47 protein-coding genes, 2 tRNA genes and 1 pseudogene (1 of these 50 only partly in view) are annotated in these 57,671 nt (G+C 44.5%); 25 read left to right on the top strand and 25 right to left on the bottom strand.

Translation table 11 applies throughout. The features are described 5' to 3' along the window. Positions 1-1,165, bottom strand: partial view of an aminopeptidase N gene (gene pepN, locus ACHZCY_RS02075; protein WP_319547668.1) — the beginning only. The gene continues 1,478 nt to the left of window position 1, outside the view; only the first 1,165 of its 2,643 coding nucleotides appear in the window; the start codon lies at positions 1,163-1,165; its stop codon lies off the left edge, out of view. A 170-nt stretch (positions 1,166-1,335) separates the two neighbouring features. On the opposite strand from pepN, the gene ACHZCY_RS02070 reads away from it, so the two are divergent. From ACHZCY_RS02070 to ACHZCY_RS02035, 8 genes are all read left to right on the top strand, one after another. Further along, positions 1,336-2,460: an NAD(P)/FAD-dependent oxidoreductase gene (locus ACHZCY_RS02070; RefSeq protein WP_319547667.1), complete on the top strand. Its 1,125-nt coding sequence runs from the start codon at positions 1,336-1,338 to the stop codon at positions 2,458-2,460. A 234-nt stretch (positions 2,461-2,694) separates the two neighbouring features. Beyond that, complete coding sequence (locus ACHZCY_RS02065) at positions 2,695-2,961, top strand: hypothetical protein (protein ID WP_205223198.1); 267 nt, start codon at positions 2,695-2,697, stop codon at positions 2,959-2,961. A 16-nt stretch (positions 2,962-2,977) separates the two neighbouring features. Further along, complete coding sequence (gene ppsR / locus ACHZCY_RS02060; protein ID WP_205223197.1) at positions 2,978-3,817, top strand: pyruvate, phosphate dikinase/phosphoenolpyruvate synthase regulator; 840 nt, start codon at positions 2,978-2,980, stop codon at positions 3,815-3,817. A 29-nt stretch (positions 3,818-3,846) separates the two neighbouring features. Further along, positions 3,847-4,059, top strand: coding sequence for an RND transporter (locus tag ACHZCY_RS02055; RefSeq protein ID WP_319547666.1), 213 nt, complete (start codon positions 3,847-3,849; stop codon positions 4,057-4,059). Between the two features lie 254 nt (positions 4,060-4,313). After that, entirely contained in the window at positions 4,314-5,057 is a 744-nt protein-coding gene (locus tag ACHZCY_RS02050; RefSeq protein WP_319547665.1) for a TerC family protein, read from the top strand. Positions 5,058-5,264: 207 nt separating this feature from the next. Then, a complete protein-coding gene (locus ACHZCY_RS02045) occupies positions 5,265-6,128 on the top strand; it encodes an alpha/beta hydrolase (protein ID WP_319547664.1) in 864 nt (287 codons plus the stop codon). After that, positions 6,121-6,618: a deoxycytidylate deaminase gene (locus ACHZCY_RS02040; protein ID WP_205223194.1), complete on the top strand. Its 498-nt coding sequence runs from the start codon at positions 6,121-6,123 to the stop codon at positions 6,616-6,618. The genes ACHZCY_RS02045 and ACHZCY_RS02040 overlap by 8 nt, the downstream gene beginning before the upstream one ends. A 76-nt stretch (positions 6,619-6,694) precedes the next feature. Continuing rightward, on the top strand, positions 6,695-6,919 hold the full coding sequence (locus tag ACHZCY_RS02035) for an RNA-binding S4 domain-containing protein (protein WP_205223193.1): 225 nt from the start codon (positions 6,695-6,697) through the stop codon (positions 6,917-6,919). A gap of 44 nt (positions 6,920-6,963) precedes the next feature. Here the strand turns inward: ACHZCY_RS02035 and ACHZCY_RS02030 are convergent, their stop codons facing one another. Beyond that, positions 6,964-7,854 (bottom strand): phosphoribosylaminoimidazolesuccinocarboxamide synthase, encoded by an 891-nt coding sequence (locus tag ACHZCY_RS02030; RefSeq protein ID WP_205223192.1) that lies wholly within the window; start codon positions 7,852-7,854, stop codon positions 6,964-6,966. Between the two features lie 432 nt (positions 7,855-8,286). Between ACHZCY_RS02030 and ACHZCY_RS02025 the strand changes: the two genes are divergently transcribed. Continuing rightward, positions 8,287-8,748 carry an Hsp20/alpha crystallin family protein gene (locus tag ACHZCY_RS02025; protein ID WP_205223191.1) on the top strand — a complete coding sequence of 154 codons (462 nt, stop codon included), beginning with the start codon at positions 8,287-8,289 and terminating at the stop codon, positions 8,746-8,748. A gap of 10 nt (positions 8,749-8,758) precedes the next feature. After that, positions 8,759-9,160: an Hsp20/alpha crystallin family protein gene (locus ACHZCY_RS02020; protein WP_205223190.1), complete on the top strand. Its 402-nt coding sequence runs from the start codon at positions 8,759-8,761 to the stop codon at positions 9,158-9,160. Between the two features lie 30 nt (positions 9,161-9,190). Here ACHZCY_RS02020 and ACHZCY_RS02015 read toward each other — a convergent pair whose 3' ends face one another. From ACHZCY_RS02015 to ACHZCY_RS01975, 9 genes are all read right to left on the bottom strand, one after another. Continuing rightward, on the bottom strand, positions 9,191-10,051 hold the full coding sequence (locus ACHZCY_RS02015; RefSeq protein ID WP_319547663.1) for a DUF3108 domain-containing protein: 861 nt from the start codon (positions 10,049-10,051) through the stop codon (positions 9,191-9,193). Continuing rightward, positions 10,024-10,881 (bottom strand): UbiA-like polyprenyltransferase, encoded by an 858-nt coding sequence (locus tag ACHZCY_RS02010; RefSeq protein ID WP_205223188.1) that lies wholly within the window; start codon positions 10,879-10,881, stop codon positions 10,024-10,026. The genes ACHZCY_RS02015 and ACHZCY_RS02010 overlap by 28 nt, the downstream gene beginning before the upstream one ends. Then, positions 10,881-11,447, bottom strand: coding sequence for a UbiX family flavin prenyltransferase (locus ACHZCY_RS02005; protein ID WP_319547662.1), 567 nt, complete (start codon positions 11,445-11,447; stop codon positions 10,881-10,883). The genes ACHZCY_RS02010 and ACHZCY_RS02005 overlap by 1 nt, the downstream gene beginning before the upstream one ends. 1 nt (position 11,448) lies before the next feature. Next, the gene (ubiE, locus tag ACHZCY_RS02000) at positions 11,449-12,168 is read right to left on the bottom strand and encodes a bifunctional demethylmenaquinone methyltransferase/2-methoxy-6-polyprenyl-1,4-benzoquinol methylase UbiE (RefSeq protein WP_205223186.1); all 720 of its coding nucleotides are present in this window, start codon (positions 12,166-12,168) and stop codon (positions 11,449-11,451) included. A 25-nt stretch (positions 12,169-12,193) separates the two neighbouring features. Continuing rightward, positions 12,194-13,018: a menaquinone biosynthetic enzyme MqnA/MqnD family protein gene (locus ACHZCY_RS01995; RefSeq protein ID WP_205223185.1), complete on the bottom strand. Its 825-nt coding sequence runs from the start codon at positions 13,016-13,018 to the stop codon at positions 12,194-12,196. Continuing rightward, a complete protein-coding gene (locus ACHZCY_RS01990; protein WP_319547661.1) occupies positions 13,018-14,259 on the bottom strand; it encodes an amidohydrolase family protein in 1,242 nt (413 codons plus the stop codon). The genes ACHZCY_RS01995 and ACHZCY_RS01990 overlap by 1 nt, the downstream gene beginning before the upstream one ends. Positions 14,260-14,265: 6 nt before the next feature. Next, the gene (mqnC, locus tag ACHZCY_RS01985; protein ID WP_319547660.1) at positions 14,266-15,327 is read right to left on the bottom strand and encodes a cyclic dehypoxanthinyl futalosine synthase; all 1,062 of its coding nucleotides are present in this window, start codon (positions 15,325-15,327) and stop codon (positions 14,266-14,268) included. A gap of 12 nt (positions 15,328-15,339) precedes the next feature. Beyond that, positions 15,340-16,434, bottom strand: a complete 1,095-nt coding sequence (mqnE, locus tag ACHZCY_RS01980) for an aminofutalosine synthase MqnE (RefSeq protein WP_319547659.1) — start codon at positions 16,432-16,434, stop codon at positions 15,340-15,342. Positions 16,435-16,530: 96 nt separating this feature from the next. Next, positions 16,531-17,850, bottom strand: coding sequence for a sigma-70 family RNA polymerase sigma factor (locus ACHZCY_RS01975; protein ID WP_205223181.1), 1,320 nt, complete (start codon positions 17,848-17,850; stop codon positions 16,531-16,533). A gap of 282 nt (positions 17,851-18,132) precedes the next feature. On the opposite strand from ACHZCY_RS01975, the gene malQ reads away from it, so the two are divergent. The 7 genes from malQ (at position 18,133) to ACHZCY_RS01940 (ending at position 29,008) form a co-directional block, all read left to right on the top strand. Then, entirely contained in the window at positions 18,133-19,698 is a 1,566-nt protein-coding gene (gene malQ, locus ACHZCY_RS01970; RefSeq protein WP_319547658.1) for a 4-alpha-glucanotransferase, read from the top strand. After that, on the top strand, positions 19,695-20,264 hold the full coding sequence (locus tag ACHZCY_RS01965) for a flavodoxin family protein (protein WP_319547657.1): 570 nt from the start codon (positions 19,695-19,697) through the stop codon (positions 20,262-20,264). Before malQ ends, ACHZCY_RS01965 begins: the two co-directional genes overlap by 4 nt. Before the next feature lie 73 nt (positions 20,265-20,337). Further along, a tRNA-Glu gene (locus tag ACHZCY_RS01960) sits at positions 20,338-20,413 on the top strand. A gap of 326 nt (positions 20,414-20,739) precedes the next feature. Then, on the top strand, positions 20,740-22,221 hold the full coding sequence (locus tag ACHZCY_RS01955; RefSeq protein WP_319547656.1) for an IS4 family transposase: 1,482 nt from the start codon (positions 20,740-20,742) through the stop codon (positions 22,219-22,221). A gap of 729 nt (positions 22,222-22,950) precedes the next feature. Beyond that, a complete protein-coding gene (locus ACHZCY_RS01950; protein WP_319547655.1) occupies positions 22,951-24,324 on the top strand; it encodes a transposase in 1,374 nt (457 codons plus the stop codon). A gap of 293 nt (positions 24,325-24,617) precedes the next feature. Continuing rightward, positions 24,618-25,985 (top strand): KAP family P-loop NTPase fold protein, encoded by a 1,368-nt coding sequence (locus ACHZCY_RS01945; protein WP_319547654.1) that lies wholly within the window; start codon positions 24,618-24,620, stop codon positions 25,983-25,985. Continuing rightward, the gene (locus ACHZCY_RS01940) at positions 25,982-29,008 is read left to right on the top strand and encodes an NACHT domain-containing protein (RefSeq protein ID WP_319547653.1); all 3,027 of its coding nucleotides are present in this window, start codon (positions 25,982-25,984) and stop codon (positions 29,006-29,008) included. Before ACHZCY_RS01945 ends, ACHZCY_RS01940 begins: the two co-directional genes overlap by 4 nt. Positions 29,009-29,315: 307 nt before the next feature. Here the strand turns inward: ACHZCY_RS01940 and ACHZCY_RS01935 are convergent, their stop codons facing one another. Beyond that, positions 29,316-29,780 (bottom strand): transposase, encoded by a 465-nt coding sequence (locus ACHZCY_RS01935; protein WP_319547652.1) that lies wholly within the window; start codon positions 29,778-29,780, stop codon positions 29,316-29,318. A gap of 160 nt (positions 29,781-29,940) precedes the next feature. Further along, on the bottom strand, positions 29,941-32,049 hold the full coding sequence (locus tag ACHZCY_RS01930) for a PAS domain-containing hybrid sensor histidine kinase/response regulator (RefSeq protein WP_319547651.1): 2,109 nt from the start codon (positions 32,047-32,049) through the stop codon (positions 29,941-29,943). 1,107 nt (positions 32,050-33,156) lie between these two features. Between ACHZCY_RS01930 and ACHZCY_RS01925 the strand changes: the two genes are divergently transcribed. Together ACHZCY_RS01925 and ACHZCY_RS01920 are read left to right on the top strand one after the other, a co-directional pair. Beyond that, positions 33,157-35,322 (top strand): methyl-accepting chemotaxis protein, encoded by a 2,166-nt coding sequence (locus ACHZCY_RS01925; protein WP_319547650.1) that lies wholly within the window; start codon positions 33,157-33,159, stop codon positions 35,320-35,322. A gap of 212 nt (positions 35,323-35,534) precedes the next feature. Then, positions 35,535-35,789, top strand: a complete 255-nt coding sequence (locus tag ACHZCY_RS01920) for a hypothetical protein (RefSeq protein ID WP_394713351.1) — start codon at positions 35,535-35,537, stop codon at positions 35,787-35,789. Between the two features lie 423 nt (positions 35,790-36,212). Here the strand turns inward: ACHZCY_RS01920 and ACHZCY_RS01915 are convergent, their stop codons facing one another. Continuing rightward, positions 36,213-36,632, bottom strand: a complete 420-nt coding sequence (locus ACHZCY_RS01915; protein WP_319547648.1) for a hypothetical protein — start codon at positions 36,630-36,632, stop codon at positions 36,213-36,215. A gap of 196 nt (positions 36,633-36,828) precedes the next feature. After that, positions 36,829-37,065 (bottom strand): hypothetical protein, encoded by a 237-nt coding sequence (locus ACHZCY_RS01910; protein ID WP_319547647.1) that lies wholly within the window; start codon positions 37,063-37,065, stop codon positions 36,829-36,831. A gap of 100 nt (positions 37,066-37,165) precedes the next feature. On the opposite strand from ACHZCY_RS01910, the gene ACHZCY_RS01905 reads away from it, so the two are divergent. Continuing rightward, complete coding sequence (locus ACHZCY_RS01905) at positions 37,166-37,639, top strand: IS110 family transposase (protein ID WP_319547646.1); 474 nt, start codon at positions 37,166-37,168, stop codon at positions 37,637-37,639. Here ACHZCY_RS01905 and tnpA read toward each other — a convergent pair. Then, positions 37,608-38,012 (bottom strand): annotated as a pseudogene (gene tnpA / locus ACHZCY_RS23585) (IS200/IS605 family transposase). The gene ACHZCY_RS01905 and the pseudogene tnpA sit on opposite strands and share 32 nt — an antisense overlap. 377 nt (positions 38,013-38,389) lie before the next feature. On the opposite strand from tnpA, the gene ACHZCY_RS01895 reads away from it, so the two are divergent. After that, entirely contained in the window at positions 38,390-39,226 is an 837-nt protein-coding gene (locus tag ACHZCY_RS01895; protein ID WP_319547645.1) for an OmpW family outer membrane protein, read from the top strand. Between the two features lie 995 nt (positions 39,227-40,221). Further along, positions 40,222-42,075, top strand: coding sequence for an LTA synthase family protein (locus ACHZCY_RS01890; protein ID WP_319547644.1), 1,854 nt, complete (start codon positions 40,222-40,224; stop codon positions 42,073-42,075). A gap of 27 nt (positions 42,076-42,102) precedes the next feature. Here ACHZCY_RS01890 and ACHZCY_RS01885 read toward each other — a convergent pair whose 3' ends face one another. From ACHZCY_RS01885 to larE, 9 genes are all read right to left on the bottom strand, one after another. Continuing rightward, on the bottom strand, positions 42,103-44,736 hold the full coding sequence (locus ACHZCY_RS01885; RefSeq protein WP_319547643.1) for a glycosyltransferase: 2,634 nt from the start codon (positions 44,734-44,736) through the stop codon (positions 42,103-42,105). Positions 44,737-45,583: 847 nt separating this feature from the next. After that, the gene (locus ACHZCY_RS01880) at positions 45,584-46,639 is read right to left on the bottom strand and encodes an alpha/beta hydrolase (RefSeq protein ID WP_319547642.1); all 1,056 of its coding nucleotides are present in this window, start codon (positions 46,637-46,639) and stop codon (positions 45,584-45,586) included. Between the two features lie 115 nt (positions 46,640-46,754). Beyond that, on the bottom strand, positions 46,755-46,898 hold the full coding sequence (locus ACHZCY_RS01875; RefSeq protein ID WP_205223119.1) for a nucleotidyl cyclase domain-containing protein: 144 nt from the start codon (positions 46,896-46,898) through the stop codon (positions 46,755-46,757). 539 nt (positions 46,899-47,437) lie between these two features. Further along, positions 47,438-48,856: a nucleoside recognition domain-containing protein gene (locus ACHZCY_RS01870; RefSeq protein WP_232371089.1), complete on the bottom strand. Its 1,419-nt coding sequence runs from the start codon at positions 48,854-48,856 to the stop codon at positions 47,438-47,440. Positions 48,857-48,940: 84 nt separating this feature from the next. Then, positions 48,941-49,735, bottom strand: coding sequence for a FeoB small GTPase domain-containing protein (locus ACHZCY_RS01865; protein ID WP_319547641.1), 795 nt, complete (start codon positions 49,733-49,735; stop codon positions 48,941-48,943). Position 49,736: 1 nt separating this feature from the next. Beyond that, on the bottom strand, positions 49,737-50,642 hold the full coding sequence (locus tag ACHZCY_RS01860; protein WP_319547640.1) for a metal-dependent transcriptional regulator: 906 nt from the start codon (positions 50,640-50,642) through the stop codon (positions 49,737-49,739). 1,211 nt (positions 50,643-51,853) lie between these two features. Next, a tRNA-Pro gene (locus tag ACHZCY_RS01855) sits at positions 51,854-51,930 on the bottom strand. An 81-nt stretch (positions 51,931-52,011) separates the two neighbouring features. After that, positions 52,012-52,284 (bottom strand): HU family DNA-binding protein, encoded by a 273-nt coding sequence (locus ACHZCY_RS01850; RefSeq protein WP_205223123.1) that lies wholly within the window; start codon positions 52,282-52,284, stop codon positions 52,012-52,014. 181 nt (positions 52,285-52,465) lie between these two features. Then, on the bottom strand, positions 52,466-53,269 hold the full coding sequence (larE, locus tag ACHZCY_RS01845) for an ATP-dependent sacrificial sulfur transferase LarE (RefSeq protein ID WP_319547639.1): 804 nt from the start codon (positions 53,267-53,269) through the stop codon (positions 52,466-52,468). A 319-nt stretch (positions 53,270-53,588) separates the two neighbouring features. On the opposite strand from larE, the gene pheA reads away from it, so the two are divergent. The 3 genes from pheA (at position 53,589) to ACHZCY_RS01830 (ending at position 57,573) form a co-directional block, all read left to right on the top strand. Beyond that, positions 53,589-54,692, top strand: a complete 1,104-nt coding sequence (pheA, locus tag ACHZCY_RS01840; RefSeq protein WP_319547638.1) for a prephenate dehydratase — start codon at positions 53,589-53,591, stop codon at positions 54,690-54,692. Positions 54,693-54,832: 140 nt separating this feature from the next. Further along, the gene (locus ACHZCY_RS01835; RefSeq protein ID WP_319547637.1) at positions 54,833-56,641 is read left to right on the top strand and encodes an ABC-F family ATP-binding cassette domain-containing protein; all 1,809 of its coding nucleotides are present in this window, start codon (positions 54,833-54,835) and stop codon (positions 56,639-56,641) included. Between the two features lie 182 nt (positions 56,642-56,823). Next, a complete protein-coding gene (locus ACHZCY_RS01830; RefSeq protein WP_462687162.1) occupies positions 56,824-57,573 on the top strand; it encodes an ABC transporter substrate-binding protein in 750 nt (249 codons plus the stop codon). Positions 57,574-57,671 lie beyond the last annotated feature (98 nt).

Below are 57,671 nucleotides of genomic sequence, written 5' to 3'. Positions count from 1 at the left end.
CTGCGCCTTTGTTATACACAGTGAGGGTATAAAAATTATTAATCTCCACAAAAGAAGCCGGTCTCACCGGATGAGCCATGGGGCCGCCATCTTCCCTGAACTGGAGAGAACGGATGATATTAACATCCTGAATCCGCTTGACTGCCCGTGAACCCATGTCTGAAGAAAACTCCTGATCCCTGAAAACCGTCAGCCCTTCCTTAAGGCTTAATTGAAACCAGTCTCTGCAGGTAATTCTATTGCCGGTCCAGTTATGAAAATATTCGTGGCCGATAACCCCTTCAATACCATCAAAGTCATTATCGGTCGCTGTTTCGGGGGTAGCCAAAACATACTTGGAGTTAAAGACGTTCAAGCCTTTATTTTCCATGGCTCCCATATTGAAATCATCCACCGCAACAATCATGAAGGTATCAAGATCGTATTCTCGACCAAAGACCTGCTCATCCCACTGCATGGACTTTTTCAGCGACGCCATTGCATGAGCGCATTTTTCCTTATTTCTCTCTTCAACAAAAATACGTAATTCTATTGTACGTCCGCTCACAGTTGTAAATTCATCATCAATGCTGACCAGGTTGCCGGCTACCAGAGCAAAAAGATACGATGGTTTTTTAAAAGGGTCGTTCCAGGTAGCAAAATGTCGGCCGTCCTCAAGAGTGCCTGATTCAATCAGGTTCCCGTTAGACAGCAACACAGGGCAGGTCGTTTTATCTGCAACAATTGTTGTGGTAAACACGCTCATCACGTCGGGACGATCGGGAAAACAGGTAATCCGTCGAAATCCTTCTGCCTCGCACTGGGTACAGTAATTCCCGGAAGAAAGATACAACCCTTCAAGAGCGGTGTTGGCAGAAGGATTGATAAGGGTGGTAATTTCAATAGTGAAGACCTTGTCCGGCACCTCACAAATCTCCAATATCCCGTCGCTAAAGGTATATTCCCCTTCCTTTAATGTACTCCCTTCCAGCACTACTTTTTCAAGTGTCAAGTGCTCGCCGTTGAGTCGCAACGGCTGGTTTGCATCAGAATTAGGTCGGCAGATCAACGTGGAGTGTACCCTGGTCTGCTGAGGATCAAGTTCGAACCGGAGATGCACCTCGTCAAGCAGATGCGGTGGAACGGTGTAATCTTTGAGAAAAATTTCTTTTTGAGCGATTGTCATAAAAACATCCTGTATATTAAAAAAAGTATCGTAACTATTCGGCCAAAATTATAAATTATTATCGATAGATGATGATCACTTTTTCATAAAAAGGCAATGATTAGTAGGGAACTATCTGGTATCAATACCATATCATCAATTGAGCATAATAAAACTGCTGCCGTTGGGTTATGGAACGTATGTTCCTCACGCTTAAATTATCACCTTCATCTCTTATCGCTACATCCAACACCCTCTTCGACAATAATTTTATGGCACTGACCCAGGAAGAACAAACAGATATCCTTATCATAGGCGGCGGACCCGGCGGACTCGCTTGTGCTCGCATGCTCGCAGAAAACGGAAAACAGGTGCTTTTAATCGAACGAAAGCCTGCTATTGGTCCCAAAGTATGCGCCGGCGGCATAACCTGGAGTGGTCTTCTGCAACATGTACCGGACACATTGATTGAAAAGTCTTTTCCCGTACAGCACATCTACACCAGACAACAGCATGTACTGGTTGCGGAAAAGCAGCCGGTGGTAGCTACTGTTAACAGAGAAAAAACAGGCCAATGGATGGCAGCTAAAGCACAGGAGGCAGGTGTAAAAATATTTACAGACACCCACGCCCTAAAAATTAAAAATAGACAAGTCGTTGTTCGCCAAGGCACCGAGATAAAAAACATTGAATATAAGCAACTGGTTGGAGCAGATGGTGCCAACTCTCTCGTTCGCCGTTACCTGAATCTGAAAAACACCCTATCAGGTGTGGGGCTAAACTGTATCCTGCCTATTCAGCGAGATAATATGGAGTGGCACTTGCTACCCCATCTTTTTCATTATGGTTACGCGTGGATATTTCCTCACAAAGAAAACATATCGATTGGCGCTTATGCCCCTAAAACAGCAATTTCAACAAAACAGCTGAAGCAGAATCTTATCATCTGGGCCCGGTCACGAGGAATAACCGTCCCTGCAGATCAAATACGGGCCGGAATCATCAATTTCGATTACCAGGGCTATGCTTTCGGCAACAGCTGGCTTGTCGGCGAGGCGGCCGGATTAGCTTCAGGGCTCACCGGAGAAGGTATATACCCTGCCATCGTTTCCGGCCAGGTTGTCGCGCAAAAAATTCTTGACCCCAACTATCCGGCCCATGAACTTGCCAGGATGGTCAAAAAACAACAAAGACATCATAAAATAATTCACTATGCACAGCGCGCCCCGGCATTATGCAGCCTGCTCATGAACCTGCTGGTTTTGTTGTTACGGGTAAAAATACTTGATTTTCGCATGCTTGAAATGGCAGACTGATGTGTGCAATCTATTAACGAGTGTCTATCAATAAATGAGGATTTTGGTTTGATAGCAGGTAAGCGGCAGACTCCGAGCCATGCGGAAAAATTTACCACAGGCATATGATTGATATCTGAATCTACGCTTACCTCCGAGGATAAATTTTCTCGCATAACGCCGCTATCAGGCCTAAATACCATTTATGGATGCGCACTCAGCGACCTTCTCGGTCAAGGAGTTTCCCACTAAGTAATGAACACCAAAAAGAAAAACATTTTTTACAATATCCTCTTTCTCGTGGTTTGCGGGGTCATTTTTACCTTCCTCTATATTGCGCCTCCTGAAACCACCTCACCTCTGCCTCATGATGATGATCACCAACAATTCATGCACATGAAAAAGAAGGCAGCAGAAAAACAGTGCGACCAATGTCACTCAAGTGATGGTGTCGCACCGCTACCGGACGATCACCCACCAAAATATCGCTGCTTATTTTGTCATAAACGAACCCAGCAATAGGGTATATGTAAACTATATGGAAACAAGAAACGTCTTCTACATATCCGGTTCCACAGCAATTCTTGCCGAAGACATGGGCAGGGCCCTGCTGGCACAATTTAGAGATATTCGCTTCCGCGAAGAGCGTATCCCTTTCATCCAGACTGTCGAGCAGGCCAAACAAATTCTGCAAAGAATCCTGGACCAGTCCAAAGGGGAGAAACCACTTGTTTTCTGCACCATCATGGACCAGGCAACAAGAGACGTGTTTAATGATAACCGGCTCATTTACTTTGATATCTTTTTACAGACCCTGGAGCGACTAGAAGACATCCTCCAAACCAAAGCAAGAAGAGAACCTGGATATTCAAGGCATTTTACCATTTCCAGGATGAATAAGAGGGTAGATGCCATCCATTTCTCCCTGGACCATGACGACGGCACCAAAACCAAAGAATATGACAAGGCAGAAATTATCCTTGTCGGTGTTTCCCGAACAGGGAAAACTCCAGTGAGCATTTATATTGCCACCCACATGGAATTAAAAGCGGCAAACTTTCCTCTGACCGCAGATCACCTGAACGATCATGAATTGCCAAAGGATCTGGTCCGAAATCGAAAACGGGTTATCGGGTTAACATCTTCGCCCAGGTATCTTCATGATATAAGAGAGAAAAGATATCCTGGATCATCCTACGCCAGTCTGCAAAACTGCACTAAAGAACTGCAACAAGCGCGTCAATTATTTACGCGACATGGCATTAAGGTTGTCAATGTCGAAGGTCGTTCAATAGAAGAGCTCGCAGTACAGGCAGTGCAGCATGTAGGCATGAAAAAAAATCACCAACGAGGATCCCGGCTCAAACCACTGGGATAAAATGACAAATGAGGCAATGGATACAAAAGGTGCCTTTTCCCGTATTGCTGCTGTTGTGCATAATGATTGGCCTGGCACCCTTTTCGCCTGAGCCGCATTTGGTTGAAAAAATACGGATGCTTATTCAGGGTACCCTGAAAAGACCAATTGATATTTTTGACCTGTTTTTCCATAGTGCCCCACTGGTGCTGCTTGTCGTGAAAACCTATTCCATGATAGCAACCAAAAAACGCAAAAGCTAAGGTGTGATGGACTCGTAAAAAGTCCATCACTCACTAAAGTTGGCTAAGTACAAAAGTCCGATATACAAGGCGCAGTTTTTCGCTCGAGGCTTTGGCTATACATATGGTATGTCAAAGCCTCGAGCAAAACCTGCAACACCGTAGATCGGACTTTTTACGACACCATCAATGTATAACAAATCAACGAGCTATCAACCCGGTGAGTAGTTACAAGTCAGGCACCTCTCAACCCTCTTTAACGTACGGAATAATAAATGTTTATATGGTTAACCAGCCCCGAAGCATGGGTCGCATTGGCGACCCTGACATTATTGGAAATAGTCCTGGGTATTGATAACATCATATTTATTACCATTCTGGTAAACAAACTGCCCGAACACCAGCGAAAATTTGCCCGGCAGACAGGGCTCCTGCTTGCCATGTTGACCAGACTGATACTTCTTTTCTCAATCGCTTGGGTTATGGGCCTTACCACTCCATGGTTCACTATTTTTGAACAAACCATCTCCGGTCGGGATATAATCTTGGTGGGTGGTGGCCTGTTTCTTCTCTTTAAAGCAACCCATGAGATTCACACCAGTCTTGAGGGAGGCGAAGAACACAGCCATGTATCAGCCAAGGCCACTCTAGGCAGCATGCTGGTGCAGATTGCCCTGCTTGATATCGTCTTTTCTCTCGATTCGGTGATCACTGCGGTCGGCCTGGCAGATCATATTTCAATCATGGCTATTGCTATCGTGGTTGCGGTGGGGGTTATGCTGTTTTCCGCCAAAAGCATAGGCGACTTTGTCGACGCCCACCCTACCATAAAGATTCTGGCTCTTTCCTTTCTCCTTTTGGTAGGCGTTACCCTGATTGTAGAAGGTTTTGATGTCCACGTGCCCAAGGGGTATATCTATTTTGCCATGGCCTTTTCAGTGGGGGTGGAAATGCTCAACATGCGAATGCGAAAAAAACAAATTAAACCGATTAAACTGCGCAAACAGGCATTAGACTAAATTCTGCCTGGAAATCGTCTGAAATCATAGCGGTCGAAATTGACCATTTTCGTTTGATCAATTATGCTAGGTGCCACTTGTACCAAGACAGAGGCAAAAATTTCTTGCCCGTTGCTTGCCGGCAGAAAAACGATGCTCTGCTTGCTGCTTATTGCAAGTTTTTTACTTGCCGGATGGAAAAATCAGAATACAACAATGGAGAAAACTGTGCCAGACACAACCGATATAGCAACCCTGATGGATACCCCACAAATTTTACAATTACTCTTCCATCCACGCACTACCCCACAAAACACGCCGCCAAAAGATGCGGTGGATATGGATGCAACCGTTGGTGATGGTCTGCAAATCGGATGCCGCATTTTTACAGTCTCCAAGGATGCCCCCATCATTATATTCTTTCATGGTAACGGTGAAGTCGTCCCAGATTATGACGAGATAGGTCCTATGTACCAACAGGTGGGCATCAACTTTGCTATTGCCGATTATAGAGGATACGGATGGAGCGAAGGCACCCCCTTGCTCAGCACTTTCCTGGAAGACAGCAACCAGTGCTTTGACCAACTCCGCTCCTGGTTTATTGATAACGGGTATACCGGTGATATATTTGTCATGGGCCGCTCGCTGGGTAGTGCTTGCGCCATAGATATTGCAGTTAACCGAGCCGACGACCTTACCGGCCTGATCATAGATTCTGGTTTTGCCCTCACGCTGCCGTTGGCAAAAGTACTGGGCATCGACCTTGAAGCATTTGGCCTCCATGAAGGACAGACTTTTGACAATGCGGGCAAGATAGAACAGTTTACAAAACCAACCTTCATGCTCCACGGTCAGATTGACCAACTGCTCCCGATGTGGCAAGCAGAAAAACTACATTCCATGTGCGGCGCCAAAACCAAAGAACTGCAGGTTGTCCCTGGTGCAGACCATAACTCCCTGATCGCCGTCGGTGGTGTAATCTACTTCCAGACAATCAAAAAATTTATCGATAAAGTCACTGATGCCGTGCCTGATTGGCGGGAAAGAAGAAAAGCGTTTAAAGCACAGCAGGCAGCACAACAAAATGACTGAAAAAAGAAAAGACTACCTGTCGTGGGATGAATATTTCATGGCAGTAGCCCTATTATCAGGTTTGCGCTCCAAAGATCCCAGCACTCAGGTTGGGGCCTGCGTAGCCAACCCGCAAAATAAAATTGTCGGTGTGGGGTATAACGGATTTCCCTGGGGTTGCTCGGATGATGATCTTCCCTGGGCCAGAGAGGGTGATTTGCTCGATACCAAATACCCGTATGTCTGTCATGCTGAACTTAATGCAGTCCTCAACTCCATCACCTTCGACCTGCGAGATTGCCGTATATATGTTGCCCTGTTTCCCTGCAATGAATGCACAAAAGTCATCATTCAAGCGGGTATTCGTGAAATCATATATATGTCGGATAAGTACAAAGATACCGAATCGGTCAGGGCATCTAAAATAATGCTTGAGAAATCCAACACTCATTACCGGCCTTTTGTTCCTGAGCGAAATTCCATCCTTCTGAACTTTCAGGACCAAAAGTAATGTATTCGGCATTGAAAAAAGACCGATTCATCCTGGCAATGCCCTCTTTTTCTTTTCCTTTCTCCAAAAGGATAGCATGACTAACATCGAATATTACCAAACCTCCATATCCACCCCGTTTATTGAACTCTACAAACTGCTTAAACGGGAAAATCTTACCGCAAGCGGCGGTGAGGCAAAATTTGTAATCAGTGAAGGAATGGTCCAGGTAAACGGTACGACAGAGACAAGGAAAAGAAACAAAATCGTTGTCGGCGACAAAGTTACATTCAATGGCGTAACGTTAGAAGTAACAGAGTAACATCCTCTGCCGGAGAAAGGCAGAGGATGTAAGAATACTCCTGTTTAAGCAGTGAGTTTCCGTTGGGCTTCCAAATAGCGTGCCTCGGTTTTCTGCAGGATTTCAGCCGGCAGTTTAGGAGCAGGCGGTTGTTTATCCCAATCCAGGCTGGAGAGGTAATCCCGTAAAAACTGTTTATCAAAACTTGGCTGTGCCTTGCCTTCCTGGTATTCGTCGAGCGGCCAGAAACGTGAGGAATCCGGAGTCAACACCTCATCAATCAAGATAAGCTCGTCCCCAACCATCCCCAGTTCAAATTTTGTATCAGCAATGATAATACCCTTGGTCTTGGCATAATCGGCAGCCTTCTCATAGAGCTGGGTACTGATAGCAGCCATTTTATCAGCGATATCCTTACCGACAATTTCCTCCATTTTTTCCAAAGATATGTTCTCATCATGTAATCCCTGCTCCGCCTTTGTAGAGGGTGTAAACAGCGGCTGGGGGAATTTACCCGATTCAACCATTCCCTCTGGTAAAGCAAAGCCACAGACCGTAGTATCTTTCTGATAGGCCTTCCAAAAAGAGCCGGAGAGATATCCCCGAACGATGCATTCAATGGGAAGCACCTTGCTTCGCTTCACCAGCATGGAACGTCCTTCTAACTGATCACGATATTGGTGACAAACAGCGGGGAACTGATCCACATCTGCAGAAATCAAATGATTGGGGACGATGTCGCCGAGCAGGTTGAACCAGAACAGAGATATCTGGGTCAACACCTTGCCTTTGCCTGCAATGGGATCATCCATAATCACATCATAGGCGGAAATTCTGTCGGTAGCGACCATCAACAGCTTATCAGGATGGCCAGGGATTTCGTACATATCCCTGACTTTGCCTCGGGAAAGCAATTTCAATTCAGGACAGTCGGTGGTTATGACAGCGTTACTCATGGAAATACTCCTACAATAGTATTTAATTTGAAAGAGATGAAATAAATAATACTGATTTGAAAAAAAGAAATAGTATTAATGGAACCACAAGCAAAATGATGCACTTGGTGCCATGTAAGATATCGAGCTAATGGCGTTTTTTATAAAAAACCTTTTTGTAACTATTCAGCGAAAAGATAAAAACTGTACCTCTACCCCGAACTGTAACTGTTCAGCAGTGCTCCAAATGTTCACAAGCTGACCGATTAGCAGATAAGCTCCGACTTCGATACATCAGTATGCTGGGCGGGCAGATCGTGGAGAGAGGTAAGCGCAGACTCCGTGGGGTGCTGCTGAATAGTTACTCCTTTTTTAGAGTCTGCTTGACAAGGAAACATAGCAACTTATTTTAATCATTAAAAGAAAAACCAATGCCACTAAAAGGAGGCACAAATGCCGATTATACGCTTTGCCGAAAGGGCACCATTCAGAAATCCCTGGGCTGAATTTGAACGTATCCGACAAGGTTTGGATGAATTGTCAAAAAATTACGGAGACCGTGGCCGGCAGCAGGAGAGATCAAATGTTTTTCCGGCTTTAAATATCTATGAGCAGGATGACAGACTCATAGTCACTGCTGAAATACCAGGCGTTTCCAATCAAGACCTCGACATTTCAGTGGAAGGCGAAACACTAACGCTTAAAGGCAAAAGGGAAAACGCTGTCGCCAAAGACACACCAGTCTCCTACCACCGCAGGGAGATTGAATCAGGAACCTTTAGCAGAGCGGTAGCACTACCGGTCAAAATAGACCTGGACAACCTCTCTGCCCGTTTGATTGACGGCATATTGACAATCACCCTGCCTAAAGCGGCCAAGGCAACCCCTAGAAAAATACAGATTCTATCAGAATAAGGAGGTCAAGATGAGCAATCAGGATCTCAAGGCACAACCCAAGACCCCTCATGCTGCCAGCACTGAAGAAGCAACAAAAGCTGAGAACTATTTCTCGCCGTTAGTAGATATATTCGAGACGCCGGAGGCGGTAATCGTCATTGCCGATGTTCCAGGAGTATCCCAGGAAAATGTCGAGATCTCCTTGGACGACAATATATTAACCATCCACGGAAAGATGACTGATCAGCAGCCGGTAGGCAGAGTGATACTTGAAGAATATGAGAGTGGACACTACATGCGAAAATTTACCGTTGCCGAAACCATTGACAGGGAAAAGATTGAAGCTTCCCTTGCAGGCGGGGTACTGAAAGTAATGTTACCCAAACAGGTTCCTGTGCAACCCAAAAAAATAGAAGTAAAAATGGGATAATTCTTTTTCTATAAGCAATACTGAGGACCGCTACTTAGTAGCGGCTTCTTTTGCTGAGCCAACGGGGCAAGAAGTACTGCTGTACTCTACCAGTTCAGCACTGAGAAACCCTATCAGTATTTTAGATTCTATCTCTACCGGTATGCGGCACTCGTCGTCTGTCAACCAGAAGACAGTGTCGCCATCTTTATCGTATAACCCTTTAAAACTCATTACCGGCTTGACCTTGAGGGTCGGCACTTCGCCAAAAATTGATTTACGAGGCTCCCTGCTCAGCAGCTGAACTGCAACCTCATGCCTTTTTTTATCAACAAAGGCAGGGATGATTCTGTCGGTACCTTTCATCAGCCTGAGGGCTCGGGTGATGAAGAAAGCGGAAAACTCATTGTACACGGTGCCGAGGATGGGAAACACTTCTGTTGGTTGTTGATTCTTACGATAGGTGACCTGCAGTGCTTGCTGATCATAGTGAGTCAAGCGTTTGGTTTCGCTTCCCCTGCCCTCTTTCTGGAGGACCTCATAGCGTACCGGCAGTTTCAAATCACCCTTTACATAGGTCGTAAAGGTATCGTCCACCGGGTAAAACAGCTTAAACAAGCCATAATCAGTCACCCGGACACGAATAATATACTCATCCGTCTCTGCTTGTTTTTTCACTGACAGGTAAAGATCACCTATCTTGGGGCCACCACTCCAGGAGATACTGAAGTGCATCTGCTCTTCCCCATCAAACATGTTTGCCAGTACATCAGGTCGCAGGTGTTCCATTTGCGTTTCAACAATATTGTTCTCCGCAGCCGCATCTTTTCCAGCCCAACCGGCAAAACAGGCGATGAAAAGGAAGAAATGGATATAAAAACCTGTTAACCAGATGTAGCGAGAGAAAGCCATGTAGCCACAAAGAGAGTCAGTGAAATAAATCCGTTCATTGAAAAAAACGACATCTTAATACGGGATAAATCAGTAGGAGTCACTATCAAGTGCTGATAAAACAAAGCTCCCCCAGTAATAATGATGCCTATGTAATAGAACAAGTTGAGGTCTGTGAGCACTCCTGTCAAGGTAAAGAGGACAAAGGCCAGCGCATGAAACAGAACGGCTATACGAAAACTTCTTTCGCGGCCTAAGATAGAAGGCATGGAGTGAAGTCCTGCAGATTTATCGAATTCAGCATCAAGACAGGCATAGATACAGTCAAAACCGGCCACCCAAAACAGCACCCCGAGCGAAAGCACCCAAGGATATCCGCTAAGCGTTCCAGAGACAGCTACCCACCCCCCTAGAGGGGCAAAGGCCTGAGCCACACCAAGAACAACATGACAAAGCCATGTGAAACGCTTGGTCAGCGAATAAAAGAGAGTCAGTCCCAGTGCAACCGGTGATATCAACAGCGCGGTTGTATTGAGCATGGCACAAGAAAAAAAGAAAACGCCTCCAGAAACAATCACCAGTAACCAAGATTCAAAAAGTGACACCTCGCCGGCAGGTATCGCCCGAGAGGCTGTTCGTGGATTTGCAGCATCAAACTTACGGTCAGCGATCCGGTTAAACCCCATGGCGCAGGTTCGCGCTCCCACCATTGCTATGATAATCCAGAAAAAAGTCCATACTCCTGGAACCCCTCGCCCTGCCAAAAAGGCTCCAATCAGAGCAAAAGGCATGGCAAAAACAGTGTACTTGAACTTGATCATTTCAAGCAAGGTGTGCAACTTTTTCAGCATCACTCTTCTCCTTTCCACCTCTCACCTGCATTATCGGTGAGACCAAGCAAGTCACATATCCGACCTGTGTAATTTCTTGCCATTGCATCAAAGTCACGGGGCTTATTGTAGAAAGCAGGCATAGGCGGACAAAGCGTTGCACCTGCATCGTGGACGGTGAGCATATTTTTCAGGTGGGTTCGGTTGAGCGGCGTTTCTCGAACAGCCAGAATAAGCGGACGTCTTTCCTTAAGCGTCACATCAGCAGCACGGTGAATAAGATTACCGGAATAACCGCTGGCAATGGCCGCAAGGGTCCCCATGGTACAAGGCAAAACGACCATTGCATCATAACGGGCGGATCCGGAAGCCGGTTTAGCTGCAAAGTTATCTTCAGCAAACCATTGACTCACATAGGGCAAGTCAATCTTGTCAATACCCAGTTCATAGCGCAGCACCTGTGCCCCGGAAGTAGAAATAACACTGTGGACCTCTATTTTCTGCCTGTGCAGTTGTTCGAGCAGACTCGGCACATACAACATCCCTGTCGCACCGGTCACCCCTAAAAGTACACGTTTGACAGTCATATCAGCTCTTTATTCCGATATATATTGATACGATGCCAAAAGTAAGTGGCTTGCGCTGTACCTCGGTAAATCCTGCTTCACGCATCATGGATAAAAGCTCCTCTGGCTCGTAAAAAGCAGCAATGGATGAAGCTAGATATTCGTACGCTTCTTTGTCGCCGGAAACAAGCCCGGCTACGGCAGGCAAAACTTTATTGAGATAAAAGGTATACACCGGTTTTACAATGGGATTGGTGGGCCTGGAAAACTCAAGGATAAGGAGTTTTCCAGAAGGCTTAAGAACCCGGTGCATTTCTTTCAGTCCTTTCAGGGTCTGGGCAAGATTGCGCACCCCAAAAGCTACGGTGCAGCCCCAAAAAGAATTAGTTGCCGCAGGTATTTCTTCGCCATCGCCACAAACCGGGGTGATGCGATCTTTGCGCTGATCTCGCGGCAGTGCTTTTTTCCCGGCACTCAGCATATCCTCACAGAAATCTATGGAAACGACCTGTCTGGCAGAGGCCTGTCGAGCCAGTTCCAATGACAAGGGAAGGGTGCCGGCGCAGAGATCAAGCACAGCGCCATCGGGAAATTCACGAAGCAGCCTGGTCGTCTTCCATCGCCAATACCTGTCTATCTGAAAAGACAGCAGGGAATTAAGCAAGTCGTACTTTTTACTGATGGAGGAAAATTTTTCCCTTACAAATTTTTTCTTCGCCTCTGGGGCTTCTATATTCTGCATAAAATTATCGAACCAAACTATTGTATCAGCGAAATATTTTAAGAGGCAGTGCAGCAGGAGAAGCCTCATTTCTTTTCATCAAATAGGTGAAGAACAACTCCAAGCCTTGCCTTTTGGTGACAGAAAGGTCGTGTTGTATTCCATTGAGATAACTTGAGCACATTTCGCAATCCATGGGAATACGTCTGGCTACCCTATCACAAATTTCAGCCATTTTCTCTACTCCCCTTATCCGGCAATCTACAAAAGTCTCTCTGATTGCCCGAGCCTCCTCAGGTTCCCGGTCCAGGTACTCCTGTCGAATGGCACAGACCGAAAAGACAAAGGGGAGCCCTGTTTTCCGAAACCACTCATCAGACAAGTCCAGTTGCACAGGGTACCTGTTTTCAAAACGCAAACGCAGAGCATCGTCACCAATGGCAAGCACGGCAGAGATATCATCTTCACTGTTGGTTACGGTGATGGCATTGCCGGTTGTATAGATTGGATGTACTTCGTAAAATTCTTCAAGAACAATCTTGGCGAGACGAACGGAAGTTCCTGATTGACCGGTCATAACGATTTTTTTTCCAGCCAGCTGGCCAGGAGGCACCAAGGAAAAAAGATAGACACTGCCAACAGGACCGGTGGCACTGATGGAGAGGTCAGCCAGTATTTGATAATTTTCAGGACGTGCCGCATATTCATACGACGAGACAAACCCCATATCTATCTGACCGGCTTCCAGCAGGGCATTCAGCTCACTGGGCTGGCCTTCAACAATTTGCCACGACTCAGGATATGGGGTCTCCTTCCATATTTCATAGATAGGAGCAGTATTAATGTAGTTAACCATGCCGATAAGGGCCATTATAAACTCCACGTATGTTGTATTCGTGCAGGTTTCACCCTGCTTCCAGCGCTTACCAGATAGCGAAGGACACCTGCCGCATCGACCATGTTCTCTGGTAGGGCTACTGCCAGTACATCCGCCTTCATGCCTGCAGTCAAGGTACCCTGGTCACTGATTGCAAGCGCCTCTGCGCCACCCTTTGTTGCCATGGCAAAAATTTCGGCATCGTTGAGCTCCGGGTAATCCAGATGCAGCAACTGCATCTCCCTCCAGATAGAAACTTCAGGGTTGCTTGCCAGGCTGTCGGTGCCCAAAGCAGGCAATATCCCTTCCTCCAGGTAACGTTTTACCGGCGCCTTGCCGACCTTGAGAAACCGATTACTTCCAGGACAGAGGCACACCTTTGCCCCGCTCTTAGCAAGCATTGTCACTTCCTCATCACTTGCATGCACGGCATGCACGCAAAGAGTACGCTCATCAAGCAAACCTATCTGGGAAAGATACGTAATGGTTCCCCCGCTGCAGGCATTGACTTCGTTTAAAAAATCTTTTTCCCAGAAACCACGCTTCACCAGAAAATCAACCATTTCTCCACTGCCCTGGTTTATCATCTGGATCTCTGCCATTGTTTCGGCAACGTGGATAGGGAGAACGGCTCTGTTTTGATTAGCCCTGCGTTTTAATTGCTGCAATAACTGCTTATGCGTGGAGTAGATCGCATGGGCTGCGCACGGGATATCTGGGGATTCAGCACCTAAACGTGCCAGGTTGTCACCTAGTCTGTGGTTGCTGAAACCGAGGTATTCTTTAAAGGCGAGCAGGTTCCCGGCAAAATGCGGCATCAGCTCCTGGCCGACAGAGGTGTTGCCGATGTCGGCAATAACACTGACGCCTTCTGCATACTGCTGCTCCACAATCTTGCGGGCGGCATCTGCCACCTCAACGCCGGTCGCACCGAGCGCATCCCTTAGTGCGAGCAGAGCCAGAATCCAACCGGTGAACTGGTCCGGCGGATCTCCTTTACCAAGCTGTTCGAGATGGGACAACTCAAGATGGATATGCGCATTAACCAGTGGCGGGGTCAGAACTGCATCGGGATGTTCGACAAGAACAGCATCAGGATAGGCAGCCACCAGGTGAGCCACGGTATTAACCGCGACAATTCGGTTGTGGTGTAGAGCTACGCCTCCTCCGGCAATTGGAGGCTGATCAACCGGCACCACCCAGGGGGCTGCGTGAATGTGGACGGAATCGTTCACGAAAAATCAGACAAAAGTATAATCCATCAAACGCTGTTGCGGCGTAAACCCGGCATCAGTAACCAGATGCCTGATCTCCTTCTCAGACAGCCTGAACTTCACTCCTGCTGCCGCGACCACGTTTTCCTCTATCATGGTTGAACCGAAGTCGTTGGCACCAAAAAAGAGAGACAGTTGAGCTATTTTTGGTCCCTGGGTAACCCATGATGCCTGCACATTAGCGAAATTATCCAGGTAGATGCGGCTCAAGGCAAGCATTCGCAGATAGGTAAAGGAAGATACCTTTTCAATTTTTCTGGCTGCGGCAAGTGCGGTGTTATCAGGCTGAAAAGACCAGGGAATAAAAGCTGTAAATCCACCAGTGCTATCCTGCAGGGTGCGAAGCCTCCGCAGGTGCTCAAGGCGCTCATCAGCGGTTTCAATATGCCCAAACATCATGGTCGCCGTGGTGCGCAGCCCAAGATGATGGGCCTCCTCCATCACCTGGATCCACTGATCTGCATTGCACTTTTTAGGGGCAAGTTCTTCACGAACCCTGTTGGTTAATATTTCCGCCCCACCGCCAGGGATCGAATCAAGGCCGGCATCAATCAGTCGTCTGAGAACCTGCTTGGTGGAAAGCCCTGAAAGCTGGGCAAAATGATATATTTCCGGAGGCGAAAAACCATGAATATGAATACCGGTCAGCTTCATGGTGCGCAGCATGTCCTCATAGTACTCAAGCGGTTTGTCGGGATGCAGTCCCCCTTGGAGCAAAATCTGGGTACCCCCAAGAGCTTGTGTTTCCTTTATCTTGGCAATAAGTTCATCAGAAGAGAGCAGTTGGCCGCCCTCCTCTTCCGGTGCTTTGAAAAAAGCGCAAAATTTGCAGGCGGAAACACAAATATCGGTATAATTGATGTTTCGATCAATTACATAGCTGACAACCGGTTCGGGATGCAGCCTTTTCCTGATACTGTTGGCCAGAAAGCCAAGCTGATGAAGATCAGCTTCTTGTTCAAGAAAACGATACGCATCATCGCTGATTCGGTCGCCCTGCTCTACTTTTGAAATAATTTCTTGTAACATAGCACACCACACTTAAAACGTTGCCAATACGTTATACAACGTATCCCGTTCAATAGGAGTGCGACCAGCTTCTTTGATAAGACGAATAAGGGTCTTGTGACCAAGAGCCTGTGCGGTTTCAGCTCCTGCCATATGTGTAATCACCTCTTCCTTGACTGTACCGTCCATATCATCGGCACCAAAAGAAAGGGCAACCTGGGCTGTTTTGGGTCCAATCATAACCCAGTAGGCCTTGATGTGAGGAAAGTTATCAAGCATCAGGCGGCTGACAGCAATGTTTTTCAGGTCATTCATCCCCGTGGTATTACTGAGATCTGACATGGCGGTATTTTTGGGATGAAAAGCAAGGGGGATAAAAGCGAGAAAGCCGCCGGTTTCATCCTGCAGTTTGCGTAAGGCATCGAGATGTTCAAGACGTTCCTCTATGGTCTCGACATGTCCGTAAAGCATGGTTGCATTAGTACGCAGGCCGTGTTGATGGGCAGTACGGGCAACCTCCAACCATTGATCTCCAGGCAGTTTACGCTCACAGGTCAAATTACGAATTCTGGGGCTGAAAACCTCAGCGCCACCACCAGGCAGGGAGCCAAGTCCGGCTTCTTTCAAAACCTCCAGCGTATCGCCTACTGATTTATCTGCCAGGGTTGCCAGATGATGGATTTCAACACAGGTAAAGGCTTGAATATGTACGTCCGGCCGGACTTCTTTAATAGCCTTTAAGCTATCTACATAATAAGAAAAAGGGAGTTCAGGGTGGATACCACCCACCATATGAATTTCGGTGATTGGCTCGTCCAGCCGTTCCCTGACCTTTTCCTTCACATCTGCAACGGTCATCTCATAGGCCAGCTCGTGGCCTTTCTCTCGACCAAACGCGCAGAACTTACACAGATTTGTACAGATATTTGAGTAATTAACATGCTGATTATAGATGAAAAAAGCGTCGTTTTTGTTGACTCTTTCTCGAACAATATTTGCGAGGTAGCCAAGAGCAAGGATATCCGAACTCTTATAAAGTTGCTGCCCGTCCTCCAGGGTTAAACGCTCCTGGTTACGGACTTTCTCCAAAATTTTACCAAACCCCGCTTGTTCAATATAGTTGTCCATTTGCTTTTCCCGATGGCAAACCATCTCCAAATTGTTCACAAAAAAATAAGCCCCTTGATAGCAAGGGGCTCTATTAAAAAAATAATATTTTTTCGTTTAATCAAGGAAATAGCGTAACTTATCCCTCCGGCTGGAATGTCGAAGCCTGTTCAGCGCTTTTTTCTCAATCTGACGAATTCTTTCCCTGGAGACATTGAAACGTTTCCCAATCTCTTCAAGGGTATATTCTGCTTTTTCACCAATTCCAAACCGAAGCCTTATAATTTTTTCTTCCCGCTCGGTCAGGGTTGACAACACCTCGGTAACCCGATGCGCAAGTTCTCTGTTCTGAACGGCATCATAAGGTGATTCCGACTCCTGATTTTCAAGAAAATCACCTAAGGTGGAATCATCGTCTCCAACAGGTGTCTCCAGCGAAATAGGTTCCCTTGATGCCTCTAGAATTGCCAGGATTTTATCCATTGGCAAGTCTGTCATCTTGGAGATTTCAACTGGAGTAGGCTCTCGTCCCAACTCTTTTAAAAGCGAGTAAAACGCCTTAAAAAACTGACTTCGCAGTTCAAGAAAGTGAACAGGGAGGCGAATAGTACGGGTCTTGTCCAATATTGCTCGGGTAATCGCCTGCCGAATCCACCAGGAGGCATAGGTGGAAAACTTGTTCCCTTTCTTGTAATCAAAGCGAAACACAGCCCGCATCAAGCCAAGGTTCCCTTCCTGAATAAGATCAGCAAGGGTGAGTCCTTGGTGCATATACCGTTTGGCAATGGAAACAACAAGCCGCAGGTTTGCCCGAATCATGCAGTCCTTGGCTACTTCGATGGACCGGTTGTATGCCTCAAGTTTTGTATTGAGGTCAAACAGATCGCGCACATCCTGATTATTGCGACTGGCCATGTTTACACAGTGCCGCATATAATTAAGCTGCTGTTTTTTCGGTTTTAAAGTCGGATCCCTTCGCTGCCAGAGATCGATACGCTCAACCAGCATCTCGATCTCCTTGATGCCGGTTTCATCGGCTCGAATAGCAGCAATAATTGCATCAAACCCCTCGCGAATGGTTTTGGAATATTTTGCTTCTTCTTCCGGGGTCAGTAAATCAAACTGTCCCATCTCCCGGAGGTAAGTTGTGGTTGTTTCTTCAGACTCATGTTCTTCGCTGTCCGGCAAAGAATCACTGGATGAGTCTTCATCTGTATTTTTTTTACCGGTCCATTCTTCACCGGAAAGGGTTTTTCTTTTCCCGGATTCTTCCTGGGTAACAATTTCTATATTGTTTTCCCCAAGAAAATCGAATAACTCTTCAATGGCATCCGGATCTTTTATTTTTTCAGGAAGTAATTTGTTGAGCCGCTGAAAAGTAATACAGCCCTCAACCTTACCAGCTTCAAGAAGGTCATTTTTGATACCTGCAAGCACCTGCCTTCTCCCCCCTCAACGGATATATATAAATAGATTAGCTTAAACAAAGCACAAAGAAGACGACAATCTAATGCGTTACTGCTGAAATTTCAAGTCCAGAGTTCACAGATCCGCATTTTTTCAACTTTTATAGATGCAGAGAAAGAATCCACAGGATAAACTGTTCTGCATACCTCAATCTAATTTTTCATAAGCATTCTGTTCATTTTCTAGAGTTTTATCTTATATTGGTTTTAATGGTATGGACTTTAAGCAAATAGTCTTTCACAGGAAAAACACATGGCCGACACAAACACCATTGATATTTTAACACAACGATCAAGCGGCGTTCTGCTGCCGATTTTTTCCCTTCCCGGCCCCCACGCAATAGGCGATATTGGAAAGCCGGCAATGCACTTTATCGATTTCCTCCACCAGGCCGGTCAGCGATACTGGCAGATCCTCCCCTCCGGGCCAACAGAACCCGCCTTTGCCAACTCACCATACATGAGCCCTTCAGCTTTTGCAGGCAACCCGCTCTTTATCAGCACTGATGCACTGCTCGCCGACGGACTACTGGAAAATCACGACAATGAGACTATAGACACTTCGGAGTACATTGTCGACTACCCCAAGGCATTACAACTCAAACAATCTTTACTGCACAAGGCGTGGCAACGATTTATCACCAGTAACCGGCAAGATACACTTGATGATTTTTCCAGCCGTCATCCATGGGTGAAAGATTACAGTCTTTTCCAGGTATTAAAAAAACGCTACGCCAATGCGCCATGGTTCCAGTGGCCGGAGACCATAAAAAAACGAGACCCGGAAACGCTGGGAAATATCCGCCGGGAATACGCTTCTTCCCTCTCCTACCATATCTTTGAACAATACCTTTTTTTTCGTCAGTGGGAAAAATTACGTAAATATGCACGCCAACGCGACGTTCGTCTCATAGGTGACCTACCTATTTACGTGGCTGCTGACAGTGCCGACGTATGGGCCAACCAAACCATTTTCCAACTGGACCCTCGCACCTCTCAACCGACTAGCGTAGCAGGAGTACCTCCGGATTATTTTAGCGACACAGGGCAGCACTGGGGAAATCCATTGTATCGATGGCAAACAACCAACCAAAAAACCAAATCCACATTATGGGATTGGTGGGCAGCCAGATTTCGTCACAATTTTTTACTGACAGATGTACTCCGAATTGACCACTTTCGAGGATTTGAATCGTACTGGTCCATCCCGGCAGAAGAAGAAACAGCCATCAACGGAAAATGGATCAAAGGGCCAGGGCTCCCCTTTTTCAAAGATATGGAGAAAAAAATAGGTAAACTGCCCATCATAGCCGAAGACCTTGGCATCATTACCCCAGCCGTGGAAAAACTCCGAACAGATCTCGGTTTTCCCGGAATGCGCATACTTATGTTTGCCTTTGACGGTGACACCGACAACACCTACCTCCCGCAAAACTACGACAACAACACCGTTGTCTACACCGGTACCCATGATAATGACACGGCTGTCGGCTGGTACCTGAACCCAACCGTTGCTGTTGAAGACAAACAAAGGGCCAAGCGCTATGCCAACCAAAGTGATATGGAGGCGGGCGTATTCCATAAAGACCTGCTTTACATGGCCCACTCTTCTGTTGCCAATATTGCTATAGTCCCCATGCAGGATCTTTTGGGATTTGGCAACGACTGCCGGGTAAACACTCCTGGTACCATCGAAGGCAACTGGCAGTGGCGCTGCGCTTCCAGGTTTATCACCCAGGAGCTTGCGGATTGGTTAAAAGAACATACCATTACTTTCGGCCGGATGGTTGCTACAGAACAAAAAGTGGAGCAAACATGAACATTCTTCTTCTAAACGGCAGCCCTAGAGAAAAAGGCAATACCAGCATTCTGCTCGATGCAGTTCACCAAGGTATCGTTCAAAGCGGTCAGGTGGCAGAGAGAATCGACCTGCCCCTGCTCGACATTCACCCATGTACGGGGTGCGGTCATTGCGAACAAACTGGGGAATGCATCTTCGATGACGATATGCAGGAGCTTTACCTGAAAATTGCCAATGCCCAGCGAATAGTCATCGGCTCGCCCATTTATTTTTATTCCATCACCGCTCAGGCCAAGGCTTTTATAGATCGATGCCAGGTCTTTTATAGCCGCAAATATCTTCTTGGCCAGACAAGCGATGACCGTACCAACAAAAAGGGCTATTTCGTTAGCGTGGGCGCGACCGGCGGCTACAAGCTCTTTGACGGCGTCCAACTCACCATCCGCTACGCCTATGATGCCATGGACTTCACCTACAACGGCGGCATCTTGGTAAAAGGTGCAGACAACGAAGGTGCAATCAACGAACAAAAAGAAAAGCTGGTGCAAGCGGTAGAATTGGGCAGACAACTTTGCGAAGAATAAAGTTTCTTTTCCTTTAAATCAGCTTGACAAAAACCTGAAAGTCCTATAAAAGAGCCGCAACTCAGACCACGACGGCCCCATCGTCTAGTGGCCTAGGACTCCGGCCTCTCACGCCGGCAACAGGGGTTCGAGTCCCCTTGGGGTCACCAAATATAAAAGGAGAGAGCAGTTTGCTTTCTCCTTTTTTTTTTGCTGCAATCTCCCTCCCCTATCACACCCCTCCGCTCTTGAACCCCTTCAGCACAAACTGCTTTCCCAACATAAAATATGAACGATACAGTATAAAAAAATCGTTGAGTAATGGTGGGTTACCTGCTATCGAACAATGAGTAAATTACAAATTTAATGGACACTGCGGGCGCGAAGCCGATAATGTTAGATAAAAATTGGGGTCTGTCCCGAATGGCGCTAGTTTAAGGCGTTTTTTTAGTGCAAACCGGACTGATATTATTGGTTAAAAATGTTATTTTTAACCATGAAGAATAAAGTAAATCCAACACCAATGTTACCCGGTTTTTATCTGCCACGTCGAGGAAGGAAACCTCGTTCAATTCAACAGGTATTGGCAGATAAAATTGCTTTTCTCCAACAGAAAACGTTCAAACAAATTGGAGAAATATTTGGCTGTTTTATTCCTGGCGATTACCTCAAGCCAGAGTCATCTGGATCTATGAGTCGCAGGACTTTTTACTCCAAAGAGAATACTTTCTGGGCGTTTTTAGGGCAAGTGCTGGATGCAGATGGCGGATGCAAGGAGGTTGTCAGGAAGCTCCAATCTTATGCATCACTTAAAGGAACCAAGCTTCCTTCTTCATCAACAGCATCATACTGTACGGCTCGTAAAAAACTCGATGAACAAACACTTACGGATATTTTTCAGTATACAGCTGAACGGAGTGACAGTTCGACAAAAAGCGGTCTATTAATGGACCGTCGGGTCATTGTTGTTGACGGAACAGGGCTTAGCATGCCTGACACTCCTGGTAATCAAGAAGTATGGCCACAATCAGCGGCACAAAAACCTGGTTGCGGTTTTCCGTCAGCGCGCGTATGCGCCTGCTTCTCTCTGGAAAGCGGCGCAATGCTTAGCTATGCCGTCGGAAACAAGAAAAATAACGAATTGCCCCTTTTCCGTCAACAGTTGGATACTTTTCGGCCTGATGATATTTTTCTCGGAGACAAGGGTTTTTGTAGTTATTTCGACATGGTAAAGCTAAAGGAGCTAGGTGTTGACAGCGCCCTTACGCTTGCGCGTCGTAAGCCAGCCAGCAAATCGAACTGTCTGAAACAAATAGGTGAAAACGACTTGCTTATCAAGTGGGATCGCCCTAAATACAATCCTGGCTTGTCTTATTCCAGAGAAACTTTGGATCAGCTCCCTTTGGAGCTTGAATTGAGGCAGATCAGGGTGGTGGTTAATCAACCAGGGTATAGGACAAAGGGATTTTTCATTGTAACGACCTTGCTGGATCCCATCAAATATCCTAGCGAGGAAATTGCCGAACTGTACCTGAAAAGATGGGATGTTGAGCTTTTTTTTCGAGATATAAAGACGACCATGGGAATGGATATTTTACGGTGCCAAACTCCGGAAATGATATCCAAAGAGATCCTTATGAACTTTATAGCTTACAACTGTGTTCGTAGGCTTATGTATGAAGCGGCAGAAAGAGTGGATGTTGCAGTTAGACTGGTAAGTTTTAAAGGGAGTTTGCAGGCAATCCGAAACTGGGAACCTCAGCTGAACCATGACAAGTTGAGCAATACAGAACGAATTAAAATGCTTGATGATTTATACGGCACGGTGACGGGGTTACCCCTTCAACAAAGGCCAGGCAGAAGAGAACCGAGGTGCCTAAAACGACGCCAGAAAAACTACCAACTATTAACCAAACCGAGGCATGAAATGCAGGAAATGGAACACCGCAGCAGATATAGTGCAAATAGCTTAAACTAGCGCCATTCGGGTCTGTCCCCTATTGTTTCCTAACCGCTTCCCAATACTGCACAGTTCAACTCACGAACCACTCCCTGATTCACAATTTATTCCCATGAGAATGTTACTCGTTATTAAGTTATAATATCAATGCGTTGAAAACATTTTAAAATGGTACTATACCACGGCATTGATAAAATTCTTAATCTGGTGAACTGGCAGACAAACCGACCTGACTTAACGCGCAGTTAAAAAGGCGGATTATTGATATTTACCACCGACATTGAAACTTACTATCGAAGAAAAGGCCTTTTAATTTATGCGCAGACGGTTCGGTTGACCATTAAAACGTGGTCTGTCCCCTGTTTATGCATGGTCTGTCACCTGTTTATGCACTAGAAGATATCGTTGACGGAAAGGCCTGCGCATTCAGAAAAGATCACACAGTAAAGGTCAAAAGTCTCTCCAGACAGGGCAACCGATTGATAGCAACCAGTGAAAACGTAATGAAATATCCACCATATGAAATCGACGAGGATGATTTTTTTTAAATTGGGAAGGTTGTGTGGCTTGGGCATGAGGCAGCTGTTCCCAAGATTACCTGAAATCCAAGAATAGCAATAAACTTTAAAATTGGCTTCGTAAACTTTTAACAACTTATGCGTTTATAACGAGATTTTTCTTGACATATCAATGAGTTAGGGATTTTCGCTTTTTTGTAAGAAAAACAAATACTTACAAGGAGGCGCTATGTCGCATATAAAAACAATCGTGAAAGCAAGCAAACGGAATAAAGATAGGGCCGAGGCTATCAGGGTGCGTAAACACCTCAATGCAGATGCGTTGATCGCATCTCTACGCAACCGTTTTAAAGCCATTTCCGATAACCGGGCGGGAAACAGCACTGTTCCCCTTGTCGATGCCCTAATGTCTGGTTTTGCAATGTTTTCACTCAAGGATCCTTCGTTGTTGCAGTTTGACCTTCGCCGCCAGGCAGGTGGTCATAATCTCCGATCACTTTACGGCATCAAAAATATCCCCAGCGATTCTGCCATGCGAGAAATTCTTGATGGTGTCTCCCCGGATGAACTAAGGCTCGCTTTTAAAGATGTTTTCCGCCCCTTACAGCGCGGTAAGCTTCTTGAAAAGATGGTTTTCATGAAAGGTTGTTACCTGCTGAATCTTGACGGTACGGGGTATTTCTCGTCCAACAAAAGACATTCCCCTGCTTGTATGCAAAAGGTAAATTCCAAGACAGAGGAAATTACCTATTATCTACAAATGCTCGGGGCTGCCATAGTTCATCCTGAGCGCAAGGAAGTTATCCCTCTTTGCCCGGAAATGATCATGCAACAAGACGGCACCAATAAAAATGATTGTGAGCGTAATGCTGCCAAGCGATTTATCGCCCACTTACGCCGGGAGCATCCCCATCTGCCGCTCATTGTCAACGAGGACGCACTCAGCTCCAATGCACCTCATATACGTGATCTTCAGGAGCACAATCTTCATTATATTCTCGGTGTAAAACCAGGGGACCATGAATTTCTTTTCCAGTTTGTCGATAATGCCGCCGAACAGGGAAAAACAACAGAGTTTGTGGTTGAAGATGAGAAGAAATTACATATTCACCACTGTTTTCGGCTGCTAAACAACGTCCCGCTTAATGCTTCTAATCAGGATCTGCGGGTCAACTTTATAGAGTATTGGCAACATGATAGTAAGACAGGGAAAGTCCTGCATTTTACATGGATTACCGATTTTACGGTTTCTCGAGAGAATGCCATGCAGATAATGCGTGGTGGCCGTGCCCGCTGGAAGATCGAAAATGAAACCTTCAATACGCTGAAGAACCAGGGATACCACTTCGAGCATAATTATGGTCTTGGCAAGCAGCATCTGAGTACGGTATTTGTCTTGTTAATGATGTTGGCCTTCCTTGTTGATCAAATCCAGCAACTCTGTTGTCAGTTGTTCAATGCTGCCTTGAAAAGGGCAAGAGGCAAAAAGAATTTCTGGGACTGGGTACGTTCACTCTTTCGCGTAATGATGCTGGACAGTATGGAGCAATTGTATCGCGTTATTCTCAACCCTGAACCGCAGAGGCTGGTCCAAGTTGAGTGAGCTACTTTCTTTTCAAAGATCAATCCCCTGGCACCACAGAGGACAGGGACGAACGGTGAGCCATGCCCAAACGGCAAAAAATGTTCTCATTTCAGCAGCTCACAACCAAGAAACTGCACGCCAGAAAGACGTTGCCTGGTAAAGGTAATAGAACCAGAGGCTTATCGAGACTCATTTGAGGCAAGATGGCTTACTCTGGGAACTGCTGGGCATGAGGTAATTTAGATTGTTGTCGCTTAATCTTTTAGAAACTAATAGTAAATTAACTAACACAATTATCAATATTGCATGCTATGATTTTATCTCATAACGACGACCCGACATTGCACGATGGATTTGATAATAAAGATTTTATCAAAGAAGTTTGTTTGCTTATCAAAAAATGCAGGCCACCAAAAGGAATTGGTTTGAATGGGTATTGGGGTACAGGTAAAACCAGCGCATTATTACAAGTTTACTTTCAGCTTAGCGGAAAATCACCTTATAATAATGATATTGATACTAACTCTTTTTCTGCAGAATATGTTGATGAATCAATAATTCCTATTTGGTTTGAAGCATGGCGTTATCAATATGAGGGGCAGCCAATTGTAGCACTGTTGAATGAAATTAGACATCAAATGGGGATGTTTCAAAAGTTTACTGATAGCACCAAAAAAATTGCTGGCGTTACGATATTAGGAGCTCTTTCTGTATTTGACGAAGTGATCAAGGTTGCAAGTGGTGGCCTACTAAAACATCAAATAGATAAAGTGCAAACAATAGGTGATACATGGGAGAAAGAAAGATACCAGCAACATCTCCCTGGTCAAACTATAAATAAGCTACTTCAGGAAGCAATAAATTCCATACTTCCTGAAAAAGATAATCCCAAACTAGCAATTTTTATTGACGACCTAGACCGTTGTGAACCGGAGTCGGCACTTCGTCTTATGGAGGGAATTAAGGTTTATTTAAACCTTGATAATTGTGTTGTAATATTTGGACTAGATCAGAGGCAAATTGAACGTGCTTTAATAAAGGCACTGGGGTTAAATAATCACGAAAACGATGAACATTATGCACGCGAATATTTGGAGAAAATATGTCAAGACATTATTCATCTCCCCCTTGCAGGTAAAAAGAAAAAATCAGATTATTTTAGTGGATTACTGAAAGAGGTTGTAGGAGAGCCAAAGCATCAATTTTGTGTGGAACAAATTATTAAAGTCACTTCAATGTATGACTGCCTACCTGCTAACCCTCGAAAAATAAAAGCACTGTCAAATCGGATTGCGAGTATGTTCCGACAGCAGTTGAGCCTTGAATGGGAAAATGGGCCTACTTTTTCATCACTTGGAGAGGAGCAAGACGAAACCTCCAATTTGGATAAAAACGCAGCTATTTGTTTAATTGTAGCTATTTTATATTGTTTTCATAGGGCTGTTTATGAACAACTTCAGAAAAGTCCAGAATATATTTCAACAGTGGTTGAGTATGCATCATCGCAGGATCTGAACAACGAGGATTATTTACCTATGCGAGGCATTAAGCCTTCAATGTCGGTGGACAAGGAGCTGCCGGTTAACCCTAGTGATAGTAATGTGTTTCGTCTGCATCAGCTACTAATAGATTTAAGAACTATTGGATCTGAAGAAATTCTACTTTTTACTAATTTATGAAAAAAAAAGATTTATATTGGCAGCGGAATTTTTCAAATGCTGGATTCCATCCATTGCGAAGTAAATTTCTTGATCCAAGCAACAATAATGAATTGTTGATATATTATCAAAACATTAGAAAAAAGTTTTTATATACAACTAATTTAGGATTAGCAATTGATGATAATGACTTTGATAAGTCAGGTAAACCTGTTTTGCTTAATAATCTTTTTGTTCCGCCTTTATTGAGTGTTAAACCTCTAACACCTGAGGATGTTATAAAAGCAGACAATATAAAGCAAGGTGACAAAAAGGAGATCCTTCAGGTTTTACGAGAAAACCATCGTGTTTTCGTGCTTGGTATCCCAGGTTCTGGAAAGACAACTCTGCTACAATGGTTGCTGCTGTCTTTGAGTTATAGCGGGAAAAATCATATAAAAAGTGAACTTGGCAATCTCGTTCCTTTTGTAATGATATTGCGTGAACTACCGATGGAAAAAGTCGATTCATGGAAAAATCTTTGGGAAATTTATGTTGAATATAATGAAATATCTATAAGTAGTGAAATATTAATCCATTTAATGGAAGTTGGTCAGGTGTTATTTCTTATAGATGGTCTTGACGAAATATCTGATTTTGTTGCACGAAAAAAACTTTTTAAGGCTATTCGTGAAGGTATGTATGCTAATGGTCGATGTAGATTTGTAATTACATCTAGAATTGTAGGTTTTTCACTTAATGATTTTTTTGAAAATGAAAAAGAAGGTTTTTTTGAAAAATTACAAAGTTTGAATGATTACACAAAAGATTACCAATCAAATAGAATATGGTTCGACAATAGCAGTTCTGCAAAAGAAATATACAGTAGTGAAATAAAGTATGAATATTCGAAATTGGAAAATACATTAAAAAATAAAGTAATACCTGCTACTTTTAACCTTATTCCTTTTGATTCTAATCAAGTCCGAAAATTTATTATTAACTGGTACAAAATGTACGAGGTTGACACCTCGGTTCATGTTAAGCGAGTTGATGACCTAATATCTCGTGTTAAGGGTAACGATGGACTTGGTCAATTGAGCCGTATACCTGTTTTGCTAAATATGATTTGTTTTATTCATGCAAGGCGAGCTCGATTGCCGGATGGGAGGGCAGAGTTATTTGAGAGAATAGTCGAAACATATTTGGTGTCTCTCGATAGAGCTCGCGGACTAGAATTTGACCCCACTGGCATCAGTGTTGATTTTAACGATTTAAGCAATTGGCTTGCGCTTGTCGCGCTAAGCATGCAAAAACGCCGTGGAACTAAGAATGACACTGTAATAGTAGCAAAAAGTGAAATTGAAAAAATTTTCCTCCAGGGGTTAGAAGAAAAGGGGATTTTCTTAGAGAGATGCCAGGAGCAATGTAATTTCATTTTAGAGTACATTACTAAACGAAGTGGCTTTTTGGTCCCTGTTGGCAGAAAAGAGGGCGAAGAGGTTTATGCTTTCAATCATCTTTCTTTTCAGGAGTATTTTGCTGCCCGTGCACTAGATGAAGATGTTGTCTTTATCCTAATGGATGGTGGAGGGGCGAAGGAAATTAAAAGTTATCTTGATGTGCCTCATTGGCTTGAAACCTTTGTGCTACTTTTTGAATTACAGAAAACGGTTAAAAAAGCAGATAGACTAGCTCGTTTACTTTTTACAGAGGACTTTACAGTATCAGAAATTCCTTATAGTTACTTAGCAAAGGCACATGTAGCTATGGATACAGCAGTTCGACTTAGCAAAGGAATGCGTGACCGTTTAATTGGAGAGTGTTGGCGGGCGATGCTAGCAGATATGACTTCGAACATTCTGAACAATTACGAAATAATTCCTAGAGAAGAAAATTATGAAAAATATAATTTGTTATGGGAGTTGCAAAATGTCCTTTTTAATAAAAATTTTGATAGCGTAAATACTTTAGTAAAAATAGCACAAGATGCTAAAAGACTAAATATTTCTGGTAAACAAGTAAATGATATAAGTTGTTTATCAAAAATGAAAAACCTTGAGTTTCTTTCACTGATAAAGACATCAGTTGTTGATATTAATTGTTTGTCTGAGCTAGATAACCTTAAATATCTTTTAATAGATAATGCCTTAGTAGAAGATGTGGGCAGCTTGTCCCGGAACAAAAACCTTGAGTCAGTATTTTTAAAAAGTATTCCAATTAATGACGTTAGTGGTTTGGCAAGTCTAACAAACATTGTTAGGCTTGCTATCGAAAGCGAAAATGTATGCGATGTTAGCAGTTTAGGGGATTTAAAGGCAGTCCATTATCTTTCCTTGAATAATACTTCAGTCGATGACATAAGTGTTTTATCCAAAATGATTGATCTTAGTAATCTTCAATTGGACAATACTTTAGTAGGCGACATTGACGTATTTTACTCACTCAAAAACATAAGACTTGTTACATTAAATAATACTTTAGTAGAGGATGTAGGCAGTCTATCTTCTTTGAAATACTTAAAATTTCTTTTTATGAGTGATGTTAATGTAGAAGATATAAGCAAGTTGTCAGGGTTGTCATATATTGAATTTCTTTTTTTGAATTCAACATTAATTGGTGACATTGATAGCGTCAAAAATCTTACCCAACTTAAATCTTTTTCTATAAATAATACTTCAGTCGACGATATAAGTGCTTTGGAAAAGCTGCGAGAACTAAATTATATTTCTTTATCAAATACTTTAGTGAGTAATATAAGTAGTCTGGAGAAATTAACTAATTTAGAAAAAATATTTTTAGATGGTACCCATGTAAACAATATTAGCTGTTTGTCTGGGTTAGACAAGCTTACTTCTATTTCTTTAAATGGTACACCCGTAAACGATATTAGCTGCTTGGCAAAGCTTGAGAACCTTAAATATGTTCATCTGGATAATACTCAAGTGAGTGATGTTAGCAGTTTGTCGAAGTTGAAAAATTTAGAAGTATTGTCTCTGGTTGGTACTCCAATTAGTAATTTTGGTTCTCTTTTTGATAAAAATGACCTTGTTATTCAAGAATAATAATGGGTCTTTGTCATAGTTGCGGAGAATAATAGCTGACGTACCACGATAAAAACATTAATATGTTGAAAAGGCGAAGGTGTCAGCGAAGGAGTCAAGTCTTTGCTTGACTCTTCTCGATGCTAATTAGGGGCAGCCCACAGTTATTTCAGTCTCAACAAGATAAGGGAATCTCGAATAAATGGTTCATTCCCCAGCGTCTTTAATTATGCGATAAATATGGAAATCAGGGTCAATTCAACATCTGAATTTTCGTGTTTTTGGGGTTGCAGCGAACAGCTTTGCCGCCCTGAAACTCATTTTCTTGCTATGTCGCAAGCAATGTGCCCAACCGATCCATATTGTACGCAAGGTTTCTCATCCCAATCTTCACAGTCGCCCTTGCCAGGCCGACTGTTCTTACGAGCAAATTCCCTGCCTTCTGGGTTTGCGCACCGAAAACATGCTCAACCCTTACACGAACCTTCGATTTGGTCCTGTTACTTTTCTGTTCCCGAGCTGTCAGCTTTCGGTTCCGAGTGCCTTTACGATGGATGCGTTCTCGATAACCTGATTCCTCCAGCGACTTTAGACGATCTTTCGAATAGTACGCCGAGTCTGCCCAGACATTACGATTCGTGTTTTCCGCAAGTATTTCCTCAAACACATTGCTATCATGGACGGAAGCGTCAGTTACTTTCCAGCCACGGATGAGTTTATGCTTAGCATCAACGGAAATATGATTTTTAATAATAGGGGACGTACCACGATTAAAAAATGAGAAAAAGGCCACGGTAAGCGTTGAAAGTTTGGTGGCAAGCGTGGTGGCGGTTTTAATTCAGTTCCATGTGCTTTTAACGTAAATCCTGCAAAGAGTACCTCGCAAGATCTGTGCTATAGCGGGCTAAAAACTCAGCGATCCTGCCTCGGGAGCAGGCATACCATTTTTTTCATTACATAGGTAACGAATTCAGGACTGTCTTAAAATCATTTATACTATAAGGTTTATTAATTGCTCCGATGAAGCCATAATCCTTGTAATGAGACATGACAGAATCGTTTGAGTAGCCGCTTGATACAATCAAAAAGGCTTTTGGAAATTCTTCAAGAATCTTTTTAGCAGCTTGCTTTCCGCCAAGTCCGCCAGGAATTGTAAGATCCATAATCACAGCATAATATGGCGTATCTGATTTAGAGGCCTGCTTGTAGAGTTCGACGGCCTCATCTCCATCCACACAAGTTGTAACCTCGTAGCCAAGGTGTTTAAGCATTGATTCGGCAATTTCCCTGACTATTGCATCATCATCCATGACTAGAACCGAGTTGCCAATTTTCGTGTTGTGTTCCAGTGGTAAAGCATTTACCTGATCTAATGAGTAAGTTTCGCCAAGTGATGGTAAGTATATTGTAAAAGTCGTGCCTTCGCCAACTACTGAACTGACGTTAATACATCCGCCATGCTTGGTTATAATAGAGTAAGCAGAGGCTAGCCCCAGACCGTTGCCGGTGGACTTGGTGGTGAAATAAGGGTCAAAGATTTTGGTGATATCATCACCTGGTATCCCGCAACCTTGATCTGCAAATATTAAGCGTAAATATTCCCCTGGAGTAAGCGATAACTTGTTGTGGTCGTTAAGCGTTTCGTTTCTCCCGATTATAGTCAGCGTGCCACCTGTAGGCATTGCATGTGTGGCGTTGATGATGATGTTATGAAATACCTGGCTTATCTGACCTTCGTCGGCCTTAAAAGCGTGGATCGAATCTGGTATATCAACGATTTCTTTTACATTGGACCCATGTAAAATAAGAGATAGAGCTTCTTCAACAATATGGCGAGGTGAAACAATCTTTTTCATTGGTTCGCCGCCACGAGCGAATGTCAGAAGTTGCTGAGCCAATTCTCCTGCACGCAAAGCCGCTTTTTCTGCTGCAGCTAGAGGTTTCGAAGATTTATGGGTGGCATCAAGATGCATGTTTGCGAGGGAAATGTTACCTGTAACACCTGTTAAAATATTATTAAAATCATGAGCTATCCCTCCTGCAAGAATTCCTAGGGATTCCAACTTTTCCATTTTTAACAGCTCACGTTCATATTGCTTTCGTTTAGAAATATCACGGGAAATAGATATGATATGCGGAACGCCCTTAAGCGTTATAATTTTGGCAGACATCAGTCCAGTGATCAGCTTGCCGTCTTTTCTTCGAAATTTTGTTTCCATATTTTCATAGAAACCTTTATCCTTAAGTCCCTGTGCAAGCACGTTACGATCATTGACATCAGCCCAAATATTAAGTTCCAGTGATGTTTTTCCAATAACGTCATCCCGTGTAAATCCTGTTATTCGAGAAAATCCATCGTTGACATCTACATATAGACCGTCTTCTAGTCTGTTGATATTTATTGCTTCTGGGCTGAAACTGAATGTTAGGCGGAATTTATCTTCACTTTCTCGTAACTCATCCTCCATCTGCTTGCGCGCGGTGATATCCCGGCCTATCCCTAAAATACCAATCAGTTCTCCATTATTATTACGCACAGGCGTCTTGATGGTCTCCAGAAGGGCATGATGGCCATCGTCTGAGAACGTGATCCATTCTTCATTTATGGTTGGCCTACCAGCCTTCACGGCTTTCAAGTCATGTTCTCTGAAAAAATCAGCAAGATCTTTCCCTACAAAATCGTAATCAGTTTTCCCAATGATTTCAGATTGTTTTGCACCAAAAAAACGTTCGAATTCCAAATTGCATGATAAATACACACCATCTTTATTCTTCAGCCATACCAGATCAGGAATAGCCTGAATCAAGGTTTTCAAATGGCTTTCACTTTTATGAAGTTCACTTGTCGATCGCTTAAGTTTGGTGTTTAAACGAGAAATCAAAAAAAAGAGAAGACAGGAAGTGCTGAGAATAAAGAAAAGGCCCTTGAACATAGCTACTTGACCAATAATCAGCGGGTCCCGGACAATCCAGATCAACAGCGAGTCAGATAGATAAATCCAAATGCAGCCCAAAATGGCGTATAATATTACGATCTTTAGAACTTCTGGTTGTTTGGTCATTTATGCAATTTCGAAAGAGGCTGCGTAATTTACGCATAGCCGTTTATTTGAAAAATATGGGGGGGGGGGGGAAATGTAAAAAAGGAGTCAGATTTTTGCCTTACTCATTTTATTAATTTACAACACCCTCCCGTTCATGGCTAGTATTTATGAAGAGTACAGGATAGACTACGAAAAAAATTCTCTCTAGACCAATATAGCATACGGGCCATATACGGGTCCGGTATATGCCTCCAGGCCGCTTGCAATGTCCTCCAATGCCAAAAAGCGCTTAATAAAGCATGTAATTGCCTGAAAGGTAGTATCCGGTGCGGCCTCTTACGCCGGCAACAGGCGTTCGAGTCCCCTTGGGGTCACCAAATATAAAAGGAGGAGGCTGTTTGCTTTCTCCTTTTTTTATTGCTGCAATCTCCCTCCCCCATCACCCCTCCGCTCTTGAACCCCTTGAGCACAAACCGCTTTTTCATAATTCTTATTTCCCAACATACAACCTGAACGATACAGAATAAAAAAATCGTTGAGTAATGGTGGGTTACCTGCTATCGAACAACGAGTGAATTACAAAAAAAATGGTCGCTTCTCGAAGCCGCCAATGCTTGTGATAAAATAAACGGGGGGTTTGTCCCCCAATAAAAATACCTCTATATTTTCTGCAACTGTAACAAGGACCCATTTTTTTTAGCGATACTCTGGCAGATCGTTTATGCTGTTTTCCTTCATGGAAATGGTGACTCCTTGTTGTGGTGATTTCGACGCTAACACTTTAAGGATATTGCTATTTTCATGATTTCTTTTTAACTATCTGCAGGATTTAGTTATTAACTATTTGACTGAGAAGGTCTCGGAGTTCTGGGGAGATACACACAGAGTGTTATTCGCTCACGTTCTATCCTTTTTTTATGATTCATAAGTCTAGATATAGAGGAAAGGTACTGACCATAATAAATATTTATATAAACCTGCCCCCTTTATGATTATGACAACAGAAAAAGTTTTTGAAAAACAACTAACTGAAAATTCGGATAAAAGAAATCTGTCTGAAGCTGAACAAGAATCAAGCAAAGACTTGCCCTCTAATTTGTTATTTGCTGTCAATGGAGTTGTTTTATGCTGTCTTTTTTGAAAAATATCGTTCCGAAAAAAATAAAAACCAAAGTTCTTTTCCTGATTGGCTCTCTGTTAACCTTGATGGTTGCCGTGCCGACTTTTCTTACCTATAAAGCTACCCTTGATAATGTGGGGAGCCGGCTAACGGAAGAGCAAAAGGTGACCGTTGCCCAGGTTCACAATCAGATCGTACTGGAGAAAGCGGGGCAACTCAGGTTGCTTGCCCATGCGGTTGCAGGGATGCCCTCCATCCAGGATAGCGTCAAATTTCAGGATAGGGAGTCTCTCCAGAACATTGCCGGCCCGTTATTTGATCAACTCAAAAAGATCGAAGATCTCAATGTCTTCCATTTTCATCTTCCGCCGGCCACCTCTTTCCTAAGACTGCAAAAGCCGGAAAAATTTGGGGACGATCTTTCTGGTTTCAGAAAAACGGTAGTTCAAGTCAATCAAAACAAAAAGGATGCCGTTGGAATAGAGGCAGGTGTTGCCGGGATTTCGGTGCGGGCGGTGGTCCCGATCAACTACCTCAATAAGAAACATTGCGGTTCGTTGGAATTCGGCGCACCGCTGAATGACAAGTTGCTGCTCGGTGTTAAAAAGCAAATCGGCAGTAACATATCACTCATCGTACCCGATGGTAACGGTTTTAAATATCAGGCGAAAACCCATTCTCTTACCATTCCTGAAAAAAAATTCTCTTTCCTTAGGAAAGTGATGGCCTCTAAAGACATAATCGTCAAACGGGTTACTAAAAATAATAAAGAATTGCTGACTGCTTATATGCCCATTCTTGATTATTCTGGCAATAGTGTCGGGGTCCTCGCCATTCCAAAAGATATTGGCGACACTCTGGCTGCTGCGAAGCGAAAGGCATTGATTTCTGTTGGCGTGGGTATTGGTGTTCTTCTGGTTATCCAGGTGTTGGTCTATTTTCTGTTCGTCAAAATGATAGACAGGCCCGTGAAACAGTTTACCTCTCTTTTGGAGTCGGCGAGCCGGGGTGATTTGTCAAGGGAAGTAGATATGAGCTCCATCGCCCCTGTTAACTGTTCGGAGAAGATGGGGTGTAACAATCCTGATTGCTCAATGTATGGGAAAGAAGGTTGGTGTTGGGAGGAAGCTGGTTCTGCAGCAAGCAATATACAGTGCCCGAAGATTCTCAGCGGTGAGTACGCTTCCTGCAGTGATTGCAAGGGAGTATTCAGGTCAAGTGTGAAAGACGAGTTTTCTGAATTGAGTGCGTACCTGCACTCATTTATTGCCAATGTGCGGGCAATGGTCCGGGATATCAGTTTTAACAGTGACGGTCTTGATCGGTCATCCCATGGGTTGACGATACTTTCTGAAAAGATTGACAGCGGTTCAACCGACTCGGCATCCCTTTCAAATGGAGTAGCAGCTGCTGCCGAAGAGATGAGCACCAATATGTCTTCGGTGGCGGCGGCGACGGAAGAGGCAGCTGCTAATGTCGGCATTATGAGTACGGCCACAGAGGAGTTCGGGGCCACCATCGGCGAAATTCAGCAATCCACCAGAAAGGCCAAGAATATTACCGGCGAGGCCGTAGCCCAGGCAGCCGATATTGGAGAGAAGGTGGATGAGCTTGGTGCGGCAGCAAATGATATCGGCAAGGTAACCGATACTATTGCCGAAATATCCGACCAGACCAATTTGCTGGCACTTAACGCAACAATTGAGGCAGCCAGGGCTGGTGAAGCCGGCAAGGGGTTTGCGGTGGTTGCCAATGAAATCAAAGAGCTGGCAAAGCAAACAGCCGAGGCCACCGGTGAAATTCAACAACGCATTGACGGCATTCAATCTTCTACAGACAGTACCATACAGGGTATACGGGCCATATCCGATATAATCACCAGCATCGATGAGATCGTATCCAATATAACCACCGCCTTGGACGAGCAGACTGCAGTCATGACCGAGCTGAGCGCCAATATTACCCAGGCTGGTGATGGAATTGGAGAGGTTTCTGAAAATGTTGCCCAGAGCTCGATCGTGTCCCAACAGGTTTCAGCCGACATAGGGGAGATTAATAGAGCGGTCGCTGAAATTTCTCATGATACTGCAGAGGTGAGAAGCAATGCAGAAGAGCTCCGTCAATATTCACAATCCCTGAAAGGGTTGATTGCCAAATTCACAATCCAGTGAGGTTTTTTGCTAGTCTGTCCCTTAAAGATAAACGCACGACTTGACCGACGAGCAAGCAGTTGAGCAATTCTGTTTCAACATAAAGTGGCATTATACCCTGAACATCACCAATCCCGAGGATACTGCATACTATGTCAGCTTAAAAACACTCTGGACTATGCGTGACATGCCGTCCACAGACGGGATATATGATGAAATTTTCGATAAGACACTTGCACTTAACAAAAGATTTTTCCTGCAGATCTGAAGAAACAGCGGATTCCCTGCAGAACCCTTCAGATCCTGATGCAGGTTACTCCAGCCACAAAGGTCAGGGATATCAGGCGCAGGTTGTGGAGAATTACTTTGAAGAAAGCGGACAACTTTCTCTGATTACCCATATCGAAGTGAAATCTGCTGATAAACACAATGCCAACAGCCTTCTCCCCCCCTCCGGATGCCTTGCGGCGGAGGGATATGGTTCCTGATGAGATGCTGGCTGATTGCTTGTATGGCAGTGACAGCAACTGTGAGCAAGCTCGAGATGAGTATGGCACGGAAGTTATCGCACCGGTAATGCCAGGCAGCTAGAGGAAAATACACCTCGCCGAGTTTGCCATTGACGAATGTCAAAGAGCAAACAAGGCGACATTTGGAATTTGTTCATCGCAAAGGCTTAACAGTACCGGCTCAAATTTTTAAACAGCCGGAAAAGGTTAAAATAAGTTCGGCACCCTGCTCCCGAGGCAGGATCGCTGGTTTCCTTATACTAGCTATAATGCTGGTTTTACGAGTTACTTTGTGCAGCCTCTACTATAAAATTGCATACAACGGAATTGAAACCGCCACCAAAACTTCTCGCTTATAGCGGTCCGCCCCCGATAGATTCACCATAAAAACTGACCACATTATCAGTTTAGATTCGGTCCCTTCGGTATGCAGTTGAGCATGTCATCGGATATGTGGATAATCTCATCGTTGTTGAACCCCAACCTACGAAATACCTGCATATTGGGGACAAGCCGTTTCGACTCGCCGTCTATTCGATAAATATTATTGCCAGAGCCTTTAACCAGGAAAGCTGTTTTTGGTAATTTGTTCAATTCGTCATTACTAATATTTTCAATTTTTTTTCCTTTAAGCCTAAGGCATTCAAGTACACGAACAGAAGGTATGTGAGCAGCATACCCGTTAATCAGGTAGTAAATACTAGGGGAACCAGGCACTTGTATAAGCGAGCCATTGTTCATGGCAGCATAGCCTGATGTTGATATGGCAAAAAATGCAGCCATAAGCAGGGAAACAAACCCAACGTTTCGAAAGTTAAACATATTTTTCCTCCTTTAATTTTTGATGATCCAAATTACGTCATTCGCCAATTTGCTTTTTGCCCCAAGAGGCTCTTGGATTGAGCCTTTTTCGCTTAAAACCAAGGTATTATATCGCCAAGAAAAATTAGGTTCAGCAAAAACACAAAAATAGGTGGCAGGTCTTTGCTCGACTCTTGTTATTATCAGATTGATTTCTTTAATTCCAATTTTTAGTAGCTTGTTTTACAAAATCTTTTTCTTTTCTCGTACAAGCCTGCTCACTGCTTCCCAAGAAGCTATATTTCAAAAGCTGAAATTCCTGGCCAAAATCTTTCACCCCCAAACTGCTTCTTTTTCTGGCAAAATATTCATCCACCCTGCAAGGCTCGTTCACGTGGTACCACTTTGCTTGTCCTATTTCCCCTATCAGTCCAGATTTTTCATTAACAATCATGCTCGTAGCGCGCACAACAAAGGATGAAAATTGAAAGCCATGGTACACTCCATCTTTTTAGAAGATCGACCAAGAACTCATAAAAGTTTGGAGGAATACAATGGCTCGAAAGAAGTATATTGAATCTGTCTCAGCCATTCATCTGATTTGTTGTGGTTTAGATATTCACAAAGACAAGATCTGTGCATGTCTGATATATGAAAAGGGTAATGAGGTAGATATTGAACTCAATGAATTTACTGCTTTTACCAATGATCTTATTCGATTGCGTGATTGGTTACTTGAGCATGAATGCCCTGTTGTGGCAATGGAAAGCACCGGTGTTTACTGGCGCTCCGTTCACAACATTCTTGAAGGGTATGTACAAGTTGTCCTTGTGAATGCCCGTCATTATAAGAATGTCCCGAGACGAAAGACTGATATAGGTGGCAGCCAGTGGTTGGCGGAACTATTGCGTCATGGCCTGGTAAAAGGTCGTTTCATTCCCCCTCACCAAGTTGCGACGCCCCTAAAAAGCTCTTTAGTTCATCTTTACAATTTAACTACTGCTTCTCTGACTTGCCTTGCTCTTTGATATAGTTCTTTATCATTTCAATCCAAACCAACCATACTCACACAATAACCAGTCGCCCAAAAGCATAGTCCTGTCATTCTTTTGGTTCCAAGGATCTCTCGATGGATTCACAGATAGCACTTTTACCCTTTATAAATCCAATGGTATTAGATACACAGAATTCCGGTGGTATGCTTAAGAACAGATGGATATGATCGGGCAATGCATGGCCTTCAAGCAACTCAATCCCCTTTTGTCGACACAAATCTCTTATTATGGCCACCTATTCCCCCCTCACTTCGCCATAAATTTTTCTCTGGCGATATCTCGAGATAAAGACCAAGTGATATTTACAGTCCCACTTCACATGTGATAATGATTTCCAGTCATTCATAGATTCCTCCTCATCCCCTTTGGAGGACTTTCCATTAGGACAATCCTCTGAACACATATTATCTCCCTATTATTGACGATCCTCTCATTGTCATAGCAAAAAATATGTAAAAGGGAACCGTAAAGAACGACCATAAATGCTACTAAGGCAAGTTAAGCATCTTCCCCTTGTATCCATATTTCCTTCATATTTCTGCCACATTCATCATTTATTCTGTTTCATATGATTAACACCACGGGTGAAAAGATCAGATTGTATCCCTGGACTTTCCTGCCACCTCCCAGTCATTCTGCCATGTGGCAGGCAGATGGTCTACCCAAGGGAAGACATTTTTGGTTTAGAAAAATTATTTTGCAAAGGAGTTATAGGTATCAATCATGGGTAGAGGGTCTATTCCAATATTATTGGCGCTAGCCACCACACTACTTTTCACCGTTGCCACATACGCTGCTGATCAGCCAAAACAATCCGCCTGCAGTGGGGCCATCAAAAAAAGAACCACAGAGATTGCCATTGACGAAAAAACAGAAGTGACGGGAAATACCACCATCACTTTTTACGATAAATACATCAAAGATCATTTGCAGGTGGGGGTCCGTTCGGCGTTAAGGCGGCTCACTGATGATGACTCCGGATATCGGGGAGGAGTGTATGGCTCAGGTACATATCTAGGGACTATTTATGCCTTGGATGAAAAACAGAATATTACGCCATTATTATTCAATATCAGCTACTACTTCAATGAGTATATTGGCTTTGAACTCGCTTATGATCGAATAGAAGCAGAAACCGTCGCCTTCAACACTTCGACTCAACAAGACAAAACCGATGGCGACATTATCATTTCTGGGCCGACTCTCACCCTGCTTGCCCAATACGGCAATTCAACGAGTTTCACTCCCTATGCTGGTGTCGGCATCGGCTATTATTCGAGTACGTTTGATGCTGACCCCGAATGGACATACTCATCGGAATACAATGGAGCAGCATACAATCAAATGGATATAAAAAGTGTTACAGGCTGGCATTTGACCGTAGGAACAAAATGGCTCTTTTCAAAAAACTGGGCCCTTGATCTTTCTGTACAATATGTACAGGCAGATGCCGACGCGACATACACAGGTTATTTAAACGATGAAAAATATACTACCCAGACTGGCCATTACCCGATGGATAACGTTGCATTACGTCTTGGGATAACATATCAATTCTAACGTTTAGCACAAAATAAGGGTCAGATCTGTGCTTAACTCTTGTTAGTTATCAGACTGATTTCTTTAACTCCAATTTTTAGTGGCTAGTTTTTTAAAAACTTTTTCAGTTCTCGTACAAGCCTGCTCACCAAGAAGCTTTATTTCAAAAGCTAAAAATTTCGGCCGTAAATCTTCAATCTCAAGCCGCTTCTTTTTCCCGCAAGATATTCCCTCACCTTACGAAGCCCGTTTACTTGGTACCACTTTGCTTGTCCTACTTCCCCTAGCCCAACATCATGCACCTTTAATGGGCAACAATCACTTGTTATTACATAATAAATAGCGAATCAATAAATGATAATATCATTATATTGAACACATTATTATTTTCAATATCTCGGTTTCCTGAACCTCTATGTTTATGGATTCGGATAGCACTTTTGTTACCCATTATATGTACAATTGTATTTTTGATTACGTACAAAACTCAGCCAATTATCTATCGAAACAGACAGGGGACTGATTTTATTTCCCCTTTTAACCCGGGAGACAGATCGGAGTCCCAAAAAAAATGGCTGAGTTTCATGGGTAATCAGAATTGTATTAGATACATTGAATTTTGGTGGTCTGCTGTAAAAAAGATGTATATATTCATGCGTAGCCTTCAAGCAACTCAATCCCCTTTTATCGACACAAAACGCTTAGTATGCCACCTCTCAATCCCCTCACTTCACCTCACTTTTTCACTGACGATACCTGGAAATGAAAATCAACTCATACTTTCAGCCCCACCTTAAGTATGCTAATGATTTCCAGTTTTGCATAAATTCGTCCTCATACCCCTTTGGGACTTTCCAATCGGAAGAATCTCTTCTCCCAACAACGGGTAAACCTTATGAGGTCGCTTGGGCAAAGCCCGAGGTTTAATCAGAAGCAAGTAGGGCAGTAAAAAGATAGACCATGGAAGGAAGCAAAAGACAAAGAGTGTTAGGATACCAATATTGTATCAGTAGCTTATGAATATAAAAAAAGTATTTATCTATTATCGTAATTTCAATACGCAGGCGCCTTATCCCATTTGCCGGCATCGGACCCTGCTCGGGTTAGTTGCAATGGTAGTCTATGCAGGAACTGTATATGCTGCGCTGCAGAGCTTTATCTTTATCTTCTTTTCCATACAGGTTTGGCCGAGTACCTGGGCCAAAGACGTAACGGCACACATCATTTTCGGGTTGTTACTTTACTCTATCGCCCGCAGTTGGAAAATGTGGGCTGTTTCATTTACGCTGCTTACCGCAGTGTTGCAGATAAGTAATGCCTTAAAACTGACTGTGCTGGGAAGCCCTGTCATGCCTGATGATTTCCTTGGTTTTACCAATATGCTGCACCTGTTCTCCGACTGGCGTTTACCGGTGATAATTGCTGCAATCACGCTCCCTGTCATTATGCTGGCTGTATCCATTGCCTGGAAACAAAAAAGTACCTGGCTAGTCCTCGGTAGCATGTCGCTGTTTTTGACAGTTGTCTTTGCCAATGCGCCGAATGTTATCGCTTTTATGGATAAACACTACGGCGATTGGATATGGAACCAGCCTGGGAATTACAAGGATCGCGGTCTTGTCAGGCACCTTATGCATGAAGGAGTACGTAATATAGCGCGAGGCAAGGTTAATGTGACAGCCGACGATGTCCACGGTGCCCTGCTGGCCTTGAATCCGGAAACTGAGAAATTGAACCCCACAGCTGATCCTAGCCGAAAACCGAACATATATATGATTCTACTTGAGTCTTTCTGGGATCCCATGCTGCTTAAACAGGCTGGCATACATCCTGATCCTGTTGATCCACGTTTCAGAAAAATATGGAAAGATGCAGGACATAGCACAATAATGGCTCCTGTATTCGGTGGATACACGGCTAACACCGAGTTTGAGGCACTTTGCGGTTTCCCGGTGACAAATAATGCCGTATTTTTCGAGGGATGGTTACGAAACGATGCTCCGTGCCTACCGCGTTATCTCAGCGGTGCCGGGTATGAAAGCATTGCCGCCCATCCTAATTACGCTGCATTCTGGAACAGGGTCAACTCCTACAAACGGATCGGGTTTGATCAGTATTGGGCAAAAAACGACTTTGTTCTCGATGATATGAATCGAAATTTTCTCGGTGATGCTTCACTTTATCGTCAGGTTTGGGAAAAACTCGAGGATCAACCAGGAAACTCTCCCAAAATCGTCTATATTGTAACTTTTTTTGGTCATCTGGATTACCCGCTTTCGGAATCAAGACCTGAAGTAATAGATGTTAGTTCGGATAACCGGATGCTGCGGGGGTATGTGAACACTGTTTATTACAAAAGTAGGGAATTGATGGATTTTGTGGAAACGATACAGGCTGAAGATCCGGACGGAATCATCGTCTTTTTCGGCGATCATCTTCCGTTTCTCGGCAGCAATCATGAAGGTTTTGTCCAGGAGAATCTGTTTACTCGGAATAAGGCTGAATTTGATGCAAATATGTTTCAGTCGTATGTAACGACGCCGCTCGTCATAATAGATGGACGGCATGGGCCGGTTAATACTGGTTCGTTGCCCATGTATCAACTACCGGCCAGGCTTCTTAGCCTGTTAGGGGACACGCACCATGGCTTTCTTCAGGTGGCCCAAAGCGAAAAGCTACAACATATCAGGCCGTTGGCCGGATTGAGTTTGTATACGCCTCAAAATGAACAGCCGGTTTTATGTAAACAGCACACAGAAAATCCTGATGCACGTTGCACTGAAATATTAAAAGCCGTCGACGAGATGACTATGTTGCGGGATGACTTGTTTACTGCCAAGCAATATAGCCTTTTACAGGTAAACAAATAACTGATATTTCTTATTGTGGGGCTATACCTATTCCAGCTCTGCCTTTTTCTGCGTACTTTCTCTTGCCGAGCACTGATCGATCGGGCTCATATACCCGATCAAACCGGCTGGAATCCATGGCATGGCACTGATCATTGACACTATGACCGCAGCCAGGAAGGGAATTGCCTGAATAACAAGCACCAAACGCCACAGAAACAGGTCAAAAAGTGACAGGTCCTGTGTTATCCCCAGGCTGTAACTCCCCAAAAGGAAGGCAATGGCAAACAGCAGTTCTTCCCGGCAGGCAGCCAGGGCCTGCAGCAAGCGGTTTTTGGTTGTCCTTTTCGGAGTTCTGAAAAAGCCGACCCCTTTAGTAAGAAAGCCAGCCAGCATGGCTCGAGCGATGGTATGTGACAGGGCAAGACCGGCAAGACCTGCGGCGAGACATTGGCGATACCCGGCCTTGATTTGCCAGCGATAAAGGACGAACATTTTAAGCAATTTAAAGCCGAAGAAAGTAAGCGGCATGAGAGAGAACAGTGCTTCAGGCGGGCTGAAAAATCCTGGTTTGAGTACCATCATGGTGGTCCATACGAGGGCTCCCAGGTTAAAAAGTAAATTAATTCCGTCAGCCATCCAAGGTAGCCATCCCGCCAGGAAATGATATCTCTGTCCCCTGGTAAGACTGCCATTTTTCAAACCAAGTAAACCGGCAAGATGATGGCGCATGATGAGCATAGCGCCATAGGCCCAGCGAAAACGCTGCTTCTTAAAATCGAGAAAGGTATCCGGCATCAATCCCTGGCCATAACTTTTCGCAACATAGATAGCTTCATAGCCGCGTTCGAAGATTCGTAAGCCAAGTTCAGCGTCTTCTGTGATACACCATTCCGACCAGCCATTGATTTCCTTCATGACACTGCAGCGCACCATGGTCATTGTTCCATGCTGGATAATTGCGTTTCGTTCGTTACGTGTAACCATCCCGATATGAAAGAAGCCATTATATTCTGCATGGATCATTGCTTTAAAGGCAGACTCTTTACAGTCGTGGTAGTCCTGTGGGGCCTGCACAATAGCCACCTTCGGGTTTTGAAACAGTGGTACGAGGTCCTTAAGCCAATGAGGACTGACCAGATAATCGCTATCAATAACTGCATTTATTTCGGCATCGGTGGAGGTGTGTTGCAAGGCGTAATTAAGTGCTCCTGCCTTGAACCCTGCAAGTGGAGAAACATGGAAAAACTTGAACCGTTTCCCTAACATTTTGCAGTGCTTCTCAACTGGCTGCCAAGTTTCAGGTTCCTGGGTGTTATTGTCAATAACCAGTACTTCATAATTGGGGTAGTCCAGGGCAGCGATTGCATCCAGAGTCTGCTTGAGCATTTCCGGTGGTTCATTATACGCAGGTATATGAATCGAAACCATGGGGTGGTAGTCAGGGGCGGGAGAGTGTAACGGTGATCTACGCGAAGATCCAAGCCATAAGGCCTCTGCCCATTCGTGAGCTTCGGCCAGCAGCACAACCCCTATCCCCAGAGCAGAAAGGATCATTAGGATACCTACCAATAACGTTCCGGTGGTGAGATATCTTTGTGTGTAATCGTATACGATCCACACTGTAGCAGTGACCACTACGTAGGTCAGGATAGTAAGAAATCCACGACCTTTGTAATTGAGCCCTTTTGAGTCGCGAAACAGGAATGCACTGATAATCAGGGCAAGAGAGGCACACAGGCCGGCAAGCGTCGGCCATTCAGGTATACGGATAACCGGAGCCGTATGTGGAAATTTGGACTTACGTTCGGCATCATATACACCCCAGGCAGTACCGACTTCGCCTTCTATCTCTCTCTTCCACACCTGGTCGAAGGCCTCCATGATGTAATAGGTGTATTTCTCCTTCTGGGCCACAGCGATGAATTGTCGGAGAAACCTGGCCTGGTTAGCTAAGGATGCTTTCGCTTTCCCCCTGGTCCGGCCATTGCTGGGCCAGCCTATCTCTGAGATAACTATGGGTTTATCAGGAAAAGCTTCCTTCAGTTTTTTCATCCTTTCCTGGGTAAAATCGATTGCTTTCTGAACATTGATACCTTCCCAGTAAGGCAGGATATGTACTGCCAGATAATCGACATGTTCTGCCAGTTCAGGATTATCGAGCCATACATGCCAGGGCTCGGCAGTGCTGATAGGTGCCGTTATGACCTTTTGCATCTGGTCAAGATAGCCAATGAGAGTGTCCAGTCGAACATCACCACGTAATAGCGACTCGTTACCAATAATAACGCGCACGATGTTGCGGATTGAATTGCCGTAAACGCCGGTAAGCTTTTGCAGCTCCTCTTTGTTGCGTTTCTTATCGGTCCCGATCCATGCACCGACGGCCACATTCAGGTTATGCTGACTTGCGAGCCTTGGAATATCGCCCAGGGTCCCTGAGACGGAATACGTGCGTATGGAATAGACGCTGCCTTCAAGGAGAGCCAGATCCTGCTCTATTTCCTCGAGTGTCGGATAGTTATCAAGACTGGAAGAGTTGTGCACCCGCATTGGGTTGAATGAAAATCCGTCGATATACCTTGGCCAGGCCGGCAGTTGATCCGGGCGATTAAAAAGAGCCCACATCATAAAACTGAGTCCCCCCATAAGGAGCACAAGGAGAAACGAGAGCTTATTCATTTATAGCAGCCCCTCAATAGTTCTCGTTGGAAAACATATTGTTGTAAACGTGAAGTCTATATTATTTCAATTATATACGTAGTGCCGGAAAAGCTCTTTGCAAGCAGAGCTGAGTAGCAGAAAAATTCCAACCAAGGACTTTGCCCTCAACGATAAGTCAAGGTAGTATCTGTCCTTCATGCACATCTCTTTTTTAGAAGAACTCTCACTAATCGCCTTTTTCATCCATGCCCATTTATCATAATAAAGCTGTTCCCTCCACCTGAGATTAAACCCCACCTCTTTTTTTTTTGGGCCGGCTGAGTTATGTAGCAGAAAAAGTTTGCCTCTTTTCCCCTGGATGAGCAACACCTGTCGGCCACAGCCCGATATATCGAAATGAATACTGTTGCCGCACGGTTTAGTGGAAAAACCAGAAGATTACCGCTGAAGCAGCGTCCATGCGCATCCTGTTGGAAAGGATGACGAGCTGACAAAGGTAGCTCCCTTACTTGAACTGATTTCCGACCGGCGCAGTTTTTTAAAATTGACTCCGCCGGATGAAGTTGATCTCCTTCATCTCCACGAACGAACCGGTCGCCCTTTAGGGAAAGGAGATGTTATAGATAAACTGGAGGTTGAACTCGGCCGTAGGTTAAGACCGCAAAAACCGGGGCCTAAAAAAAGGCCAAAGGTTAAATGTCCTCTCCCCGGAACTCCTGATATAGATAGATCACTCATATGGAATTAAACAACCGTGGCATTCGCCATTGCATGTCAAACAAAACCCGTCAGCCTTGCCTTTAAAGAAAACTCCGGGGAAAGGCTGGATTCTGACTTAACCGGCATCCCCGTCATTGGTGATTTCCTACAAATTATCTTTGAGAAATTTGAGCAGCTTCGGAGCGACGTAATCGTTGGGCGTTGCACCGGTACAAATATGTTCCAGTTTTTTATAATCAAAATAGCAGTTGGAAGGACCGTCGCGTTGGCCTGTGATTTTGCCTAGGTTGAACCAGTAATGGCCAACACGAGGGACTGGTACTGCGGTGACATTGGCTCCAGCTTCTTTGAGCGCTTCTACAAATGGAACACTTTGCCCTTCGGCGGGCACATCGGGGTCTTCCATTCCCCAAGTAATAAACCACGGAACCCTTATACCATCATTTTGCAACGATACATTTCCCAAAGATTTAGCGCTGCCCCGTACATAATTTATGGGTGACGCTTCAAAATACGCCGCAGGTGCGTCCATAGGGGTGCCGCCAAAGAAGTCCTCTGCAAATGTTGTCATTCCATAAGGTTCCCAATCAAATTTCGGATTCTTAGTCCACAACCACCAGCTGGGCATATTAAACACTCCGTAAGCAGACACTACGGCTTGGACTTTGGTGCTCACGTTTGCAAATGGATTATTTGCATATTTTTGAGTATAGGCAGGCCAGTCCTGGGTGAGAGCGAGCAGCGCAGCGAGTTGTCCACCAGCGGAATCACCGCCAACGGCAATTTTGTCCGCGTCAACTTTAAATTTTGTAGCATTGCCACGCAGGAATTGGAGCGCCGCTTTGCTGTCCAAAAGGCATCCTGGCCACGTAGGATAAGTACCACCAGGTTTAGAAAGGCGGTATTGGATGGAAAACACAACATAGCCACGCTCAGCCAGGTATGGCCCCCAGTCGTCGGCGTAAAAGTTCTCGTCGCCAAGCTGCCAAGATCCCCCGTGCATTAGCATGATGGCTGGATGTGGCCCCTGGCTTGAAGGAACATACATATCTCCTTTAAGGAAAAGATTTGAATCGGGGACATCAGCATGCTTGGCGTAAATAACGTCTTCGAAAACGGAGTATTCAGCAAAAATATCGGCTGGATACACAAGCAATGAAAAATAAATAATTGAAATAATAATAGATAATCTTTTTGTCACCTTGAATCTCTCCTTTCATTCATGGCTGTTAAAAGCAGTAATTAAATTCCATGAGCATAGGAGCTAGGATATAGGGTAATAACCTGTTTTTTGTCAAGATAAGTATGAAGAACCACTAAACAGCCAACATATGTCCCTTAATGCTAAAAAGCGTTTGGTCTGCAGCGGCCAGCAGTGCGTCTATGTCCCTGGCATCTTTTCGAAAGGTTGCTACGCCTAAACTTGCTGTTAAGCGAACCTCTATGTTTTGGTCAAGCATGTAAACTACGATACCCACCTTCGTGGTGACAATGTTAGACTCGATGATCAATTACTGAGGTTAACTGCTCTTTGGCAAGATCCCGCCTATCGCTACTACATTTTTAGACAATTCCAGAGAAATATCCTGTTCAAACTTCAGAGCAATCTCAGGCACTTGCATTTATCAAATGTTAACACAATAAAAGTTTGGGTCGTTTGACAATAGAAAAGACTATTTTACACTTCATTCAGCCCAAACTCTTTGTTTGCAAATATAGGGCTTATGCTGCCAATCGTCACAGTTAGCCACACTCTTTACCCGGGCCTGTGGACTCGCATATCTTCAACAACACACCTTTTGTTACAAAAAAGATGGTCACAAGAATTTAAGTAGCCCATTAAGGCGAATGTTTGATTGAAGCTAAAGTGTGGGCCAAATATGGTACATCTGGCCAGGGACAAAAAAAGAAAAGATCAGCATAACCAGGCCGGCGAATATGCTTTATTTCATCCCGGCATGGATCGTAACATGAGGATCGATGAGCATGACAAATAATCTCAGCCTGTAAACATTCGCCACACAAGAGCCACAACCCCGCAGATCACAATACCATAGGCGATGGGCATAAAGGTTGACACAAGTGTCCACTTGAGGCTCTTGGTCTCTTTATAGATTGTGTATATGGTCGTCGAACACGGATTGTGACAAAGGCTGAATAACATCAGACACACGGCGGTAAGCGTTGTCCACCCCCCGGCTTGCAATAGCATCGCAAGAGCAGAATTCTCACTGGTCTCAAACATAACGCCTGCGCCCTGTTCTCCAACACCACTTAAACCTGTAGTCATCACAGTCAGCATGAGTATCGTGGGAATAACAATTTCATTTGCGGGAATAGCCACAATATATGCCACAAGGATAACCCCGTTCACTCCTATCAACCAGCCGGGACCGTCGAGTAAACCTATCAGCCACTGGGCAAGGGACATATCGCCCACCGGAATGTTACAGATGGTCCAGAGTACAACACCTGCGGGTGCTGCAAAAACAATGGCACGCCACAATACAATCAAGGTCCGGTCAATAAGTGAGGTGTAGAGAGTTCTCCACAAATTAGGCGGCCTGAATGGAGGGAGCTCCAGGGTAAAGGTTGAGGCCTCTCCTTTGAGTACTGTTGTGGAGAGCATCCAAGATGATAAAAAAGTGAGCAGCACACCTAAAAGGGCAATTCCAAGTACAGCGGCTGCGGAAACAAAACCTGCAAGAGCTGGAGGAGCAAGAGCGCCAAGAAAAACCGTGGCCAACAGGATCTGGGTGGGCCAACGGCCGTTGCAGAGGGCAAAATTATTGGTGATAATCGCAATAAGCCGCTCCCGGGGAGAATCAATAACACGGGTTGCGACAACACCTGCAGCGTTGCAGCCCCAACCCATACTCATAGTCAAAGCCTGCTTGCCATGGGCTCCGACCCGGTTGAACAGATGGTCAAGATTAAACGCAACCCGAGGTAGATAACCAAAATCCTCAAGTAGAGTGAAAAGTGGGAAAAATATTGCCATGGGGGGCAGCATAACACTGATAACCCAAGCTACGGTCAAATACAGCCCGTCCACAAGAACGCCAGATAACCACCACGGCAAATGTGCGGCTTCGGCTAACTGCTTCATCATTGGGTGGCCATGGTCTAGTAAAAGAGTAGCCAACATGCTGGATGGCACGTTGGCACCAATTATCGTGATCCACAAAACCAGGGCCAGCATGAGTATCATAATGGGCATTCCCGACCACTTGTTAGTGAGCAGTGCATCCAGCCGCCGTTCCCAGCTGAGTCGATGAGTCGCCCCTTCCTGCTCCACATTTCTGGATGCTATGCGCGCTGAATCGGCATAGACCATCTCAACCCAGCGATCATGAAAATCCTGGGGGAGTTTCCATCGCAATTCACTGGCCCGTTTTATAATCTTTTCCGGTTCCATATTTTTCACTTTTTCCTAAGAAAATATAAGCTGTGTTATAACGTTCACATTTCTTGAAGAATAAAACTCTGCCAATTCCTCTGTTTAATTTCCACACGCACTAATCGTACCTGTGGCAACGTGATCTTCACTCAACTTGCCGATTTCACCATTGGCAACTGCCTCGATGATCTGCTGGTCGCCTTCAAGGAGTCGTAAGGCAACCCATTCCCGGTGTGGCATTCCCGGATAGGCTTCCGCGAGGGCCCCGACCAGTTCATCCATACTTTCCTGGACGCTGGGGATTATATCGTAATTCAGGCGATGAGGGCTGCAACTACTGCGGCCACCGGCCATATTATCAATTTCCGCAAGCAGCTGATCAATCCCCTCACCCTGTCGCGCTGCAGCCAGGACCACAGGAACGCCTAGATCATGTGATAGACCCTGGCCATCGATCTTTAGTCCATGGGCTCTGGCCTCATCCATGAGATTGACACAGACAATTGCCTTTTCAGTAATCTGCAGCACCTGCAGGGCAAGATTAAGGTTTCTTTCCAGACGCATTGGGTCAATGACAACCACCGTCACGTCTGGTCGCCCAAAAAGAATGAAATTTCGTGCAACCTCTTCATCATCGGTAGCTGAAAGAAGAGAATAGGTTCCCGGCAGGTCAACGAGGCGAAATTTCTTACCGTTGTAAGAAAAGCCTCCCTCGGCCCTGGCGATGGTTTTACCCGGCCAGTTCCCCGTATGTTGACGAAGGCCGGTGACCGCATTAAAAACGGTACTTTTACCAGTATTTGGATTCCCCGCGAGGGCTACAACATAATCTGCCTGGCCAAGATGTACTCCCAGCTTTTCCAGCTTTGAGCCTGTGGAGGTTGTCTTCTTTTTCATGTTATTGCCTCACTCTTCTTATGCGGATGCGCTCGGTCTGCTCTTTTCTAAGGGCGATACAGGCTCCACGAATACGATATCCAACAGGACTGCCAGAAGGGTTTCTGAGTTCAGCCTGAGTTATAGTTCCGGGCACAACTCCCAGGTCAAGGAGACGATTTCTTTCAAGCCCACGTACAAGAGCAGACATGCCGACAACCTCTGCTTTTTCTCCAAGTCCCAGACGGGACAATCTCTCAACAGACTCGTCCAACGTTTCTCCTGCCTTCAGCTTAACCGCAGTAATCTGATCGGCAACTTCATTCGGAAATCGAAAGGTTTCCCCCTCAAGGTGGAGAGTCATTGTATTCGTATCCTTATCAGCGATGCGCAGCACCGTATCTGTTGTAATACCCGCTCTGGATATTTGAGAATACAACTCTGCAGGTTCATCTTCAATGTGAACCACTCGACCCACCCACCCGGCAGGATATTCCAGCAACGTTTTTCCTAGCTTTTCGGGCATTTCACCGGCTGATGTAGGGATGGGATCACCATGGGGATCAAAGCGTGGATGGCCGAGTTCTTCCGACAACTGCTTTACGTCTTCACGTGTCAAGTCATGCTCTTTTTCGTCGGCAATCTGATGCCACAGTGACTCGGGATGGCCGGATGTTCTGGCAAGATACGTTTCATAAAGTCGATGTGCCTTTAGTATATGCAGGGCATACTCTCTGCCGTCCCCGGTCAGGGCAAAAGTATCGGGCTCCATAAATTCTGCGGCGCGTAGTTTCTGCAGTAATTTCGTCACTTCATCCATGGTGATCGAAAGTTTCTTGCCAATCATCTCAGGAGAAGCGCTTTGACAATCGTAGTCGCATTCCGCTAAAAACTTCAGAGCGTGTTGTATAAGTTTTTTTTCTTCCATTCGATTCAAGATAATTTGAGAGTTTTGTTGGCATCCACTTCTGTAGAGGTGTCTGTATAGCGGAGAGCAATAAAGGCAAACTCCTCAACTGTTGCGTCATCGACCCACAGTAATGTAGCATAAGATATTATCAAAATAGAAAATAAGACATTTTCAAGATATTAGACGTTATTTATCCAATTACACTTCAATTCTTATTGGAGTAACATATTAAGTGCAAAAGATTAAGCTCAGAAAAGTGAATGGGTTGAAGCTATGATCTCAGTTCTATTGCTCCAGGGTTCCACCCTACTCATCTTTTGATTTTTAACCACTACATCCTCTCAAAAACCTAACAACAAAAAGGCAATTTCAGATTTCTCGCATCATAATCCATGAGAGGTTATGGAGGCGCATAGTGTCACGGTAACAGAGGCTGGTATTGGCAATGTTAATCATTTAAGATGATCTACAATTCACCTTATTCCTGATTCTTTATGATCACGGAACATTTCAATCGATCGAAATAGTGGTTGGGAAGCTGTTGTTCGCACCTTTCAACAAGTCATTTTTATCGAATGAGTAAGAACTCTTTTTTCGTGCATTTATCATAATCGTGGTCACATGTGGTCAGCTTATCAGAAAACCAATATAACCATAAGATATAACAGATAAAGTCCATTAATCGTTAAAATGAGATAAAATTCGTATTACGAAAACAAGAATTTCATTTGCAATCGGCTATATTGCACCGATAGTCAAGCTTGAGGGGCGAGAAAAACATATTTTCCAGGAGAGAGATGAAAAGCTGGAAGCGGCGAGAGAACTGAGGAAGGAGCGCCGCAAAAATGAACAGATAGAAAAAATGGTACGGGCTGAATTATTACTCGTTAACTTGGATTAATAAATTTTCTGTTTCCATCTGAAGCAATACAATATTGTTACCACCGCTACTCGGAAACCCAGCACTAAAGATTCTGATTAACATATTTTTTTCTAACTTCTTTGTAGGACCTATGTACATTATTTGTACTTTTTTTATGTACACTAAGGCCTAAAGACATGTCATTTAACACTCAATTACAGATAATTACAAAAAACTTCGCTTGTTCTACAACCACCGTCATAATTCTAAGTATTTGAAATAAAAAAGGTTGGGAACACATACGCCTGTGTTTCCAACCTTTTTCACCAACAGAACAAAGCTAACTGTTTTATTTTACTACATTTTCTGGTCGGAAAGAGAGGATTTGAACCTCCGACCCCAGCGTCCCGAACGCTGTGCTCTACCAGACTGAGCCACTTTCCGATGTTTTATTAGTGCACAACACAAAAAAACAGCCGGATTATACCCGACTATTTTTCATATAAAACCTGGGTGGCAAACGATTTATTCTACAGCGTCAGCAAGTTTACTGCCTGGTTTGAACTTTGCAACGGTTTTGGCTGGAATGTCTATCATGTCACCGGTGCGAGGGTTTTTAGCCTTACGGGCGGAACGATTAACAGTGGAAAAAGTTCCGAAACCAACAAGTGTTACTTTATCTCCTTTTGCAAGAGCATCCGTAATGGACATGAGCATACCATTTAATGCTTTTTCTGCTGCGGCCTTAGAAATTTCTGCAGCCCCAGCCATGGCTTCTACAAGTTCCTTTTTATTCATTCTTCCCTCCCAAAGATTTTAACACTGCCACGACATTCAGGTTTATTCCTGAGCGGGCACTAGCGATGACGGTGGAAGTTAAATAAACTTTTTTTTCTTTGTCAAAGGAAAAAAATTGTTTTTTTCTTCTTGAATGCCCGTTAGAGCGGGCTTTCAGCGCTGGCTACAACTGATAAGGTTGTTACCGTCCTTCCAGGTCAAGATACACTTTTTTGATATTGTTGTTATAAAAAAAACGCAGAATGGCTACCCTTATATCTGGATTGGCAATTTTTGGCAAGTCAGCTTCGGCCAATTGTACATAGACGACACTGGTACGCTCTTTGTCCAAACGAACCCTGCAACCGTCAAATCCAAATTTACTCAGTCCGCCCTCCCACAAGGATATTTTAGCAACACGCTCCTCGGTAACAGGAAGACCATGGGGTATACGAGTGGCCAGACACGATGCAGATGGTAGTTCCCAACTGGAAAGTTCAAGCAGACGACTACACTCCCGTACATCGGACTTGTCAAGTCCTGCTTCCACTAGAGGTGTTTTCACTCCCAATTCATGAATAGCCCGTAAACCAGGTCTTTTACTTTTCAGATCATCAGTGTTGGTTCCATCGAGGAGAACGGAAAAATCTTTTTTTTCCATAATTTCCTTGAACCGTTTATAGATCCGTAATTTGCATTGATAACAGCGTTCTTCTGAATTAGTGACAAATTCCTTCCAGGCAAGTGGTTGTAAGTCGACCACCTGCATTTCAACCCCTTTTGGATATCCATTGGTTGTAAGCCAATTTTGAGCCAGCGATATCTCTTCGGGTTTCAGCAAGATTGAGGATCCGAACAGGACCAGCACATTGCCCGCACCCAAAGTATCAAGAGCGCTTTTTAAAAGAAGGGAACTATCAACACCTCCGGAAAAAGCAACCGCAACCCGGCCGTACTTGAGAAGGACTTGATTTAATTGATTAAGTTTTTCTTGAGTTTGCTGCAAGCAAATTTCCTCTCATAACCACACAACAGATAAGATAAAGACAGCGCTGAAAGTGAGTCCCCCTAAATATGAAGAACCACGCTGCATGAAGAAAATACAAAGAAAAGAGTAACAGAATATATGATGCAAAAAAATGTCCCCTGCAACCATTTTCAATTTTTTCTTTTCTTCACCCTATAAATGCTATAGGTTTCTTTGTGTCTACCAAATACACATGTTGCCATCATATTGCCTTTTGGTACAACCACGTGTTTGTCATTAAACAGATACGTACAAACACTGTCCAACTTTTTCCAAGCCAATTAGAAGACGAACAACCATGACCTCAAAAGCAAATATTTCTCATGTCCGAGACAGAATTGACGAAATTGACGATACCATTTTAGACCTTTTAAAAGAACGTCTTGAATGTGCGTTGACAATAGGCGAGTTGAAAAATGAAACCAAGCGTGCAAAGTGGGATCCGCAAAGGGAACTCGAAATTTATAATCGCCTCCGGCAAAAGAACCAGGATGTATTCCCTTACAAAGCCCTTCACTCCATATTTCACGAAATTATAACCACATGTAGACTATCACAACGAAAAGCAACCGTCGCCTATCTTGGGCCGGAAGCGACTTTTACCCATCAGGCAGGTGTTAAATATTTTGGACAGTCAGCTGATTACCGTCCACTTGAGGCTATTGTTGAAGTCTTCCAGGAGGTTGAAAAAGAACGGGTACAGTACGGTATTGTTCCAGTTGAAAACTCCATTGAAGGGGCTGTAACCTCAAGCCTGGATTCCTTTTTCAATTACAAAGTACAGATATGCGGAGAAATTCAACTGCCGATTACCCATAACCTGGTTTGTCGATCCGGAAACCTTGAAGATATTCAAACCGTTGCCTCTCATGCCCAGGGTCTTGCTCAATGCAGAGAATGGCTACGGAAAAATCTACCGAACATCCCCACCCTGCCGGTGTTCTCGACCGGCGCCGCTGCACAGATGGCTGCTAACAACCCCAATGTCGGCGCCATTGCAAGCGACCTCGCTGTCACGGCCTATGATCTGCAAGTGGTTGTGAAAGGGATCGAAGATTACCAGGGGAACACCACCCGTTTTCTGGTCCTTGGAAAACAATCCCCACAAAAAAGCGGCGCAGACAAAACCTCTGTCTTGCTGGGTTTGATCAACCGACCAGGGGCATTAAACGAGATATTGACCATCCTGTCAGCCAAAAACATCGATCTTGCCAAGATTGAATCCAGGCCGACCAAAGGCAAACAGTGGAAATATCTTTTTTTCCTCGATATGATAGGACACATGGACGACCCAGTCATTCATGAAGCGTGTAATATTTTACAACAAATATGCGCTTATTTTGAATGGCTTGGATCCTATCCCCGCGCCGACAATATTGACTTCAACGGTGGTGCATTTTAAGTTACCAATCAACATTCATTCATACTCGCCTGGCAGGCTCCCTATGCCGCAATGGAAATCATATTGCGGCGTAATACCAATCATACAAACAGGTTCCATTTAATTCCGCTGTTATGCTACCACTTCTCAGTTGCAAGGGTTTGAGCAAAGCATTTGGTGCTCAAACCCTGTTTTCCAATATCACCATGAATTTGCACACAGGGGACCGTGCCGGTTTGATTGGTCCCAACGGTTCCGGTAAATCCACCCTGCTGAAAATTTTCTGCGGGCTTGCCGAGTGTGACAGTGGTGAGATTTTCAGCCCCAAACATACCCGCCTGAGTTATGTAGCTCAGGAAGACACTTTTCATGAAGAGCTGAACTGCGTAGACAATCTTTATCTTGCCGTAAAAGATCTGGATATTGAGCAGGCAGAGCAATATAACCGCATCTATGCAATCCTTAGTCGTGCCGACTTTGAGGACCAAACCAGCCCTGTACAAAAATTATCCGGCGGCTGGCGTAAACGACTTGCACTCTGTAGAGCGCTGGTTGTCTACCCCGATGTACTGATCATGGACGAACCGACCAACCATCTCGACATTGAGGGGATAATCTGGCTTGAAAAGTTACTGCGCGCCAATCTCCCGGAAAGCCCGGCAGCGATGCTCATGGTCAGCCATGATCGGCGTTTTTTGGAAAACACAGTCAACAGAATAATTGAACTTGGTCCTGTATACCCCGAGGGCTCGCTCGAGTCCACTGGTACCTATGCTGATTTTCTGGAAAAGAAATCAGCTTTTCTGGACCAGCAGCAACAAACCGAAGAACGGCTTGCCAACAAGATGCGACGAGAAACAGAATGGCTTCGCAGGGGTCCGAAAGCACGTTCGACCAAAGCAAAGTATCGCATAGATGAAGCTGGTCGTCTCCAGGGAGAGCTGAATAATGTTCGTTCGCGAAATCGGGCAGCTGGTTCGGTTGCCATCCAATTTGATGCAACGCATCGTAAGACTAAAAAACTTCTGGTCTGCAAGAAGATAAGCAAACAATTTACAGATACCCCGCTGTTTAAAAATCTTGACCTGGTGCTTTCGCCCGGATCACGCCTGGGTATTTTAGGCAGAAACGGGACCGGAAAATCGACCCTGATGCAAATTCTTGCGGCAGCCACTGAAAGTGACGGCCCTAAGCCCGATAGCGGCAGCATCACCACTGCAGAGAATGTACGCATTGTCAGCTTTGATCAACGCCGCGAACAACTGGACAAAAATACAACACTTAAACGCGCTCTTGCTCCTGATGGCGACTCTGTTGTTTATCAGGACAGAAGTATCCACGTTGTTTCCTGGGCAAAACGCTTTCTTTTTCGACCTGACCAGCTCGACACCCCTGTGCATCGTTTATCAGGAGGTGAGCAGGCAAGAATTCTCATTGCCCGCCTGATGCTCAAACCAGCCGACATTCTCCTTCTTGATGAGCCGACAAATGACCTGGACATTCCTTCACTGGATGTCCTGGAAGAAAGCCTGGCCGAATTTCCAGGTGCATTGGTACTGGTCAGCCATGATCGTTTTCTGCTCGACCAGGTCTGCAATACGATCCTTGGCTTCAACGGCAAAGGAGGCACCAATTTTTTTGCTGACTATGAGCAGTGGCTCGCAGACTTGCACCTTGTAGAAAAGGGGAGCCCCAAAAAACCTACCACTGAAGCACGCCCTAAGAAATCTTCCAAACCAAAAAGCGGTAAGTTGTCCTATATGGACCAACGCGAATATGACCAGATGGAAGATGAAATTAATCGACGTGAACAACGGATAGAAGAACTACAGACGCTGATGGTGTCGCCGGAAGTGGTCTCCGACTCACAGCTTTTGCAGGACTACTGGAACGAACAGGAACAGCTGCAAAACGAAGTGGAAAAGCTCTATTCCCGCTGGGAAGAACTGGAAGAGCTTAAGCTTATATAGCCCAAGGCAGGTACGTCTCTACGACGTCCTTCACCTCAATTACGAGAGGTAACCACTCAGTGGGTTGATAACTCGTTGACACACTATATCTTTTTTTATATATCAGGGGCGTTAATGGTACTGTGTATTTTCAATATAAAGACACTGCCCCAGCTATCAAAATCTACAAGGTGAACCCTATGATGAAAAAAATCCTGGCTTTGTTTGCTGCTTTCTCTCTTCTTGCCATGTGCAGCACCGCTTTTGCAGCTAAAAGCAAAATCGTCAACGGTATTGATGCCAACTTTCCTCCCTTTGCCTACATTGACAAAACCGGTAAACCAAGCGGTTTTGATGTTGAAGCTATGGATTGGATTGCCAATGACATCGGCGTTGAAGTCAGCCACCAACCCATTGAGTGGGATGGTATTATCACCGCTTTATTGACCAAAAAAATAGACATAATAGCCTCAGGCATGAGTGCCACAGCAGAGCGTGCTAAAAAAGTCAACTTCACCATCCCTTACTGGATCATCAAGCAGGTTATGGTCACTAAAAAGGGTTCTCCGCTGACCATTGAAGACATTCTGAACGGTAAAAAAGTCATTGGTGTACAGCAAGGAACCACGGAGGCAAAGTGGCTCAAGGCTGAAGCCGAGAAAAATGGCTGGAACTATGAACTTCGTTACTACAGCTCTTCCCCACTTTCAGTTGAGGACGTCTTAAACGGCAGAATAGATGCGGCAGCTATGGATGATGCACCAGCGCATGATGCAGCTTCCAAGAAAGATGTACAGATTGTCGGCACCTTCGGCATGCACGAAGAAGATTTTGCTTATGCCGTACGCAAAGATAACCCTGAATTGCTGGAAAAAGTAAACACGTCTCTGGCCAAGCTCATGGCATCTCCTAAGTGGGATGAATTGATCAAAAAATATGAGCTAAACAAGTAATCTACGATGGGCGGATATCACTTCTACGGTATCCGCCTTTTGTTATAGGCCATCTTGCATCTATGCCTGTGGTATTTTTTCGCATGTTTCAACCTTGC

The organism is Desulfogranum marinum (assembly GCF_963675105.2).
In the GTDB taxonomy this organism is placed as follows: Bacteria; Desulfobacterota; Desulfobulbia; order Desulfobulbales; family Desulfobulbaceae; genus Desulfogranum; species Desulfogranum marinum.
This window is presented reverse-complemented; position numbering and strand designations above follow the sequence as displayed.

Coding starts and splice junctions, on each gene's coding strand:
- ACHZCY_RS02070 (WP_319547667.1), top strand. CDS start 1,336: ATGGAACGTATGTTCCTCACGCTTAAATTATCACCTTCATCTCTTATC.
- ACHZCY_RS02065 (WP_205223198.1), top strand. CDS start 2,695: ATGAACACCAAAAAGAAAAACATTTTTTACAATATCCTCTTTCTCGTG.
- ppsR (WP_205223197.1), top strand. CDS start 2,978: ATGGAAACAAGAAACGTCTTCTACATATCCGGTTCCACAGCAATTCTT.
- ACHZCY_RS02050 (WP_319547665.1), top strand. CDS start 4,314: ATGTTTATATGGTTAACCAGCCCCGAAGCATGGGTCGCATTGGCGACC.
- ACHZCY_RS02040 (WP_205223194.1), top strand. CDS start 6,121: ATGACTGAAAAAAGAAAAGACTACCTGTCGTGGGATGAATATTTCATG.
- ACHZCY_RS02035 (WP_205223193.1), top strand. CDS start 6,695: ATGACTAACATCGAATATTACCAAACCTCCATATCCACCCCGTTTATT.
- ACHZCY_RS02030 (WP_205223192.1), bottom strand. CDS start 7,854: ATGAGTAACGCTGTCATAACCACCGACTGTCCTGAATTGAAATTGCTT.
- ACHZCY_RS02025 (WP_205223191.1), top strand. CDS start 8,287: ATGCCGATTATACGCTTTGCCGAAAGGGCACCATTCAGAAATCCCTGG.
- ACHZCY_RS02020 (WP_205223190.1), top strand. CDS start 8,759: ATGAGCAATCAGGATCTCAAGGCACAACCCAAGACCCCTCATGCTGCC.
- ACHZCY_RS02015 (WP_319547663.1), bottom strand. CDS start 10,051: ATGGCTTTCTCTCGCTACATCTGGTTAACAGGTTTTTATATCCATTTC.
- ACHZCY_RS02010 (WP_205223188.1), bottom strand. CDS start 10,881: ATGCTGAAAAAGTTGCACACCTTGCTTGAAATGATCAAGTTCAAGTAC.
- ACHZCY_RS02005 (WP_319547662.1), bottom strand. CDS start 11,447: ATGACTGTCAAACGTGTACTTTTAGGGGTGACCGGTGCGACAGGGATG.
- ubiE (WP_205223186.1), bottom strand. CDS start 12,168: ATGCAGAATATAGAAGCCCCAGAGGCGAAGAAAAAATTTGTAAGGGAA.
- ACHZCY_RS01995 (WP_205223185.1), bottom strand. CDS start 13,018: ATGGCCCTTATCGGCATGGTTAACTACATTAATACTGCTCCTATCTAT.
- mqnC (WP_319547660.1), bottom strand. CDS start 15,327: ATGTTACAAGAAATTATTTCAAAAGTAGAGCAGGGCGACCGAATCAGC.
- mqnE (WP_319547659.1), bottom strand. CDS start 16,434: ATGGACAACTATATTGAACAAGCGGGGTTTGGTAAAATTTTGGAGAAA.
- malQ (WP_319547658.1), top strand. CDS start 18,133: ATGGCCGACACAAACACCATTGATATTTTAACACAACGATCAAGCGGC.
- ACHZCY_RS01965 (WP_319547657.1), top strand. CDS start 19,695: ATGAACATTCTTCTTCTAAACGGCAGCCCTAGAGAAAAAGGCAATACC.
- ACHZCY_RS01955 (WP_319547656.1), top strand. CDS start 20,740: ATGAAGAATAAAGTAAATCCAACACCAATGTTACCCGGTTTTTATCTG.
- ACHZCY_RS01950 (WP_319547655.1), top strand. CDS start 22,951: ATGTCGCATATAAAAACAATCGTGAAAGCAAGCAAACGGAATAAAGAT.
- ACHZCY_RS01945 (WP_319547654.1), top strand. CDS start 24,618: ATGATTTTATCTCATAACGACGACCCGACATTGCACGATGGATTTGAT.
- ACHZCY_RS01940 (WP_319547653.1), top strand. CDS start 25,982: ATGAAAAAAAAAGATTTATATTGGCAGCGGAATTTTTCAAATGCTGGA.
- ACHZCY_RS01930 (WP_319547651.1), bottom strand. CDS start 32,049: ATGACCAAACAACCAGAAGTTCTAAAGATCGTAATATTATACGCCATT.
- ACHZCY_RS01925 (WP_319547650.1), top strand. CDS start 33,157: ATGCTGTCTTTTTTGAAAAATATCGTTCCGAAAAAAATAAAAACCAAA.
- ACHZCY_RS01915 (WP_319547648.1), bottom strand. CDS start 36,632: ATGTTTAACTTTCGAAACGTTGGGTTTGTTTCCCTGCTTATGGCTGCA.
- ACHZCY_RS01910 (WP_319547647.1), bottom strand. CDS start 37,065: ATGATTGTTAATGAAAAATCTGGACTGATAGGGGAAATAGGACAAGCA.
- ACHZCY_RS01905 (WP_319547646.1), top strand. CDS start 37,166: ATGGCTCGAAAGAAGTATATTGAATCTGTCTCAGCCATTCATCTGATT.
- ACHZCY_RS01895 (WP_319547645.1), top strand. CDS start 38,390: ATGGGTAGAGGGTCTATTCCAATATTATTGGCGCTAGCCACCACACTA.
- ACHZCY_RS01890 (WP_319547644.1), top strand. CDS start 40,222: ATGAATATAAAAAAAGTATTTATCTATTATCGTAATTTCAATACGCAG.
- ACHZCY_RS01885 (WP_319547643.1), bottom strand. CDS start 44,736: ATGAATAAGCTCTCGTTTCTCCTTGTGCTCCTTATGGGGGGACTCAGT.
- ACHZCY_RS01875 (WP_205223119.1), bottom strand. CDS start 46,898: ATGCTTGACCAAAACATAGAGGTTCGCTTAACAGCAAGTTTAGGCGTA.
- ACHZCY_RS01870 (WP_232371089.1), bottom strand. CDS start 48,856: ATGGAACCGGAAAAGATTATAAAACGGGCCAGTGAATTGCGATGGAAA.
- ACHZCY_RS01865 (WP_319547641.1), bottom strand. CDS start 49,735: ATGAAAAAGAAGACAACCTCCACAGGCTCAAAGCTGGAAAAGCTGGGA.
- ACHZCY_RS01860 (WP_319547640.1), bottom strand. CDS start 50,642: ATGGAAGAAAAAAAACTTATACAACACGCTCTGAAGTTTTTAGCGGAA.
- ACHZCY_RS01850 (WP_205223123.1), bottom strand. CDS start 52,284: ATGAATAAAAAGGAACTTGTAGAAGCCATGGCTGGGGCTGCAGAAATT.
- pheA (WP_319547638.1), top strand. CDS start 53,589: ATGACCTCAAAAGCAAATATTTCTCATGTCCGAGACAGAATTGACGAA.
- ACHZCY_RS01830 (WP_462687162.1), top strand. CDS start 56,824: ATGAAAAAAATCCTGGCTTTGTTTGCTGCTTTCTCTCTTCTTGCCATG.